At 68.7% G+C, this 57,651-nt stretch carries 42 protein-coding genes, 2 tRNA genes and 1 pseudogene; 32 read left to right on the forward strand and 13 right to left on the reverse strand.

The window, feature by feature from the left end; translation table 11 throughout:
- The 16 genes from EBL85_RS08330 to EBL85_RS08405 form a co-directional block, all read left to right on the forward strand.
- On the forward strand, positions 1-390 hold a 390-nt coding region (locus tag EBL85_RS08330), incomplete at its 5' end, for a HisA/HisF-related TIM barrel protein (protein ID WP_255419387.1).
- A gap of 317 nt (positions 391-707) precedes the next feature.
- Positions 708-1,574, forward strand: a complete 867-nt coding sequence (locus EBL85_RS08335; protein WP_062272812.1) for an RnfABCDGE type electron transport complex subunit B — start codon at positions 708-710, stop codon at positions 1,572-1,574.
- 167 nt (positions 1,575-1,741) lie between these two features.
- On the forward strand, positions 1,742-6,688 hold the full coding sequence (locus tag EBL85_RS08340) for a 2-oxoacid:acceptor oxidoreductase family protein (protein WP_123142665.1): 4,947 nt from the start codon (positions 1,742-1,744) through the stop codon (positions 6,686-6,688).
- Between the two features lie 136 nt (positions 6,689-6,824).
- Positions 6,825-8,168 carry an electron transport complex subunit RsxC gene (gene rsxC, locus EBL85_RS08345; RefSeq protein ID WP_123141688.1) on the forward strand — a complete coding sequence of 448 codons (1,344 nt, stop codon included), beginning with the start codon at positions 6,825-6,827 and terminating at the stop codon, positions 8,166-8,168.
- A 158-nt stretch (positions 8,169-8,326) separates the two neighbouring features.
- Positions 8,327-9,370 (forward strand): RnfABCDGE type electron transport complex subunit D, encoded by a 1,044-nt coding sequence (locus EBL85_RS08350; RefSeq protein WP_123141409.1) that lies wholly within the window; start codon positions 8,327-8,329, stop codon positions 9,368-9,370.
- A 34-nt stretch (positions 9,371-9,404) separates the two neighbouring features.
- Positions 9,405-10,106 (forward strand): FMN-binding protein, encoded by a 702-nt coding sequence (locus EBL85_RS08355; RefSeq protein WP_123141408.1) that lies wholly within the window; start codon positions 9,405-9,407, stop codon positions 10,104-10,106.
- Positions 10,107-10,769, forward strand: coding sequence for an electron transport complex subunit RsxE (gene rsxE / locus EBL85_RS08360; protein WP_062272823.1), 663 nt, complete (start codon positions 10,107-10,109; stop codon positions 10,767-10,769). It begins immediately after the preceding gene.
- Complete coding sequence (locus EBL85_RS08365; RefSeq protein ID WP_062272825.1) at positions 10,759-11,349, forward strand: electron transport complex protein RnfA; 591 nt, start codon at positions 10,759-10,761, stop codon at positions 11,347-11,349. The genes rsxE and EBL85_RS08365 overlap by 11 nt, the downstream gene beginning before the upstream one ends.
- Positions 11,342-11,557, forward strand: a complete 216-nt coding sequence (locus EBL85_RS08370; RefSeq protein ID WP_123141407.1) for a hypothetical protein — start codon at positions 11,342-11,344, stop codon at positions 11,555-11,557. Before EBL85_RS08365 ends, EBL85_RS08370 begins: the two co-directional genes overlap by 8 nt.
- A gap of 56 nt (positions 11,558-11,613) precedes the next feature.
- Positions 11,614-12,474 (forward strand): oxidoreductase, encoded by an 861-nt coding sequence (locus EBL85_RS08375; protein WP_062272829.1) that lies wholly within the window; start codon positions 11,614-11,616, stop codon positions 12,472-12,474.
- A gap of 121 nt (positions 12,475-12,595) precedes the next feature.
- A complete protein-coding gene (locus EBL85_RS08380; protein ID WP_148040526.1) occupies positions 12,596-14,935 on the forward strand; it encodes a hypothetical protein in 2,340 nt (779 codons plus the stop codon).
- A 76-nt stretch (positions 14,936-15,011) separates the two neighbouring features.
- Entirely contained in the window at positions 15,012-15,566 is a 555-nt protein-coding gene (locus EBL85_RS08385) for a SiaB family protein kinase (RefSeq protein WP_123141405.1), read from the forward strand.
- 7 nt (positions 15,567-15,573) lie between these two features.
- Positions 15,574-15,978 (forward strand): DUF1987 domain-containing protein, encoded by a 405-nt coding sequence (locus tag EBL85_RS08390; protein ID WP_123141404.1) that lies wholly within the window; start codon positions 15,574-15,576, stop codon positions 15,976-15,978.
- A 12-nt stretch (positions 15,979-15,990) separates the two neighbouring features.
- Positions 15,991-16,830, forward strand: a complete 840-nt coding sequence (locus EBL85_RS08395) for a GGDEF domain-containing protein (RefSeq protein WP_123141403.1) — start codon at positions 15,991-15,993, stop codon at positions 16,828-16,830.
- Positions 16,827-17,582 (forward strand): transporter substrate-binding domain-containing protein, encoded by a 756-nt coding sequence (locus EBL85_RS08400; RefSeq protein WP_123142667.1) that lies wholly within the window; start codon positions 16,827-16,829, stop codon positions 17,580-17,582. The genes EBL85_RS08395 and EBL85_RS08400 overlap by 4 nt, the downstream gene beginning before the upstream one ends.
- The gene (locus tag EBL85_RS08405; protein ID WP_223806101.1) at positions 17,579-19,252 is read left to right on the forward strand and encodes a SpoIIE family protein phosphatase; all 1,674 of its coding nucleotides are present in this window, start codon (positions 17,579-17,581) and stop codon (positions 19,250-19,252) included. Before EBL85_RS08400 ends, EBL85_RS08405 begins: the two co-directional genes overlap by 4 nt.
- Before the next feature lie 28 nt (positions 19,253-19,280).
- On the opposite strand, the gene EBL85_RS08410 is transcribed toward EBL85_RS08405, so the two are convergent.
- Positions 19,281-19,763 (reverse strand): DUF2939 domain-containing protein, encoded by a 483-nt coding sequence (locus tag EBL85_RS08410; RefSeq protein WP_123142668.1) that lies wholly within the window; start codon positions 19,761-19,763, stop codon positions 19,281-19,283.
- Between the two features lie 101 nt (positions 19,764-19,864).
- On the opposite strand from EBL85_RS08410, the gene EBL85_RS08415 reads away from it, so the two are divergent.
- The 6 genes from EBL85_RS08415 (at position 19,865) to EBL85_RS08440 (ending at position 29,988) form a co-directional block, all read left to right on the forward strand.
- The gene (locus EBL85_RS08415) at positions 19,865-21,139 is read left to right on the forward strand and encodes a multifunctional CCA addition/repair protein (RefSeq protein ID WP_223806102.1); all 1,275 of its coding nucleotides are present in this window, start codon (positions 19,865-19,867) and stop codon (positions 21,137-21,139) included.
- Between the two features lie 81 nt (positions 21,140-21,220).
- Positions 21,221-23,470, forward strand: a complete 2,250-nt coding sequence (parC, locus tag EBL85_RS08420; protein ID WP_123142669.1) for a DNA topoisomerase IV subunit A — start codon at positions 21,221-21,223, stop codon at positions 23,468-23,470.
- 104 nt (positions 23,471-23,574) lie between these two features.
- Positions 23,575-24,672 (forward strand): two-component system response regulator, encoded by a 1,098-nt coding sequence (locus tag EBL85_RS08425; protein ID WP_123142670.1) that lies wholly within the window; start codon positions 23,575-23,577, stop codon positions 24,670-24,672.
- A gap of 158 nt (positions 24,673-24,830) precedes the next feature.
- Positions 24,831-29,078, forward strand: a complete 4,248-nt coding sequence (locus tag EBL85_RS08430) for a PAS domain-containing hybrid sensor histidine kinase/response regulator (protein WP_123142671.1) — start codon at positions 24,831-24,833, stop codon at positions 29,076-29,078.
- A gap of 168 nt (positions 29,079-29,246) precedes the next feature.
- Positions 29,247-29,333, forward strand: a tRNA-Leu gene (locus EBL85_RS08435).
- Between the two features lie 223 nt (positions 29,334-29,556).
- Positions 29,557-29,988, forward strand: coding sequence for a DNA polymerase III subunit chi (locus EBL85_RS08440; RefSeq protein ID WP_123142672.1), 432 nt, complete (start codon positions 29,557-29,559; stop codon positions 29,986-29,988).
- Positions 29,989-30,199: 211 nt separating this feature from the next.
- Here the strand turns inward: EBL85_RS08440 and EBL85_RS08445 are convergent.
- Positions 30,200-30,286: transfer RNA gene (locus EBL85_RS08445), tRNA-Leu, on the reverse strand.
- A 118-nt stretch (positions 30,287-30,404) separates the two neighbouring features.
- On the opposite strand from EBL85_RS08445, the gene rnr reads away from it, so the two are divergent.
- Together rnr and rlmB are read left to right on the forward strand one after the other, a co-directional pair.
- Positions 30,405-33,110, forward strand: coding sequence for a ribonuclease R (rnr, locus tag EBL85_RS08450; RefSeq protein WP_123142673.1), 2,706 nt, complete (start codon positions 30,405-30,407; stop codon positions 33,108-33,110).
- Entirely contained in the window at positions 33,107-33,850 is a 744-nt protein-coding gene (rlmB, locus tag EBL85_RS08455) for a 23S rRNA (guanosine(2251)-2'-O)-methyltransferase RlmB (protein ID WP_123142674.1), read from the forward strand. Before rnr ends, rlmB begins: the two co-directional genes overlap by 4 nt.
- Positions 33,851-33,886: 36 nt before the next feature.
- Here the strand turns inward: rlmB and EBL85_RS08460 are convergent, their stop codons facing one another.
- Positions 33,887-34,549 carry a TetR/AcrR family transcriptional regulator gene (locus tag EBL85_RS08460; RefSeq protein WP_123142675.1) on the reverse strand — a complete coding sequence of 221 codons (663 nt, stop codon included), beginning with the start codon at positions 34,547-34,549 and terminating at the stop codon, positions 33,887-33,889.
- A 103-nt stretch (positions 34,550-34,652) separates the two neighbouring features.
- Here EBL85_RS08460 and EBL85_RS08465 point away from each other — a divergent pair, with 103 nt between their 5' ends.
- The 5 genes from EBL85_RS08465 (at position 34,653) to EBL85_RS08485 (ending at position 46,041) form a co-directional block, all read left to right on the forward strand.
- A complete protein-coding gene (locus EBL85_RS08465; protein WP_123141393.1) occupies positions 34,653-35,708 on the forward strand; it encodes an efflux RND transporter periplasmic adaptor subunit in 1,056 nt (351 codons plus the stop codon).
- A complete protein-coding gene (locus tag EBL85_RS08470) occupies positions 35,705-38,761 on the forward strand; it encodes an efflux RND transporter permease subunit (RefSeq protein WP_123142676.1) in 3,057 nt (1,018 codons plus the stop codon). Before EBL85_RS08465 ends, EBL85_RS08470 begins: the two co-directional genes overlap by 4 nt.
- Before the next feature lie 360 nt (positions 38,762-39,121).
- Complete coding sequence (locus tag EBL85_RS08475; protein WP_123142677.1) at positions 39,122-40,567, forward strand: glycosyltransferase; 1,446 nt, start codon at positions 39,122-39,124, stop codon at positions 40,565-40,567.
- Between the two features lie 133 nt (positions 40,568-40,700).
- A complete protein-coding gene (gene purL, locus EBL85_RS08480) occupies positions 40,701-44,603 on the forward strand; it encodes a phosphoribosylformylglycinamidine synthase (protein ID WP_123142678.1) in 3,903 nt (1,300 codons plus the stop codon).
- A 193-nt stretch (positions 44,604-44,796) separates the two neighbouring features.
- On the forward strand, positions 44,797-46,041 hold the full coding sequence (locus tag EBL85_RS08485) for a pectin acetylesterase-family hydrolase (RefSeq protein ID WP_123142679.1): 1,245 nt from the start codon (positions 44,797-44,799) through the stop codon (positions 46,039-46,041).
- Positions 46,042-46,098: 57 nt separating this feature from the next.
- Here EBL85_RS08485 and EBL85_RS08490 read toward each other — a convergent pair whose 3' ends face one another.
- The 3 genes from EBL85_RS08490 to EBL85_RS08505 all read right to left on the reverse strand — a co-directional run bounded on the left by EBL85_RS08490 (position 46,099) and on the right by EBL85_RS08505 (position 48,792).
- On the reverse strand, positions 46,099-47,121 hold the full coding sequence (locus EBL85_RS08490; protein WP_123142680.1) for a nuclease-related domain-containing protein: 1,023 nt from the start codon (positions 47,119-47,121) through the stop codon (positions 46,099-46,101).
- A 35-nt stretch (positions 47,122-47,156) separates the two neighbouring features.
- Complete coding sequence (locus EBL85_RS17625; protein WP_123141387.1) at positions 47,157-47,429, reverse strand: hypothetical protein; 273 nt, start codon at positions 47,427-47,429, stop codon at positions 47,157-47,159.
- Between the two features lie 436 nt (positions 47,430-47,865).
- Complete coding sequence (locus EBL85_RS08505) at positions 47,866-48,792, reverse strand: LysR substrate-binding domain-containing protein (protein ID WP_123142681.1); 927 nt, start codon at positions 48,790-48,792, stop codon at positions 47,866-47,868.
- A gap of 124 nt (positions 48,793-48,916) precedes the next feature.
- Between EBL85_RS08505 and EBL85_RS08510 the strand changes: the two genes are divergently transcribed.
- Positions 48,917-49,822: a DsbA family protein gene (locus EBL85_RS08510; RefSeq protein WP_123142682.1), complete on the forward strand. Its 906-nt coding sequence runs from the start codon at positions 48,917-48,919 to the stop codon at positions 49,820-49,822.
- A gap of 99 nt (positions 49,823-49,921) precedes the next feature.
- Here EBL85_RS08510 and EBL85_RS08515 read toward each other — a convergent pair whose 3' ends face one another.
- Both EBL85_RS08515 and EBL85_RS08520 read right to left on the reverse strand, forming a co-directional pair.
- Positions 49,922-50,644, reverse strand: a complete 723-nt coding sequence (locus EBL85_RS08515; protein WP_123142683.1) for a hypothetical protein — start codon at positions 50,642-50,644, stop codon at positions 49,922-49,924.
- A 13-nt stretch (positions 50,645-50,657) separates the two neighbouring features.
- Positions 50,658-51,212 carry a cyclin-dependent kinase inhibitor 3 family protein gene (locus EBL85_RS08520; protein ID WP_123142684.1) on the reverse strand — a complete coding sequence of 185 codons (555 nt, stop codon included), beginning with the start codon at positions 51,210-51,212 and terminating at the stop codon, positions 50,658-50,660.
- Positions 51,213-51,592: 380 nt separating this feature from the next.
- On the opposite strand from EBL85_RS08520, the gene EBL85_RS08525 reads away from it, so the two are divergent.
- Together EBL85_RS08525 and EBL85_RS08530 are read left to right on the forward strand one after the other, a co-directional pair.
- Entirely contained in the window at positions 51,593-52,558 is a 966-nt protein-coding gene (locus EBL85_RS08525; protein ID WP_123142689.1) for a thiamine pyrophosphate-dependent dehydrogenase E1 component subunit alpha, read from the forward strand.
- 7 nt (positions 52,559-52,565) lie between these two features.
- Positions 52,566-53,549, forward strand: coding sequence for an alpha-ketoacid dehydrogenase subunit beta (locus tag EBL85_RS08530; RefSeq protein ID WP_369964125.1), 984 nt, complete (start codon positions 52,566-52,568; stop codon positions 53,547-53,549).
- A gap of 127 nt (positions 53,550-53,676) precedes the next feature.
- Here EBL85_RS08530 and EBL85_RS08535 read toward each other — a convergent pair whose 3' ends face one another.
- The 5 genes and pseudogenes from EBL85_RS08535 to EBL85_RS17415 form a co-directional block, all read right to left on the reverse strand.
- Positions 53,677-54,129 (reverse strand): VOC family protein, encoded by a 453-nt coding sequence (locus EBL85_RS08535; protein ID WP_123142685.1) that lies wholly within the window; start codon positions 54,127-54,129, stop codon positions 53,677-53,679.
- A 133-nt stretch (positions 54,130-54,262) separates the two neighbouring features.
- Complete coding sequence (locus tag EBL85_RS08540) at positions 54,263-54,469, reverse strand: hypothetical protein (protein WP_190287977.1); 207 nt, start codon at positions 54,467-54,469, stop codon at positions 54,263-54,265.
- 61 nt (positions 54,470-54,530) lie between these two features.
- The gene (locus EBL85_RS08545; protein ID WP_123142686.1) at positions 54,531-56,690 is read right to left on the reverse strand and encodes a methyl-accepting chemotaxis protein; all 2,160 of its coding nucleotides are present in this window, start codon (positions 56,688-56,690) and stop codon (positions 54,531-54,533) included.
- Between the two features lie 328 nt (positions 56,691-57,018).
- A complete protein-coding gene (locus EBL85_RS08550; protein WP_123141380.1) occupies positions 57,019-57,444 on the reverse strand; it encodes a GFA family protein in 426 nt (141 codons plus the stop codon).
- Positions 57,429-57,651 (reverse strand): annotated as a pseudogene (locus EBL85_RS17415) (transposase); the annotation flags it as partial. The pseudogene EBL85_RS17415 and the gene EBL85_RS08550, both read right to left, overlap by 16 nt.

Here is a 57,651-nt window from a genome sequence, read left to right on the forward strand (position 1 = left end):
GAGACCGCCGAGCCCGGCCCCAACGGCGAGCGCTATTGCTGGTTCCAGTGCACCGTCAAGGGCGGGCGCGAGGGACGCGATATCGACGCCGTGGAGCTGGCGCGGGTGTGTGAGCGTCTCGGTGCCGGTGAGATCCTGCTCAACTCGATCGATCGCGACGGCACCGGCGCCGGATTCGACCTCGAGCTGGTCGGTGCGGTACGCTCGGCTGTTCGCATCCCCGTCATCGCCTCCAGCGGCGCCGGCTGTGTCGAGCACTTCGCCGAGGTGTTCGAGCGAACCGGGGCCGAGGCCGCGCTCGCGGCCGGCATCTTCCATCGTCGCGAGGTCCCGATCGAAGCGGTGAAGAGCTATCTGCGCGAGCGCGGGATCGAGACCCGGCTGCGTTGATCGGCAGGGTGCGCGCGTGGGCGTCGTCGCCAATGCGTGCACCCTGATGCGTGGCAGTTTGCGAATTGTCGTGGAGTGAGAATCGATTGCTGCAAGAATCTTTTCTTGCTTTACCTAATACTTACGATTTATATAATTACGAAAGTCAATAGATCATAATTTCGTAAACTCCCACAGGTTTTTCTGGCCGTGGCAACGCTCCGCTCTCTGGCACGGCCCCTGGTCTGTCGGCCAGGCAGCGTGATTGTCGCGCACCTCGGCGCATCCCGGGCGCCGAATTGTCCAGACCGCCTTTCGCCGGAATCTCAAGTAGTAATATGGCAACCATCCTGACCGCAGTAGGATTCATGGCCGCGCTCGGCCTCATGCTCGCCCTGATGTTGGTGGTGGCGAACAGACGCTTCTATGTCTACGAAGACCCTCGTATCGATCAAGTCGAGGATCTGCTCCCCAAGGCCAATTGCGGCGCCTGTGGTGAAGCGGGTTGTCGCACCTTCGCCGAGTTGCTCGTCAAGGGCGAGGTCGAACCCGGTAAGTGCACGGTCAACGCCAAGGACACCAACCAGATCATCGCCGACTTCCTCGGCGTCTCCCTGGGTAATACCGAGAAGCGTGTGGCAAGGCTCGCTTGCGCCGGCGGTGACCATGTCGCCTATATCCGTGCCTCCTACGGCGGCATCTCCTCGTGTCGCGCCGCGGCCCTGGTCGGCGGTGGCGGCAAGGGTTGCTCCTGGGGCTGTCTGGGGATGGGCGACTGTGTCGAGGTGTGCCAGTTCGGCGCGCTCTCGCTCGACGCCCATGGCCTGCCGGTGGTCGACGAGGACAAGTGCACCGCCTGCGGCGACTGCGTGAGCGTCTGCCCCAAGGACCTGTTCAGCATCCACCCGGTCAGCCACCGGCTGTGGGTCGCCTGCAAGAGCCTGGACGCCGGTGACGAGGTCGAGCACCAGTGCGAGGTCGCCTGTACCGCCTGTGGCCGCTGTGTCCAGGACTCTCCCGAAGGACTGATCGAGATCCGCGACAACCTCGCCGTGCTCGATTACGACAAGAACGCGCTCGCTTCCAAGGTGGCGATCGAGCGCTGTCCGACCGGGGCCATCGTCTGGCTCGAGCCGGGCGGCGCCGTCACCAAGGGGCGCGATGCCCGCAAGGTCGTACGCAAGGCAGCACTACCCATGGCTTGACGCGCGTACGGCCCGCGTCGCGCCGCATCGAGCTGCGGCCGACGCCCCGCCTCCAATAAAAAGATCCAGGCCGCTCGATTCGGAGCGCAAGAATTCTGATCCAAACCCGCTTTGCGCACAGGCGTCCCGACGCCGGCGTCTCGGTGGTTCAACAATAGAGAAGGCCCATGTTCGGAAAGAAAGACGATAAGCAGTACAAGTATCCTGGCACCCGTATGGCGATGGACGGCAATACTGCCGTAATCATGTGCGAGCGCGAGGCATCCGATGCCGCTGGTGCCTATCCGATCACCCCCTCGACCCAGATGGGCGAATTCTGGGCCGAAGAGGTCGCCAAGGGACACGTCAATGTCTCCGGGCAGCCGCTGATCTTCGTCGAGCCCGAGTCCGAGCACGCCGCCGCCGCGGTCACCGCCGGCATGTCGATGAGCGGCCTGCGCGCGGTCAACTTCTCCTCCGCTCAGGGTGTGGCCTTCATGCACGAGTCGCTGTATGCGGCCGTCGGCAAGCGTCTGCCCTATGTGCTCAACATCGGTGCGCGTGCCATCACCAAGGCCAGTCTCAACGTGCACTGCGCGCACGATGACTATCACTGCATCGACGACACCGGCTTCTTCCAGGTCTTTGCCAAGAACGCCCAGGAGGCCGCCGACCTCAACCTGATCGCGCGCAAGGTCGCCGAGCTCAGCCTGACCCCGGCCGCCGTCGGCCAGGACGGCTTCCTCACCACCCACCTGATCGAGCCGCTGCAGGTCCCCGAGCGCGCCCTGGTCGAGGAGTTCTGCGGTCGTCCCGACGACATCATCGAGTCGCCGACCCCGGCCCAGCGCCTCGCCTACGGCCCCACTCGCCGGCGCGTGCCGCTAGTGTGGGACGTCGACAACCCGGTCGCCTCGGGTACGGTGCAGAACCAGGACGCCTACATGCAGGCGGTCGCGGCGCAGCGCCCCTACTTCTTCGATCACATCGCCGAGATCACCGACCAGTGCATGGATGAGTTCTTCGAGCTCACCGGTCGGCGCTATCACCGCGCCATGGGCTACCGTCTCGAGGACGCCGACTACGTGCTGCTCGGTCAGGGCAGCATGGTCACCCAGGCCGAGGCGGTCGCCGACTATCTGCGCGAGACCCGCGATATCAAGGTCGGCGTGATCAACCTCACCATGTTCCGGCCCTTCCCGGGCGAGCTGATCGCCGCCCTGATCCAGGGCAAGAAGGGCGTTGCGGTGCTCGAGCGCACCGACCAGCCGCTCGCCGAGGACCTGCCGATCATGCGCGAGGTGCGCGCGGCGCTGGCCAAGTGTGTCGAGAACGGCATGGCCGAGAAGGGCGAGGCGCCGGCCTATGCCGACTACCCGAGCTATGGCCGCGGCGAGATGCCGCGTCTCTACTCCGCCAGCTACGGCCTCGGCTCGCGCGACCTGCAGCCCGAGGGGCTGATCGCCGCGGTCGAGAACATGGTGCCGGGCGGCGCCCAGCGCAAGTTCTTCTATCTCTCGGTCGACTTCGTGCGCGACCCGATCGATCCCAAGGACGAGATCCGCATCCAGAGCCTCAAGGACGCCTACCCGAACGTCGGCGATCTGGCGCTGCGCGGCAGCGAGAACCCCAACCTGCTGCCCAAGGGCGCGGTGACGGTGCGCATGCACTCGGTCGGTGGCTGGGGTGCCGTGACCACCGGCAAGAACCTCGCCATGACGCTCTACGAGCTGCTCGGCTACGACATCCGCGCCAACCCCAAGTACGGCTCGGAGAAGAAGGGTCAGCCGACCACCTACTTCCTCTCGGCCGCGCCCGAGCCGATCCGGCTCAACTGTGAGTACACCTACGTCGACGTGGTGCTCAGCCCCGACCCGAACGTGTTCACCCACTCCAACCCGCTCGCCGGTCTCGACCGCAAGGGCAGCTTCGTCATCCAGTCGAGCATGGAGGATCCGGAGCAGGTGTGGGCGAGCTTCCCGGCGTCGGCGCGCAAGTTCATCGTCGACAACGAGATCCGCGTCTTCTACATCGACGGCTTCAAGATCGCCCGCGAGGAGGCCTCCAACCCCGAGCTGCAGTTCCGCATGCAGGGTAATGCCTTCCAGGGTGCCTTCTTCGCCGCCTCGCCGCTGATGGAGCGCTCCGGGCTCGACGAGGCCGGGCTGTTTGCGGCCATCGAGGAGCAGCTGCGCGCCAAGTTCGGCGCCAAGGGCGAGCGCGTGGTGCAGGACAACCTGCGCATCGTGCGGCGCGGCTTCGACGAGATCGTCGAGATCGTCGACAAGCCGCTGGTCGCCGGCCAGCTGATGCCGCGCAAGGAGCCGGCGCTGCCGGTGATGCTCAAGGCCATGCCCGAGGGCGATGGCGGCATCAGCGACGTGCACCGCTTCTGGGAGCAGACCGGCTCCTTCTACGCCAGCGGTCAGGGCAACGACAACCTCGCCGACCCGCAGATGGCGCTGTCGCTGATGCCCGCGGCCAGCGGCGTCTATCGCGACATGACCCAGATCCGCTTCGAATACCCGAAGTTCATCCCCGAGAACTGCACCGCCTGCGGCAACTGCTTCACCGTGTGTCCCGACAGCGCGCTGCCGGGTCTGGTCAACAGCGTCTCCGACATCTTCTCGGCGGCGATCCTGCGCGTCGAGCGCAGCATGCCCACCCAGCACCTGCGTCGCGAGAGCCGCAACGTCGAGAAGCGTCTGCGTGCGCTGATCAACATCAACGGCGAGTCGGCCGATCTGCGTCAGCTGATGGATCAGGCGATCCTCGAGGTGCTCGCCGAGTTCTCCGGCGAGGAGAGCCAGAAGGCCGCGCTGGAGCAGGAGTTCGGGCTGCTGATGCAGGCGCTCGGCGACTACCAGTTCGCCGTCACCAAGCCCTACTGGAGCAACCGCGAGAAGCAGCAGAAGGGCAGCGGCGGGCTGTTCAGCATCACCGTCAACCCCTACACCTGTAAGGGCTGCATGGAGTGTATCGACGTCTGTAACGACGGCGCCCTGGTCGCCGAGCCGCAGACCGACGAGAGCATCCGCCAGATGCAGGCGCGCTGGGACATGTGGCTCGATCTGCCGACCACCGACCCGGACTTCATCCGCATCGATGACCTCGACGACAAGGTCGGCGCGCTCGAGACCCTGCTGCTCGACAAGACCAACTATCTGTCGATGGTCTCGGGCGACGGTTCGTGCATGGGCTGCGGCGAGAAGACCGCGCTGCACCTGTTCACCTCGACCGTCACCGCGCTGATGCAGCCGCGCGTCAAGCGTCACCTCGCCGAGCTCGACGACCTCATCAATCGTCTCGAGACCCATGTCCGGCTCAAGCTCGCCGAGAGCATGGACCTCAGCAACACCGCCGCCATCACCAAGGCGCTCGACGAGCACAAGGACAGCGACCTGACCCTCGGCGGCCTGACCTCCGAGCTCGATCAGAGCAGCGGCGCGCGTCCGGTCGACCCGGAGTGGCTGAAGTGGGTCACCGGCCTGCTCGACACCCTGCGTCAGCTCAAGGCGCAGTACACCGGCAACCAGCCGCGCGCCAACATGGGTATCGTCAACGCCACCGGCTGTAGTTCGGTGTGGGGCGCGACCTTCCCCTACAGCCCCTATCCCTTCCCCTGGGCCAACCACCTGTTCCAGGACTCGCCGTCGATGGCGCTGGGTCTGTTCGAGGGCCACATGCGCAAGATGGGCGAGGGCTTCAAGGCCATCCGCCAGGCGCGCATGGAGCTCGAGGGGCGCTACAACGCCGCCGATCCGGCCTGCGACCTGACCTACTTCGGCTGGAAGGACTTCAGCGACGAGGAGTGGCTGCTGTGCCCGCCGGTGGTCGCCGTCGGCGGTGACGGGGCGATGTACGACATCGGCTTCCAGAACCTCTCGCGCGCGCTGATGTCCGGCCACCCGGTCAAGATCATGGTGCTCGACACCCAGGTCTACTCCAACACCGGTGGTCAGGCCTGTACCTCGGGCTTCATCGGCCAGGTCGCGGACATGAGCCCCTACGGCAAGGCGTGGAAGGGCAAGACCGAGATCCGCAAGGAGATGGGTCTGATCGGCATGGCGCATCGCACCAGCTTCGTGCTCAACAGCTCGGCCTCGCACCTCACCCACCTGCTCGAGGGCTATATCGACGGTCTGAACTCGCGCCACCCGGCCCTGTTCAACGTCTACACCAGCTGTCAGCCCGAGCACGGCATCGGCGACGACATGTCCAACCGTCAGGGTCGCATGGCCGTCGAGTCGCGCGCCTACCCGCTGTTCCGCTACGACCCGGATGCCGGCTCGACCTTCGAGGAGTGCTGCTCGATCGAGGGCAACCCGCAGATCGAGCGCGACTGGATCAGCTGGAGCATCGACTACACCAACGAGGACGGCGAGCCGGCCAGCCTCGAGGTGCCGCTGACCTTCGCCGACTTCGCGCTCACCGAGGGCCGCTTCCGCAAGCACTTCCGCAAGGCGCCGCCGGAGACCTGGAACGACTCCATGGTGCCGCTGGCCGAGTTCCTCGAACTCGACGAGGACGATCGCGAGGGCCGCTTCCCCTACATCTGGGGCGTCGACGGCAAGAACCGCCTGATGCGCGTGCTGGTCTCGCAGGAGCTGGTGCTCAGCTGTGAGGAGCGCCAGCAGTTCTGGGCGCAGCTGCGCGGACTCTGCGGCGAGCTCAACCGTATCGACCTCGATCGGGTGCGCAACGAGGCCAAGGCCGACATGGCGCAGAAGCTCACCGCCAACCTGCTGGCCATGGCCGGCGGCGAGGCCGGTGGTATCAATGCGCTGATCGGCAACGGCAATGGCAACGGCGCCAATGGCCACGGCGCCAATGGTGCCAACGGTCATGGTCTCAACGGTGCCAATGGCGCCAACGGCAGCGCCGACTGGGAGCCGGTGTGGGTGGAGACGCCCGAGTGCACCGCCTGTGACGAGTGCATCAACATCAACCCGTCGATCTTCCGCTACAACGCCGAGCGCAAGGCCGAGATCGTCGATCCCAAGGCCGGTCCGTTCAAGGACATCGTCAAGGCCGCCGAGAAGTGCAGCGCCGCCTGCATCCACCCCGGCACCCCCTGGAACCCGTCCGAGCCCGGCGTCGACAAGCTGGTCAAGCGTGCGGAGAAGTTCCAGTAAGTCGGCCGCCCCTGGCTGCCCGGCGTCCTGACGCCGGGCCACGCTAGAGGAATGCGCACGCGGCGCCGCGTCAGGCGTCGCGTGCCCCCGTTCGCCAGACACCCCTCGGGTGTCGACCACACAGCAGTACTGACGCATGGCTCTATTCAGCATCTTTCCGCGCCGCAAGACCTTCGATCACGGGATCTATCCCGTCGAGCACAAGGAACTGACGGCGGACAAGCCGATTCGACGCATGCCGTTTGCCCCGGAGCTGGTGATCCCGCTGGAGCAGCACAAAGGCAAGCCGGCCATCCCGACCGTGCGAGTTGGTCAGGAGGTGGTGCGTGGCGAGCCGATCGCCGAGGCCGATGGGCATGTCTCGGTGCCGATGCATGCCCCGGCCACCGGGGTGATCCGTGACATCGCGCTGGCCCCCACCGCCGCCGGCCCCAAGGCCCCGGCGATCTATCTCAAGGTCTATCAGGCCGCCAGCCAGCGGGTGCTGTTCGACAGTGCCCCCGATCTGGCGGCGATGTCGCGCGCCGAGCTCGTCGCCGCCGTGCAGCAGGCCGGTCTGGTCGGGCTCGGTGGTGCCGCCTTCCCCAGTCACGTCAAGCTCGTGCCCCCCGAGGGGCGCACCATCGAGACGGTGCTGGTCAACGGTTGCGAGTGCGAGCCCTATCTCACCTGCGACCATCGCATCATGCTCGAGCAGACCGCGGCGCTGGTGCGCGGCATCCAGCTGGTGCTGCGCGCCACCGGCGCCGAGCGTGCCGTCATCGGCGTCGAGGACAACAAGCTCGATGCCGTCGAGCACCTGCGCCGCGAGATCCCCGCGGACCTGCCGATCACCGCCGAGGCGGTGCAGAGCAAGTACCCGCAGGGCGCCGAGCGCATGCTCATCAAGAGCCTGACCGGGCGCGAGGTGCCGGTCGGCGGGCTGCCGGCCGATGTCGGCGTGGCCGTCTACAACGTCGGCACCCTGGCGCAGATGGGCGACCTGCTGCCCAAGGGGCAGGGGTTGATCGAGCGCGTGGTCACGGTCAGTGGCCCCGGCGTCGAGCGCCCCGGCAACTTCATGGTGCCGGTCGGCACCCCGCTGCGCTTCCTGCTCGAACAGGTCGGGCTCAAGGAGAGCTTCGGCGAGGTGATCCTCGGCGGGCCGATGATGGGCATGGCGGTGGCCTCGCTCGATGTGCCGGTGACCAAGGCCGTCTCCGGGGTGGTGGTGCTCGAACGCGAGGACCTCGACCTGGCCGAGCGCAAGGTCTACCCCTGCATCAAGTGCGGTGCCTGTGTCGAGGCCTGCCCGATCTCGCTCAACCCCTCGGTACTGGGTGAGCTGGCGCAGGTGCGCGACTATGCGACGATGGCCGAGCACTATCATCTCGACCAGTGCTTCGAGTGTGGCTGTTGCGCCTATGTGTGTCCGTCGAACATCCCGCTGACCCAGTATTTCCGCATCGCCAAGGCGATCAACCGAGAGGATGAGCAGTAAGCCCGCCGGTCGCCTCGGCGCCGCGCACGCGGCGCAGCGCCGAGGCGTCGATCGGGCGATCCTCGCGCCCCAGGACCTCCGTTGCCCCGACCCCGGTCGGCGGCGTGCGGACCTCAGGATATTCCGGCGCCCCGGCGCCGTTGCGGTTTCGAAAATCTATGGCTAAAGGCATCGAAATAAGAACATCGCCGCACCTCAAGAAGGTGTTGACGGTTGATCAGATCATGCGCTCGGTGGTGCTCGCGCTGCTGCCGGTGAGCGCCTTCGCCGTTTATCAGTTCGGCCTCAGCGTGCTGCTGCTGCTCATCACCACCACGGTGGTCGCGGTGGCTACCGAGTGGCTGTTTGCGCGTCTCTCGGGGCAGGGCAACACCGTCTCCGACTGGTCGGCGGTGATCACCGGGCTGCTGCTCGGTCTCACCCTGCCGCCGGGCTTCCCGTTGTGGATGGCCGCGGTTGCCGCCTTCGTCGGCATCGCCCTCGGCAAGGCGCTGTTCGGCGGACTCGGCTACAACGTGATGAATCCGGCGCTGGTCGGGCGTGCCTTCGTGCAGGCCGCCTTTCCGGTGGCGATCACCACCTGGACCCCGGCCTTCGCCCCGGAGCGTTTCGCCGAGCTGATCCCCTCGACCCTGACCCTGCCGTTCATGCAGCCGGTGCCGATCGACGACTGGGTTGCCGGACTCGGGCTCGACGCCTGGAGCGGGGCGACGCCGCTGGCGTTGCAGAAGTTCCAGCAGATCGAGCTGCCGCTCAGCGACGTGTTCTCCGGCACCATCGCCGGTTCCGCGGGCGAGACCTCGGCGATCCTGATCCTGGTCTGCGGGCTGTGGCTGGCGTGGCGGCGGATGCTCGACTGGCGCATCCCGGCCTCGGTGATGGCCGGCGCCGTGCTCACCGCGCTGCCCTTCTGGCTGCTCGATCCCACGCTCTATCCCTCGCCCTGGTTCGTGCTCTGCTCGGGCGGGTTGATGCTCGGCGCCTGGTTCATGGCCAGCGACATGGTCGCCTCGCCGGTGACCGCGCGCGGGGCCATCATCTACGGCCTGTTCATCGGCGTGCTGACGGTGATCATCCGGCTCTTTGGCGGCCTCGTCGAAGGGGTGATGTACGCCATCCTGCTCGCCAATGCCCTCGGTCCGCTGATCTCGGGCTGGACCCAGCCGCGCGTCTACGGCGCCGGCTCGCGGCCCAAGGCATGAATCGCCGGCTCCAACCTCTATCGGGCATTGACTCATGACGATCGAACAACAGATCCAAACCCCGGCGCCGAGCACCCCGGCCTGGGCGATGCTGCGCACCCTCGGCGGCATCGCCATGCTTTCCGGGTTGCTGGTGGTGCTGGTCTATCAGTTCACCCTGCCGATCATCGCCGAGAACCAGCGGCGGATGACCGAGAAGGCGGTGTTCCACGTCCTCGACGGTGCGGTGGCCAAGCGCGACTTCGTGCTCACCGCCGAGGATGCGCTGGTGCCGGCGGGCGAGGGCGCCGAGGGCGTCCATCTCTATGCCGGCTACGATGATGACGGCGCGCTGGTGGGCGTGGCCTTCCCGGGCGCCGCGCGCGGCTACCAGGACGTCATCCAGTTCCTCTTCGGCTACGACCCCGCCTGCCAGTGCGTGATCGGCAGCAAGGTGCTGAAGTCGACCGAGACCCCGGGGCTCGGCGACAAGATCTCCACCGACGCCGAGTATCTGAAGAACTTCGAGGCGCTCGATGCGCGGCTCGACGCCACCGGGACGGCGCTCGCCAACCCCATCGTCCCGGTCAAGCACGGCACCAAGACCCAACCCTGGCAGGTCGATGCCATCTCCGGCGCGACCATCACCTCCAACGCCATGGCGCGCGCGGTCAACGACGCCGCCCAGCGGGTGGTGCCGGTGCTGCAGCGCGAGCTGGCGCTCCTCTCCGAACCGAACCGTAGCGAGGGCCGATGAATGGCTGAACTGCCCAACCAACAAGAGAGCCTGTCGCTCGACACCTTCGTGCGCGGGCTGTGGGAAGAGAACCCGGTGTTCGTGATGCTGCTGGGCATGTGCCCGGTGCTGGCGGTGACCAACACCACGGTCAACGCCATCGCCATGGGCCTGGCCACCACCTTCGTGCTGGTGTGCTCGAGCCTGCTGGTGTCGCTGCTGCGCAACTGGATCCCCAAGCAGGTGCGCATCGCCAGCTACATCGTCATCATCGCCACCTTCGTCACCATCGTCGACTACGCCATCCAGGCCATCAGCCTCGAGCTCTATGCCGCGCTCGGCGCCTTCATCCAGCTGATCGTGGCCAACTGCGTGATCCTCGGTCGCGCCGAGGCCTACGCCTCCAAGCAACGCCTGCACACCACCCTGATCAACAGTCTCGGCATGGGCGCGGGCTTCACCCTGGCGCTGCTCAGCCTCGGCACGGTGCGCGAGGTCCTCGGCAGCGGCACCATCCTCGGCATCCCGCTGTTCGGTGCCGACTTCCAGCCCTGGGTGGTGATGATCCTGCCCCCGGGTGGCTTCTTCGTCCTCGGTGCCTGGCTGTTGTTGTTCAACTGGCTGCGGTTGCGCAAGGAGCGCAGACTGCAGGCCGCCGCCGCGGAGAGCGCATATGCACGCTGAACCCCTGTCGCTGATCTTCCTCAACGCCGCGGTCGTCAACAACTTCGTACTGGCGCTGTTTCTCGGCATCTGTCCCTTCCTCGGCGTCTCGGCGAAGAAGGAGACGGCCTGGAACATGGGCCTGGCGACCATGTTCGTGATGCTGGTGAGCTCGGCCGCGGCCTATGGCATCAACTGGGTGCTCGGCGAGCTGCAGCTCGAGTTCCTGCGCCTGATCTGCTACATCGCGGTGATCGCCTCGGCGGTGCAGCTGGTGGAGATGTTCGTCAAGCGTTTCAGCCCGGCGCTGTTCCGCTCGCTCGGCATCTTCCTGCCGCTGATCACCACCAACTGCGCGATCCTCGGTCTGGCGCTGTTCCAGACCGCCAAGGAGTACGACTTCGTGCAGAGCCTGGTCTATGCCGTCGGCGCCGGCACCGGCTTCACCCTGGCGCTGATGCTGATGGCCGGGCTGCGCGAGAAGCTCGCCCTGGCGCGGGTGCCCCGGGTCAGCGAGGGCGCGGCGATGAGCCTGATGCTCGCCGGGCTGCTCTCGCTCGCCTTCATGGGTTTCGCCGGGTTGGGTGGCAGCCATGGCTAGGCTGTTGCTGGTCCCGGTGATCATCTTCGTCGTGCTCGCCGGCTGGGTCGGGGTCCAGCAGCTGTACGCACGCTTCGCGCGGCGTCATCCGCAGCTCGGCCCCTACCGCCCCGAGGGCGGTGGCTGCTCCTGTGGTAGCGGTCACTGCGAGGTCGAGGTGGCCGTGCCCGGTCCCGTGCACGGCGAGTGCAACGCCGATCGCCACTGATCGGCGTCCCTCTCGCGGCCCCCCAGGGGCCGCAGGACAGCGTTTAAGGAGCTGACATGAGTGAATCACAGGCCGCTGGCGGCCCGCAGACCGAGGCCCTGATCAAGGCCTCGCGGCGCATCACCCCGGAGGACACCGAGGAGGTCCGCCACCTTACCCTCGAGGTGCTCGATCCGGCCTTCCAGTTCGTCGAGGGCCAGAGCATCGGGGTGCTGGTGCCGGGTCCGCATCCCTTCGGCAACGCCGTGCACCTGCGTCGCTACTCGATCGCCAACGCCCGCCCCATGCCGCTCGACGAGGGGGTGGTGATCGAGCTGCTGGTGCGTCGTTGCTTCTATCTCGACGAGGTCAGCGGCGAGCGTTATCCGGGCATCGCCTCGAACTATCTGTGCGATGCCCAGCCCGGCGACAAGATCACCATCACCGGCCCCTATGCGAGCGCCTTCCGCATGCCGCTCGACAACCGGGCCAACCTGTTGATGATCGGTACCGGCACCGGGATCGCGCCCTTCCGCGCCTTCGCTCAGCACATCTACGAGCGTCGCGGCGACTGGAACGGTCAGGTGCGCCTGTTCTACGGCGGTCGCACCGGTCTCGACCTGATGTATGCCAACGACGAGACCTCGGATCTCGCCAACTACTACGACGAGAAGACCTTCAAGGCCTTCCGCGCGCTCGGCACCCGGCCGCTGATGCGCTCCTCCGAGGCGCTGGCGCAGGGGCTCGAGGCCCATGCCGAGGAGACCCTGCGGCTGATGCGTGAGCCCAACACCCAGGTGTTCATCTCGGGTCTGCGCAAGACCGCCGAGGCGTTCAACCGGGTGATGGCCGAGCAGGCCGGCGGCGAGGAGGCGTGGGAGACGCTCAAGCAGTCGCTGATCGACGATCAGCGCTGGTCCGAGCTGTTCTACGACTGAGGCCTGTCGTGGTCGGGGCGGGAGGCCCCGATCGACGACAGGCTTGAACCCGACCGCCGCGCTTGTCAGGCTGGCGGTCGGATCCAGCCCCATGTCGTCACCCGGCCAGGAGGCCGACGCCATGTCCGTCGTACCCCCCGTTCCGTCCACGCCTCATCATCTGTGGTCAGTGACGCGCCGTCTCTCGGCGCTGCTGTTGCTGGCGGCGCTGATCCCCTTCCTGCTGCGCTTCCCCGCCATCGCCCCCTGGTTGGCGCTGGGGCTGGCGCTCTACCTGCTGGTGCTGTTGCGCGACCCCGATGCCTGGCTGGTGGTGGTGCCGGTGGCGCTGCCGCTGCTCCAGCTCGCGCCCTGGAGCGGGTGGCTGTTCGTCGACGCCTTCGACGCGCTGCTGCTCTGTACCCTCGCCGCCGGACTGTGGCACGGTGGTGGCGGGGGCAGGGTGCGCCCGAGCGCCGGCGCCCGGTTGCTCCTGCTGCTGCTGCTGGTGCTCGCCGCGATCGGCTGCTGGCGCGGGCTCGGTGGCGCCTGGCCGCAGCTCGATGCCAACGCGCTGGTCTCCTACTACAGCCCACTCAACGCCCTGCGTCTGACCAAGGGGCTGGTCTGGGCGCTGCTGCTCTATCCGCTGTGGCTGGCCGCGCGCGGTCGCGATCCGGTACGCGCCGAGCGGCGCTTCATCGCCGGGGTGCTGATCGGACTGCTCGGGGTCGCGCTGGTGGTGGTGTGGGAGCGCGGGGTGCTGCACCAGCTGATCTTCTTCGAGGGTCCCTATGCGCTGCTCGGTACCCTGCTCGACTTCTCCACCGCCTATCGCGTCACCGCGCTCTTCGCCGACATGCACGTCGGTGGCGGCGCGATCGACGGCTATCTCAGCCTCGCCTGGCCGTTCGCGGTGCTCGCCCTGCTGATGGCGCGTTCGCGCTGGTGGGGGGGGCTGGCCGCCATCGTCCTGCTCGGCGCCTGTTACGCGATGGTGGTGACCTTCTCGCGCGGGGTCTATCTCGGGTTCCTGGCGGTGGTGGCGGCGGCCTTGCTGCTCGGCTACTGGCGCCAGCGTCGGGTGTTGTCGCGCGGGGCGGCGCTGCTCACCCTGGCGGCGCTGGCGGGCTCGGCGGCGATGGCGCTGTGGTCGTTCCGCTCCGGCGGCATGCTGGCGATGAGCTGCGCGCTGCTCGCCCTGGTGGTCGCGGCGCTGCCGGGCTGGCTCGCCGGTCTCGGGGTGTCCGTGCGCCGTCTCGCCTGGCTGAGTGGTGCGGTGGTGCTGGCGCTGGCCGGGCTGGCCGCTCACGGCGCGGCGACCAGCAAGTGGACCAGCCTGCCGCTGCCGCTGGCGATGGCGATCGTCGTCGCCGGCGTGGCGCTGCTGGCGGTGATCGGCTGGCGGTTCGAACGCGACTGGGGCGCGCGGCTGGCGCCGCGCCATCGCATCCTCGCGATGATGCTCTGGTGCGTGGTCCTCGGGGCCTTCATCCCGAGTCTCTTCGGCAGTCGCATGGAGGCGCGCTTCGCCGAGGCCGGGAGCGATCTGCAGGCGCGGCTGACGCACTGGCAGGAGGCGCTCGCGGTCGTGCCGGCGGACTGGCCGGACCAGTTGCTCGGGATCGGCGCCGGGCGTTTCCCCGAGCGCTATCTGTGGACGCGGCGCGATCCCCAGGCGTTCGGTACCCTGGGGATCGGCAGCGAGGCGGGCAATCGTTATCTGCGTCTCTCCGGGGCGCGCGGCATGCGGCTCGGACAACGGGTGCGGCTGCGGCCGAATACCGCCTATCGGCTGCGCCTGACGGTGCGTACCGAGGCCCCCGAACTCAAGCTGCAGCTGCGTTTGTGTCACCGTCAGATGATCGCGCCGAGCGAGTGGAACCCACGCTGTGTCACCTTCTCCCCGATGGTGACCGACACCGAGGGCGCCTGGCGAGCGCTGGAGTTCGTCTTCGACAGCGCCAACCTCGGCTCCTTCGAGCAGGCACTGCGCGCACCGCTGCTGCTGACCCTCGCCAATCGCCGCGAGTACCGCCTGCTCGAGCAGCCGCAGACCCTGGTCGACATCGACGACGTCTCGTTGCAACGGCTCGAAGGCGGACGCGAACTGGTGCGCAACGGCGACTTCGGTGCGGGGATCGACCATTGGCTGAGCTATTCCGACTTCGACCACCAGCGTTGGCACACCGATAACCTCTGGGTCCATCTGCTGGTCGAGCGCGGCCTGCTCGGTCTCGCCGTGCTGCTGCTGTTGTTGCTCGTCGCCAGCCGAGGTCTGCTCGCCGGGCGGGTCGTCTCGCCGGCCTTCGGGATCACGGTCTGGCTGGCCCTGCTCGGCTTCCTTGCGGTGGGTACCTTCGGCACCCTGCTCGATGCCCCGAGGGTGGCGCTGCTGTTCTATCTGCTGGCCTTGATGGGACTGCCGCTGCAGGTCGAGACACCGCCGTCACGTCGACGCAGCGTGGCTGTCGAGGGTTGATTCCGCTTGCCTCGGCGGGAGTCGAGCCTCTACCCTAGTTGGCCGAGTCCCACCGACTTGAGGAGTCGTGTTCGCTATGTCGATCGCCACGGAATATTTCGCCTTCCATCGGCAGTTGCAGGAACGCGGGGTGGTGTTCTCCTTCGCCGGTTATCTCTCCGAGGGGATCCTGTTCTCGCTGGGCGAGGCGCTCAAGCAGAAGATGAGTCTGGAGGATGCCGACTCGCGGGTGATCAAGCGGGTGTTCTCGATCTTCGTCGAGCAGGTGCAGAACATCATCCGCTACTCGGCCGAACGGGTCGAGGGCAACCTCGGCAAGCCGGTCGAACTCAGCTCGGGGATGGTCGTGGTCGGTCGCGAGCGCGACCGCTTCTTCGTCGTCTGCGGCAACATGGTGTGTCGTGACGAGGCCGCCGAGCTGCAACGCCGGCTCGAGCAACTCGCGTCGATGGACAAGGACTCGCTCAAGTCCTATTACCGCGAGCGGTTGCGCGCCCCGGTGGAGGACGATAGTCGGGGGGGCAACATCGGTCTGATCGAGATCGCGCGTCGTTCGACCGATCCGATCGAGTTCGGCTTCGTGGAAGTCACCGAGGATCGCTCCTTCTTCTGTCTTAAGGCCTATATCTGAGTGAAGGATGGAGACGTTGGAGACGCTGTATCGCGCACCGACCGAACGCTCGCCGCTGCTTGAGTTCGATTTCGCCAATCGCCGTCTGCGCATCGAGGGTGAGTCCTACCCCGAGGATGCTGCTGCTTTCTTCGGTCCGGTGATCCAGGCGCTCGACGCCTTTCTCGCCACGGACTCGACTCAGCCCCCCGCGCTGCTGGTCGAGCTGCGCATGTCCTACTTCAACAGCAGCAGCGCCAAGGCATTGATGAACATCTTCCAGCGCCTGGAGCGGGCCGCCGGCGCCGGGCGCGGGGTGCGCATCCGCTGGCACTACCATGTCGAGGACGACACCATGCAGGAATTCGGCGAGGACTTCAGCGAGGACTTCGAGCACGCCGTGTTCGAGCTCTGCGAATTCGATGATGACTGACCGGCACCGATCATGAGCGCCGATGAGCCCGAGGAAGAGTTCTCGCTCTATGCCCACGAGCAGGCGGTGATCCGTCAGGCCGAGGCGATGCTCGAGCGTCTCGACGAGGTCGCCGACGGGGTGCGCCAGCTCGCCCGCGCCTATCAGGACGGCTATCACGAGTCGCGTCGGCTGGTGCGCATCAGCGATCGCATGCAGCTCGACCTGCACGACGCCAACCGCACCCTGTCGCTGCAGGCGCGCGAGCTCAACACCCTCAACGCCACCCTGGTCAAGGAGATCGAGCGGCGCGAGCAGCTCGAGCAGGAGCTGCGCCGGATCGCCTCGGTCGACGAGCTGACCGGGCTGCACACCCGTCGTCACCTGCTCGAACTCGGCGAGCACGAGCTCAAGCGCATGGCCCGTCATCGGCGCGGTCTGTCGGTGCTGTTGCTCGACCTCGATCACTTCAAGCGGGTCAACGACGCCCACGGTCATGTCGCCGGCGACCGGGTGCTCGAGCACTTCGGCACCCTGTTTCGCAGCGCGCTGCGCGAGGATGACGTCCCCGGGCGTTTCGGCGGCGAGGAGTTCATGGCAGTGCTCCCGGAGATCCGCCTGGAGGCCGCCGCCGAGGTCGCCGAGCGGCTGCGCGTGCGGGTGGCCGAGGCCGAGACCCAGTGGAAGGGCGCGCGGCTGCGCGTGACCGTCAGTATCGGCGTCGCCGAGGTCGCCATCGACGAGTCGCTGGAACGGGCGATCGCGCGCGCCGATCGGGCGCTCTACGCGGCCAAGCGCAACGGTCGCAATCGCGTCGAGTTGGCCGAGGCCGAGTTGCCCGGTGCGACCGAGCAGGGCGTTCCAGACGCATGATCGCGCGGCTGGTCGCACTGCTGCTGATCCTGCTCCCGGGGGGCGCGCAGGCCGCCGGGGAGCGTTATGTGATCGGGGTCGAGAACATCGACTATCTGCCCTATCACGCCGCGCATACCGGACGCTTCGAGGGGTTCGCCCGCGAGCTGTTCGACGCCTTCGCCGCCGCCGCCGGGATCGAGTTCGACTACAAGCCGCTGCCGGTGCCGCGGATGGTCGTCAGCCTGCTGCGCGACGAGGTCGATTTCATCTATCCCGACGACCCCGACTGGCGCAGTGCGGCGCGCAACGGTGAGCGCTTCCACTTCAGCACTCCGGTGGTCTCCTACACCGACGCCACCCTGGTACGCCCGGACCAGTTGGGTGCGGGCCCCGAACGGGTGCAGCGCCTCGGGATCGTCGTCGGTTTCACCCCCTGTGCCTGGCAGTCGCGCCTGGAGACCGGCACGCCGGTGCTGCGCGAGAATGCCGGCTTTGCCGCGCTGCTCAACCAGCTGCACAGCGGCCGGATCGATGCCGCCTATGCCAATGTCGCGGTCGCCGCCGAGCAGTCGCGCCGGCTGTTCGGTCGCGCCGATGCCCTGGCCTTCGATCCCGGGCTGCCGCTGGCACAGGGTGAGTACCGTCTCTCCACCCGGGCGCACACCGGGTTGCTGGCGCGCTTCGACCGCTGGTTGGCGACCGAGTCGGCGCGGGTCGAGGCGATCAGACGCGCCCATGGTGTCGGCACCGTCGCCCTGGAGGCCCATTGAACACGTCCCTGCAACAGGGCGCAGCCCCGCCCGAAATCCCGTTCTGGCGCGGGCTGACCTTCCGCCAGGCGGCCGTCACCCTGGCGGTGGTGTTGCTGCTGGGGATGCTGGTGGGGCTGCTCGAGCTCTTCCTCGACTGGCGCGGGATGCGCGCCGATGTCGAGCGCGACCTGCGCGAGACCCTGACCCTGGTCGAGGGCTCGGCCTCCGAGGCGCTCTATCAGCTCCATCCCGAACTCGGTCGCCAGCTCGTCGACGGGCTCTTCGCCCGCGCCTCGATGCGTCGCGCCGAGCTGCGCGACGACTTCGGTCGGGTGCTCGCCGAACGGGTGCGCGAACCGACGGCAAGCGCGCTGGCCGAGGACTGGTCGTGGCTGTTCGCCGATGTCACCCGGATGCGTCTGCCGCTCGACTACGGCTTTGCCGGGGCCGATGCGGAGCCGGTCGGGGTCCTCGAGGTCGAACTCTCGGCGGCGGTGTTGACCCAGCGCTTCCTCGCCCAGGCCGGTCGCGATGCGCTGCTCGGGCTGGCGCGCGCGCTGGTGATCTCGGCGCTGGTCGCGCTGCTCTTCTATCTGATGATCACCCGCCCGCTGGTGCGCCTGGCCGGGGCCATCGCGGCGGTCGACCCGGCGTGTCCGGGGGCGTGGACGCCGCCGCACCTGCCCCATCATCGCGGCGACGAGCTCGGGTTGCTGCGCGCGCGTCTCGGTGAGCTGTTCGCCGCCTCGCAGCGGGGGCTCGATCAGCGCGATCGGGCACAGGCCGAGCTGACCGCGCTCACCCAAGAGCTCGAGGCGCGGGTGCGGTTGCGTACCCGGGAGCTCGAGCAGCAGCGCGATGCCCTCGAGCAGGCCTTCGCCGAGCTCGACGCCGCCCACCAGGAGCTGGGCAAGGCCAATCGCATGGTGCTCGAGAGCATCCAGTACGCGCGGCGCATCCAGACGGCGATGTTGCCCGACAAGGGCGCGCTGGGCGACGGGGTGCGCGAGATCCAGGTGTGCTGGGAGCCGCTGCACCTGGTCGGCGGCGACTGGTTCTGGCTCGAGCGGCTCGACGACGAGCGTTATCTGATCCTGATCGCCGACTGTACCGGGCATGGTGTGCCGGGGGCCTTCATCACCCTGGTGCTGGCCTCGGCGATGGCCGATATCCTGCGCGATCATGCCAGCGCCGACCCGGCGACCATCCTGTGCGCGATCGACGCCGTGGTGCGTACGCGACTGCGTCAGGATCACCCCGAGGCCGAGTCGGACGACGGTCTGGAGGCGGCGGTGGCGATCTGGGAGCCGGCGCGCGCCGAGCTGAGCTTCGCCGGCGCGGGTATCCCGCTGCTGTGCATGGATCCTGCCGGACGGGTGGAGACGATCCGCGGCGCGCGCGCGCACCTCGGCTATCGCAGTCTGCCGAGCCCAGGCGAGATCCCGGTGCACCGCATCGCGGTGGCGCCGGGGGCGCGCTTCTATCTGCTCACCGACGGCATCTCCGATCACATGGGCGGGCAGCCGCGGCGGCTGCTCGGTCGCCGCCGTCTGGCGGGTTGGCTGGAGCACCACGCCGAACTCGGTCTGGCCGAGCAGCTCGCCGCCGTCGAGCAGCTGCTCGAGGACTATCGGGGCGACGAGCCGCGGCGCGATGACATGACCTTGATCGGCTTCCAGCCGCGCTGAGTCGGACGACCCGGTTCAGCGATCCGGTTCAGCGGATGATGTCGGTGATCCGCCACTCGCGCCCCTCGAGTTCGAGACGCACATGGGTCGGCGCCTTGCCGAGTTGGCCGATACGCACCAGGAAGCGGTCGTAGGACTCGAAGAAGGCGTAGTCGATGCCGGCGAGCAGATAGGGCGGGGTCTGCGAGGTGGCGCGCCCGACCGCCTCGCGCAGCGTCTGCCGCGCCCAGGGCAGGGTGATGGCCTGTTCGAGCGCGGCGTCGCCGAGTTCGCCGACGTTCTGGCGCAGCCAGTGCATCACCCCGCCGGCCTCGCCCGCCGGCAGCATGCCCTCGACGCCCGCGGCGATCCGCGCCTTGTAGTTGGCGCGGATCGCCGGCAGGTCGACCAGGGCCGCCAGCTCGGTGGTGTCCTCCTGGTTGATGGCGTCGTCGAGCTGGTAGACGGCATAGTAGGGCCACAGCCCGTAGCCGAGCAGGGCGAGCAGGATCAGATAGCCGAGAAAACGCATCGTCGCTCCTTCATCAGGTCAGGGCGGGGAATCGATGGGGCATTCTAACCGCAAGCATCGTCCCGATATAATCACCCATCCGAGACCAGCCCGAGGTGACCGTGGACGACCCGACCCCCAATCCGAGCCTGCAACCCGACCCCGCGACCGCCGGGCTCCGTGTCTATCTGGTCGGCGGCGCGGTGCGCGACCGGCTGCTCGGGCGGGTGGTGCGCGAGCGCGACTACGTGGTGGTGGGCGCGCGCGCCGAGACCCTGCGCGCGCGCGGCTTCCAGCAGGTCGGCAAGGACTTCCCGGTGTTCCTGCATCCGCTCACCAAGGACGAGTACGCGCTCGCCCGCACCGAGCGCAAGACCGCCCCCGGCTATCACGGCTTCACCGTGCACGCCGCCCCCGAGGTCACCCTCGAGCAGGACCTGTTGCGTCGTGATCTCACCGTCAACGCCCTGGCCGAGGACGCCGAGGGCGGCATCGTCGATCCCTATGGCGGGCTCGCCGATCTCGAGGCGCGGGTGCTGCGTCACGTCTCCCCGGCCTTCGCCGAGGACCCGGTGCGCATCCTCCGCCTGGCGCGCTTCGCCGCGCGCTTCGCCGACCTCGGCTTCACCGTCGCCGCCGAGACCCAGACGCTGATGCGCGAGATGGTCGCCGCCGGCGAGGTCGACGCCCTGGTCCCCGAGCGGGTGTGGCAGGAGCTCTCGCGCGCGCTCTGCGAGCCCCGGCCCTCGCGCTTCTTCGAGGTGTTGCGCGAGTGCGGCGCGCTGGCGCGGCTGCTGCCCGAGCTCGATCGGCTGTGGGGGGTGGCGCAGCCGCTCAAGTGGCACCCCGAGGTCGATACCGGGGTGCACGCGATGCTGGTGCTCGACATGGCCGCGCGGCTCTCGCCGCTGCTCGAGGTGCGCTTCGCCGCGCTCTGTCACGACCTCGGCAAGGGCACCACGCCGGCGGAGATCCTGCCCAGCCACCACGGTCACGAGGCGCGCAGCGTCGAGCTGCTCGAGGCGGTCTGCGACCGCTTCCGGGTGCCCAACCGCTGTCGCGAGCTGGCGCGCATCACCGCCGGGCAGCACGGGCTGGTGCACAAGGTCGAGGAGCTGCGCGACACCACGGTGCTCGATCTGCTCGAGCGCACCGATGCGCTGCGCCGGCCCGAGCGTTTCGAGCAGATGCTGATCGCCTGCGAGGCCGACTTCCGCGGTCGCACCGGCTATGCCGAGCGCGACTACCCGCAGGCGGCGTTGCTGCGCCGATTGCAGGCGGCGGTCGCCGCGCTCGACGTCGGTGCCATCGCCCGCGCCGCCCCCGAACCGCGGTTGATCGCCGGGCGCATCCGCGAGGCGCGACTGGCGGCGATCAGGACGGCGCGACAGGGGTGAGTCCCCTGGTTTGTCCTCGGCGCCGCCTTGGCGCATCATGATGGGTTTCCTTGCGTGTCGACCCCTGACGTATCGAGAATCATGAGCGAGACCATCAGCTATTCCGCCGAGGGCCTGGAGCAGCGCCCACTCAAGGCCTTCACCGAGAAGGCGTATCTGGACTATTCCATGTACGTCATCCTCGATCGCGCCTTGCCCCATGTCGGCGACGGTCTCAAGCCGGTACAGCGGCGCATCCTCTATGCGATGTCCGAGCTGGGGCTGTCGGCGACGGCCAAGTTCAAGAAGTCGGCGCGCACCGTCGGCGACGTGCTCGGCAAGTTCCACCCCCATGGCGACTCGGCCTGCTACGAGGCGATGGTGCTGATGGCGCAGTCCTTCACCTATCGCTATCCGCTGGTCGACGGCCAGGGCAACTGGGGCTCGCCCGACGATCCCAAGTCGTTCGCGGCGATGCGCTATACCGAGTCGCGTCTTGCGCCCTATGCCGAGGTGCTGCTCGACGAGGTGGGGCAGGGCACGGTCGACTGGCAGCCGAACTTCGACGGCACCCTGGAGGAGCCGCGTCTGCTGCCGGCGCGTCTGCCCAACCTGCTGCTCAACGGCGCCACCGGCATCGCCGTCGGCATGGCCACCGACATCCCGCCGCACAACCTCTGTGAGCTGGCGCGCGCCTGCACCCATCTGCTCGAGCACCCCGAGGCCGATGTCGACGCGCTGATGCGTTTCGTCCCCGCGCCCGACTATCCCACCGAGGCCGAGATCGTCACCCCCGCCGCCGACCTGCGCAAGCTCTACCACAGCGGTGGCGGCAGCGTGCGGTTGCGCGCGCGCTACGAGGTCGAGCGCGGCGACATCGTCATCACCGCGCTGCCGCACCTGGTCTCGGGCAGTCGCGTGCTCGAACAGATCGCCCAGCAGTTCAATGCCAAGAAGCTGCCGATGATCGAGGACTTCCGCGACGAGTCCGATCACGAGTTCCCGACCCGGCTGGTGATCGTGCCGCGCTCCAACCGGGTCGATATCGCGCGGCTGATGTCGCACCTGTTCGCCACCACCGATCTCGAGCGCAGCTATCGCGTCAACATGAACATGATCGCGCTCGACGGTCGCCCGCGGGTGATGAACCTGCGCGAGATCCTCGTCGAGTGGCTCGCCTACCGCACCGAGACGGTGCGCCGCCGCCTCAACCACCGGCTCGACAAGGTGCTCGAGCGCCTGCATCTGCTCGATGGGCTGCTGATCGCCTTCCTCAACCTCGACGAGGTGATCGCCATCATCCGCACCGAGGACGAGCCCAAGGCGGTGCTGATGGCGCGCTTCGCGCTCACCGAGACCCAGGCCGACTACATCCTCAACACCCGACTGCGCCAGCTCGCGCGGCTCGAGGAGATGAAGATCCGCGCCGATCAGGAGACGCTGACTGCCGAGCGCGATGAGTTGCGCGCCATCCTCGACGACCCCGCGGCGCTGCGCCGGCTGCTCGCCGCGGAGTTCGCCGCCGACGCCGAGCGCTACGGCGATGCGCGGCGCTCGCCGCTGGTCGAGCGCGCCGCGGCGAACGCCATCGACGAGACCGAGCTGGCGCCGAGCGAGCCGGTGACCGTGGTGCTCTCGGAGAAGGGCTGGGCGCGTGCGGCCAAGGGTCACGACGTCGACCCGGTCGGATTCAACTATCGCTCGGGGGATCGCTTCCTCGCCGCGGCGCGCGCGCGCAGCAATCAGGCGGTGGCCTTCCTCGACTCGCGTGGACGCAGCTACAGCCTGCAGGCCCACACCCTGCCTTCGGCACGCGGCCAGGGCGAGCCGCTCACCGGGCGTTTCGACCCGCCCTCGGGGGCGCGTTTCGTGGCGGTGCTGGCCGCCGTCGAGGGGCGCTATCTGCTCGCCTCGGATGCCGGTTACGGCTTCCTCGCCCGCGCCGCCGACCTGGTGGCCAAGCCCAAGGGTGGCAAGGCGGTGCTGACCTTGCCCAAGGGTGCCGAGGTGCTCGACCCGGTGGCGGTCCCGGCGGTCGAGGGCGCGCTGGTGGCGGTGGCCAGCAGCAGCGGTCATCTGCTGCTCTTCCCCCTCGAGGAGCTGCCGGAGATGAGCCGGGGCAAGGGCAACAAGCTGATCGCCATCCCCACTGCCCGCGCCGCCGCGCGCGAGGAGCTGATGGTGGCGATGGCGGTGGTCGCGCCCGATGGCGTGCTGCGGGTGCGCGCCGGCAAGCGCGAGCTGACGCTCAAGCCGCGTGATCTGGAGGCCTATCGCGGTGATCGCGGTCGTCGCGGTCGGTTGTTGCCGCGCGGCTTCCAGCGGGTCGAGGCGCTGAGCGCCGAGCGCTGATCGCACACGGGGTGCGGCGCACTCGCCGAGTGCGCCGGGGGCAGGGTGAGGCCCTGCCGGTGATGCGTCGCGTCGAGGCCGGTGGCAGGCAAAAGGAGGTGACGATGCTCGATGGAAACCGCTCGACGATCCTGCTCGTCGATGACTCGCCCGAGAACCTGGTGGTGCTCAGCGAGCTGCTGCAGCCGGAGTTCCGGGTGCGCGTGGCCATCTCCGGCGAGAAGGCGTTGCGCGTGGTCAGTCGCGCGCCGCTCCCCGATCTGGTGCTGCTCGATGTGATGATGCCGGACATGGACGGCTATGCGGTGTTCGAGCGGCTGCGCGCCGATCCGCTGACCGCCGACACCCCGGTGATCTTCGTCACCGCGATGGACAGCGACGAGGCCGAGACCCGCGGACTCGACGTTGGCGCCGCCGACTATATCGCCAAGCCGGTCAATCCGCGCATCCTGCTCGCCCGTGTCCGTACCCAGCTCGAACTCAAGCGCGCGCGTGATCTGTTGCGTGACCACAACGCCCAGCTCGAGCTGGAGATCAGGCGGCGGATGCGCGACAACGTGCTGACCGAGCAGGTCAGCATCCTCGCCCTGGCGCACCTGGCCGAGATCCGCGATCCCGAGACCGGTAACCATCTGCGCCGCACCCAGCGCTATGTCCACGCCCTGGCCAGGCAGCTACGCGAACACCCGCGTTTCGAGACCTTCCTCGCCGGGCGTACCATCGAGGAGCTGGCGCGCTCGGCACCGCTGCACGATATCGGCAAGGTCGGTATCCCCGATCACATCCTGCGCAAACCCGGTCGTCTGTCGGCCGATGAGTGGGAGGTGATGAAGACCCATGCCAAACTCGGCAGCCTCGCCATCGAGCAGGCCGAGCGCGATGCCGAGCGTCCGGTCGAGTTTCTCGCACTCGCCAAGGACATCGCCCACTATCATCATGAGAAGTGGGACGGCAGCGGTTATCCCGAGGGGCTCGCCGGGGATGCCATCCCGATCGCCGCGCGACTGATGGCGCTCGCCGATGTCTTCGACGCCCTGATCTCGCGCCGGGTCTACAAGGCGCCGATGGGATTTGCGGAGGCGCGCGACATCATCCTCGCCGGTCGGGGCACGCACTTCGACCCGGATGTCACCGATGCCTTCATGGCGCGCTTCGATGAGTTCTGCGAGATCGCCACGCGATTCGGCGAGATCGAGGCATGAGTCCGCGACAGTCGTGACGGCGGGTCAGTGATTCGCGGCGCCCGCTCCAGTGCAGCCCAATCAAGCATTCAGATGGAGGTGAAGGCGATGGCGCGATCATGGGATAGCGGCTCCGCAGCGGGTCATCACGCCAGGGCTTTCCGGGTGAACGCCCGTCGATGAAGACCGATCAGGGGCGCGCCACCGTCGGGGGGCAGGGACATGCCGGGCGCCGGTGGCCGATCGGATATGTCATCGTCGCCGGGTTGTGGGTGCTGTTCTCCGACCTGTTGCTGGTTGCGCTGGGTGGTGGGCCGCCCTGGCTGGTGATGGCGAGCGTGCTCTCCGGCGCCCTGCTGGTCGCCGCCAGCGCGCTGCTGTTGCTCGTCGCCGCGGACCGGGCGCTGGAACCGGCTCCACCGTCCAGGTTGCCGCGTGCGCAATGGCCGCCGGTGCTGTTGATGCTCACGGCGATCGTGTCGCTGGCGATCACCGGGGGCTGGTTCTCCTACGAGCACCAGCGCACGACACTCGCCGAGACCCTGCAGACCATCGCCGAGCTCAAGGTGCGCCAGGTCGAGCACTGGCTCGACGAGCGCCTCGGTGACGCGCGGATGATCCAGACCAGCCGGCTGTATGCCGGGCTCTATCGCGACTGGCGGGCCGGTGACGCCGCCGTGGGCGAGGTGTTGTGCGCACGGATCCTCGAGTATGCCCGTTTCAACAATTTCGGCGAGGCGCGCTTGGTCGGCCCCGAGGGTGATCAACTCTGTGGTGCCGGCGGTCCCGGGGCACCGCTGCCAGGGTTGCTCAGCGAGGCGGTGGCTCAGGCCGTCGTCGTGCGGCAGGTCGTGGTGCAGGGGCCCTATCGCGATGCCGGCGACCGTCTTCATGTCGACTTCCTGGTGCCGCTGCCGCTCGATCAGCAGGAGTCGCCGCCGGTGGCGGTGCTGCACAACGATCCCACCGAGAACCTCTATCCGCTGCTCTCCTTCTGGCCGCTGCCGAACTCCTCGGGCGAATCGCTGCTGTTTCGGCGCGAGGGCGATGCCGTGGTGTCGCTCAACGCCTTTCGCTATCGCCCGGACAGCGCCGCGCGGTCGCGGACCCCGCTGACTGCCGAGCGGGTGATCGCAGTGCAGGCGATGCTCGCCCCGGAATTGCTCGGCACCCTGGTCGAGGGGGTGGATTATCGCGGGGTGCCCTCGCTCGGCGTGGTGCTGTCGGTTCCCGGGGTGGACTGGTTCCTGGTCGCCAAGGTCGATCGTCGCGAGCTGTGGGCCGGGGTGGTGCGCGATGTGCGTTGGATCGTGCTGGCGGCGCTGCTGGCGGCGCTGATGGTCCTGGCCGGCGCGGCGCTGTTGCGCCAGCGTCAGCGCCTGCTCTATGCCGAGCGGCTGCGTCATTCGCACGACGAGCGGTTGCGCGCGCTGAACCTGCTCGGGGCGATCGCCGAGGCCTCGCCCGATGCCATCTTCGCCAAGGATCTCGAAGGGCGTTATCTGCTCTTCAATCGCGCCGCCACCACCCTGGTGGGATATCGCGCCGAAGAGGTGCTGGGTCAGGACGACCGGCTGCTGTTCCCGCCCGATCAGGCCGCTCAGGTCATGGCCAGGGACCATGACACCGTCGCCCGCGGGGTCAACACGACCTTTCTCGAACACCTGAGCTGCGCCGCCGGCGAGCGCATCATGCAGACCACCAAGGGGCCGCTGCGCAACGGGGATGGCGAGGTCATCGGGGTGTTCGGGATCGCGCGCGACATCACCGAGATCCACCGTGCCGAGCAGGCCCAGGCCGACGAGGCGCTGATGCGCAAGATCCTGATCGAGCAGTCGCGCGATGCGATCGTGATACTCGACCAGGACGGCGGTGTGCTCGAGGCCAACGAGAGCTTCGCCGGGATGCTCGGCTGTTCGCTCGAGGCGGCGCTGCAGCTGCGGCTCTGGGAGTGGGATCCGGACTGGTCGCGTGAGCGGACGCTGGAGGTGCTGCAGCGCTTCGAACTCGGCTCGGGCATCCTCGAGACCAAGTGGCGGCGCAGCGATGGCCAATGCATCGATGTCGAGGTCGCCTTCAATCAGATCGAGCATCGCGAGGTCCGGCTGGTGTTCTGTGTCTGTCGCGACATCACCGTACGCAAGCGTGCCCAGGAAGAGGTGACACGGCTCTCGCGGGTGATCGAGCAGACCCAGGAGAGCATCGTCATCACCGACCTCGAGGGTCGTATCGAGTTCGTCAACGACTCCTTCCTGCGGACCTCGGGCTACACCGAGGCGGAGGTGCTCGGCAAGAACCCGCGGCTGCTGCGCTCGGGCAAGACCTCGCACGAGACCTATGTCGAGCTGTGGCGGACGATCACCGGCGGGCGTTCGTGGAGCGGTGAGTTCGTCAATCGACGCAAGGACGGCGAGGAGTTCATCGAGTTCGCCATCATCAGCCCGATCCGCCAGCCCGACGGCCGCATCAGCCATTACGCGGCGATCAAGACCGATGTCACCGAGCGGCGCCATATCGAGCGCGAGCTCGCCGAGCACCGCGATCATCTCGAGGAGCTGGTGGCCGACCGGACGGTGGAACTCGAACGCGCGCGCGAGAGCGCCGAGGCGGCCACCCGTGCCAAGAGTGCCTTCCTCGCCAACATGAGCCACGAGATCCGCACCCCGATGAACGCCATCCTCGGGCTCACCTATCTGCTCCAGCGCGACGAGCTGGCTCCCTCGCAGAGCGAACGGCTCGACAAGATCAGCGGCGCGGCACGTCACCTGCTGTCGATCATCGACGACATCCTCGATCTCTCCAAGATCGAGGCCGGACGGATGGAGCTGCACCAGCTCGACTTCCCGCTGCTCGCGATCCTCGATCACGTACGCTCGCTGATCGCCGATCAGGCGCGGGTCAAGGGGCTGGCCGTGGAGATCGATTGCGACGATGTGCCGCACTGGCTGTACGGCGATCCGACGCGGCTGCGCCAGGCGCTGCTCAACTATGCCGCCAATGCCGTCAAGTTCACCGAGCACGGTCGCATCGCGCTGCGTGCGCGGCTGCTCGAGCAGCATGCCGATGAGGTACTGGTGCGTTTCGAGGTCAGTGATACCGGTATCGGCATTACGCCGGAGCAGCGCGTGCGCCTGTTCACCGCCTTCGAGCAGGCCGACGCCTCCACGACCCGTCGTCACGGTGGGACCGGGTTGGGGCTGGCGATCACCCGACGTCTGGCCGAGCTGATGGGCGGCGCGGTCGGGGTCGATAGTCAGCCCGGTCACGGTAGCACCTTCTGGTTCACCGCCCGGTTGCAGCGCGGGCGTGGCAAGGTGCCGCCGCAGCTCGATGTCGTCGCGCCGTCCCAGGAGGCGGAGCTGCGCGAGCGCTTCTCCGGGACCCGCTTGCTGCTGGTCGAGGACAATGTGGTCAATCGCGAGGTGGCGCTCGACCTGCTGCAGTCGGTCGGGCTCCGGGTCGATATCGCGAACAATGGCGCCGAGGCGGTGGCCAAGGTCGGGGTGGAACGTTATGCGCTGGTGTTGATGGATGTGCAGATGCCGGAGATGGACGGTCTGGAGGCGACCCGCCGGATCCGCGCCCTGGAGCTGGAGCAGCAGCCGGCGATCCTGGCGATGAGCGCCAATGTCTTCGACGAGGACCGGCAGCAGTGTCTGCGGGCCGGCATGAACGACTTCGTCGCCAAGCCGGTCGATCCCGACACCCTCTACGGCATCCTGCTCAAGTGGCTCTCGAATGGTGCGCCGTCCATCGAGTCGGCCCGCCCCCCGCTGCCCGAGATCGTGCCCGACGATACCGCGTTGGCCGCACGGCTGGCGGCGCTTCCGGGCATCGACGGGCTGCGCGGGTTGAGCGCGGTGCGCGGCCGCACCCAGTCCTACCTGCGGCTGTTGCGGCTCTTCCTGCGTGATCATGGCCGGGAGCCGGAGCGCATCGCCGAGGCCTTGGCCCGTGATCAGCTGGCTCACGCCCGTCAATTGGTGCATGCCTGCAAGGGTGCCGCCGCGACGGTGGCCGTCGATGCCGTGACCGAACCGCTGATCCGGCTGCTCCCGCTGATCGAGCGCGACAGCGAAAAGACGCGCCAGCGGCGTGCCGAGCTGCTGGTCGAACTCGAACGGGGGCTGCGCCTGGTCGAGCGTGGGCTGGATGAACTGGCGGCCGAAGGGCAGGATGAGCGCGTTGCGATCGATGATGCGGTTGACCCCGGTCACTTCACCTCGACCCTCGACGAACTCGAACGCCTGCTGCGTGAGGATGACGCCGCCGCGTTGCACTTGCTCGAGGAGGCCGAACCCTTGTTGCGTGCGGCGTTGGGGGATCGATTGCGCGCGCTCGCCCACGAGATCGAGCGCTTCGACTTCGATGCGGCCCTGGTGACGCTGGGTGCGGCGCGCGCTCGGATGACCCCGGGGGAGCGCTGAGTCTCGGGATGCGCCGGCGCCGGGCGGGGAGGGGGCTCGATGGAGGCTGACTCCAAGGGGGCAATGGGGCGGATGATTCAAATGGGCTTGACACGATCGGACTGAAGCCTTAAAGTTCCAGTCCTCGCCAGGGAGCGAAGGGCCAGGTCCCATCGTCCCGACCCTCATGCCGAGGTGGCGGAATTGGTAGACGCGCATGGTTCAGGTCCATGTGGGCGAAAGCTCGTGGAGGTTCAAGTCCTCTCCTCGGCACCATATTCCAAGCTCATGTCCCAGTGACGTGACTGAAGCGAAAGAAGCAAACCGACCATTGGTCGGTTTTTTCGTTTCTGCGTCCCGGCAAGGCGCTCCAGCGATCGCATTCATCGTCTCGGTGAGGCGTGGTCGACGCGCGATCGGTATGATGGGCGCACCGTTGCGCCGCCGTCGGCGCGCATGTCCGATCATCCCGCCGTCACGGCCTCAGCGCTCTGGACCCATGACCCGTATCGACTTCTACACCCTTGCCGCGGACAGCAGCGGCGACCGCTTCATCTTCACCTGTCGCCTGCTCGAGCGCATCCGTGCCGAAGGGTTGCGCGTGCTGGTGTATTGTCCGGAGAGCGAGTGGGCGCGCCATCTCGACCGGCTGCTGTGGACCTTCCGCGAGGACGGTTTTCTGCCTCATGGGCTGGTCGGGCAGGTCGATGCCGAGTTCACCCCGGTGCTGATCGGCGCCGATCCGCGCCCGCCGGTGCCGACCGAGGTGCTGGTCAATCTTGCGCTGACGCCGCCGGACGACCTCTCGCCCTTCGCGCGGGTCTGCGAGCCGCTCGACCAGACGCCGAGCGTGCTCGAGGCGGGGCGGGCGCGCTATCGTCACTACCGCCAGCTCGGTCATCCGCTGGAGCATCATCAGGTGCGGCTCTGACGGGTTGCGGCGCGGCGCGACCCTGTGGTGGCGCGCGCAAAACCGTCGTCTCGACCGATCCTGGCGATGAGGCTCGGACAGCTCGCAAGCGAAGCGGCGACTTTTCGGCTAACATAGGGGTGCGACTCGATCGCTGCAGCGTCATTGGAATGACTCTGTGGTCAAGCGACTCGACGGATGCGATCGGGGAAGGGGGATCTCGGAGAGGAGATGGTGCCGAGGAGAGGACTTGAACCTCCACGAGCTTTCGCCCACATGGACCTGAACCATGCGCGTCTACCAATTCCGCCACCTCGGCATGAGGGTCGGGATGATGGGTCTTGGCCCGTCGCTCCCTGGCGAGGCGGCAAATAATAGTGAGACAAGCCGACCCTGTCAACGCTAAACTGGATTTTTTTCCGACAGACTGGATTCACGTGCCAAAAAGAAGACCCTCATCGACCGCGCGACACGCGGACCCGCATCGCCAGCGCGAGGCGAAGAAGTACGCAAACCCCATCCCCAGCCGCGAGTTCATCCTCAAACGCATGGAGGAAGCGGGCGCGCCGCAGTCCTTCGAGGAGCTTACCGGCGTGCTCGGGCTCGACGACGAGCAGGACCTGATCGCGCTCGAGCGCCGTCTCGGCGCCATGGTGCGCGACGGCCAGCTGGTGCGTAACCGCAACGACGCCTTCTGTCTGGTCAACAAGCGTGACCTGATCGCCGGACGGGTGATCGGCCATCCCGACGGGTTCGGCTTCCTGCGTCCCGACGCCGGTGGCGACGACCTCTATCTCTACAACAAGGAGATGCGCACGCTGTTCCACGGCGACCGCGCGGTGGTCCGGGTCAGCGGCCGGGATCGTCGCGGGCGGCTCGAGGGCGCGGTGGTCGAGATCCTCGAGCGCAACACCCGCTCGGTGGTGGGGCGGCTCTACAAGGAGAGCGGTGTCGGTTTCGTGATGCCCGACAACAAGCGTCTGGCCCACGACGTCATCATCCCCAGCGACCGCTATGCCGGCGCCGACCAGGGGCAGATCGTGGTCGCCGAGATCACCGACCAGCCGACCCGTCGCACTCAGCCGATCGGTCGTGTCGTCGAGGTGCTCGGCGACAACATGGCCGCCGGGATGGAGACCGACATCGCCATCCGTACCCACGACCTGCCGGTGGAGTGGCCGGTCGAGGTCGAGGCCGAGATCGCCGGGCTCTCCGCGGAGGTGCCGCAAGAGGCGAAGGCGGGGCGTGTCGACCTGCGCAAGCTGCCGCTGGTGACCATCGACGGGGCCGACGCGCGCGACTTCGACGACGCCGTCTACTGCCAGCGCACCCCCAAGGGCTGGAAGCTGCTGGTCTGTATCGCCGACGTCTCGAGCTATGTCCGCCCCGGCACCGCGCTCGACAAGGAGGCCTATGCCCGCGGCAACTCGGTCTATTTCCCCGACCGGGTGATCCCGATGCTCCCGGAGGTGCTCTCCAACGGGCTGTGCTCGCTCAACCCCCACGTCGATCGGCTGTGCATGACCGCCGAGCTCTATCTCAACGACGAGGGCAAGATGATCCGCAGCCGCTTCTACGAGGCGGTGATGCGCTCGCACGCGCGTCTGACCTACGATGAGGTCTGGGCGATGCTCGACGCCGGCGATGCCGAGCTCTGTGAGCAGCATGCCGAGGTGCTGCCCCATCTCCACGAGCTCTATCAGCTCTTCCTGGTGCTGCAGCGCTCGCGCGCCGAGCGCGGTGCGATCGACTTCGACACCACCGAGAGCAAGTTCGAGTTCAACGACCAGGGCCGCATCTCCGGCGTGGTCCCGGTGATCCGCAACGATGCCCATCGCATCATCGAGGAGTGCATGCTCGCGGCCAACGTCGCCGCCGCACGCTTCTTCGAGCGTCGCCGCATCCCGGCGATCTTCCGTATCCACGACACCCCCAGCGAGGAGAAGCTCAGCGACCTGCGCGAGTTCCTCGGTCAGCTCGGGCTGCGTCTGCCCGGCGGCGCCAAGCCGACTGCGGCCGACTACGCCGAGCTGCTCGACTACGTCAAGGATCGCCCCGATCGCCACCTGATCCAGACCGTGCTGCTGCGCTCGATGCAGCAGGCGATGTACAGCTCCGACAACGCCGGGCACTTCGGCCTCGCCTTCGACGCCTATACCCACTTCACCTCGCCGATCCGCCGTTACCCCGACCTCATCGTCCATCGCATCATCAAGCAGGTGCTGGCAGGCGCCACCGCGGCCGATCTCGACTACTCCAAGACCGAGCTGCAGCAGGCCGGCGAGCACTGCTCGGGCACCGAGCGGCGCGCCGACGAGGCCACCCGCGACGCCTCCGACTGGCTCAAGTGCGAGTTCATGCGCGACAAGCTCGGTCAGGAGTTCGACGGCACCATCACCAGCGTCAACTCCTTCGGCCTGTTCGTCGAGCTCGACGAGGTCCATATCGACGGTCTGGTGCACATCACCGCGCTCGACAACGACTTCTACCACTTCGATCCCATCGGGCACCGGCTCGACGGCGAGCGCACCGGCACCGTCTACCGGCTCGGCGATCGGCTGCGGGTGCAGCTCGCGGCGGTCAACCTCGACGATCGCAAGATCGACTTCGTGCTCGCCGAGTCGACGCGTCCCAAGCGCGCGCCCAAGCCCGGCGCCTCGCGCAACAGCCGCAAGCGCAACGGTCGCAGCCGCAAGCAGCGCGCCGAGGGTCAACCGCAGCAGCCGGTCGAGTCGGTCGAGCAGCCGGTCGTCGAGCACTCGCCCGCGCCCGAGCTCGCCGCCGAGGAGACGCCGAAGCCGCGCAAGTCGCGCCGCAAGCCCAAGGGTGCGCGCCAACCCGCCGCGTCCGAGCAGACGCAGCAGGTGCAGCAGGTGCAGCCGGAGCCCGCGGCCGAGCCCGCTCCCCAGGGTGAGCAGGGCGGGGATGCCCCCACGCCGGCGAAGAAGCGTCCGCGCAAGCGCAAGCCGAAGAAGACGACGCCCGAGTCCGTCGCCGCACCCGCGCAGCAGCCGGTGGCGCCCTCGGGTGACGAGGCCTCGAAGGCTGAGACCAAGGCGCGCAAGCCGCGCTCGCGCAACCGGCGCAAGCGCAACAAGAGCGGCAACGGTAACGGCAATGGCAACGGGGCCCCGCAGGCATGAAGGACTGTGCCGCAGTCGCCGGGATCCACAGCGCCCGCGCGGCGCTGAAGTTCGGCGCCGAGGGGGTCGGCGCGCTCTGGCTCGAACGCAGCCGGCGCGACCGTCGTCTCGGTGAGCTCGCCGAGCTGGCGCGCGCCGCCGGCGTCGAGGTCCGTCAGGTCGACCGCGACACCCTGGAGCGCGCCGCCGAGGGCGCCAACCACCAGGGCGCGGTGGCCTGGGTGCGGGTGCCCGCGGCGCGCGCCGAGGCCGATCTCGATCGTCTGCTCGACGCCCTCGAGACGCCGCTGCTGCTGTTGTTGCTCGACGGCGTGCAGGACCCGCACAACCTCGGCGCCTGTCTGCGCAGCGCCGACGCCGTCGGCGTGCATGCGGTGGTCGCGCCCAAGGACAACGCCGTCGGGCTGACCCCGGTGGCGTGCAAGGTCGCCAGCGGTGCTGCCGAGACTGTGCCCTATGTCCAGGTCACCAACCTCGCACGCACCATGGACCGGCTCAAGGATCGCGGCATCTGGCTGATCGGCACCGCCGGCGAGACCGATGCCGAGCTCTATGGCGCCGATCTGCGCGGCCCGCTGGGGCTGGTGATGGGCCGCGAGGGCAGCGGGCTGCGCCGCCTCACCCGGGAGCGCTGCGACGCCCTGGTGCGGCTGCCGATGCTCGGTCAGGTCGAGAGCCTCAACGTCTCGGTCGCTGCCGGGGTCTGTCTTTACGAAGCGCTGCGCCAACGGCGCGGCTGAACCCATCGATGCGCCGCTCCGCCCCGTCACCCGTCCTCAGTCGGCGGGCTCCGGGGCGTAGGCGCGCAACAACACCTCCACCCCCTGCTCGATCCGGCGCGCCAGCGTCGCCGCGTCCGCGCGCGGACAGCCGCCGCTGAACAGCCCGGTGGTCTGCAACCCCTGCCACATCCCCAACAGCTGCTCGGCGGCCAGGGTGCAGTCGTGTGCCCGCAGATCGCCGCGGCGCACCGCCTCGGCGAGGATATCGGCGAGCTTGTCGCGGGTGGCCGTCGGACCCTCGCGATAGATCAGCGGTCCCAGCCAGGGCTGCTGGCTCGCCTGGCTCGCCACCATCCGGTGCATGGTGACGAAGTCCTCGCTGGAGAGGAACTCCATCAACACCCCGCCGAACTCGATCAGGGTGCGGCGCAGCCCCGGCGCGTCGGTCGGCAGCTGGTCGAGGATCGCGGTCATCTCCGCGCGCTGGGCGAGCACGGTGGCGCGGACCAGGCCCTGCAGGTCGCCGAAGTGGGCATAGACGGTGACCTTGGACACCCCGGCGGCGCGGGCGATGCCCTCGATGCTCAAGGCCTTGGTCGAGCCGGCGAAGAACAGCGCGCGGGTGGCGTCGATGATCGCCTGGTGCTTGGCGGGATCGGGTGGCCGACCGCGGCGTGGCGTGGTGGCGGCCTCTGGCTTGGTCGTGGTCTTTTGCATTTACTAAACGCTTTCGTACATTAATAATGGATAGGTCCCGTCACGGGGGCCGTCCAGACCATAACCGAATCCCGTTCAGCGACGAACGGGTGGAGTCCCGCGAGTGCGTTACCTGATCCTTCCGCTGGCGCTGCTGCTCGGCGCCTGTCAGCCCGAATCCTCCGGGAGCGAAGCCGTCGCCGAGGCCCCGCCCTGGGTGCTGGCGACCACCCTCGAACCCGCCGCGGGCACCGTCTGGCGACTCACCGGAAGCGTCCATGCCCGTCACGAGATCCCGTTGGCCTTTCGCATCGGCGGGGCGATCGTCGGCCGTGCGGTCGATGCCGGCGAGCGGGTCGAGGCCGGTGCTGCGCTCTTCACCCTCGATCCGGCCGATGTCGAACAGCAGCGGGTGGCGGCCGAGGCCACGGTGGCCAGCGCCCGCGCCGAGACCGAGAACGCCGAGCGCGAGCGCGAGCGTCTCGCCGACATGCTCGAGCGTCGCCTGGCCAGCCAGCAGGAGTACGATCGCGCCGAGACCGCCGCGCGTGCCGCGCGCGAGCGACTGGTGGCCGCCGAGGCGAGCCTCGAGCAGGCGCGCAACGCGGTCGGCTATGCCACCCTGCGCGCGCCCACCAGCGGCGTGCTGATCGCCGTCTCCGGTCAGCCGGGACAGGTGGTGGCCGCCGGCGAACAGATTGCGGTGCTCGCCGAGGACGGCGCGCGCGAGGCCGAGGTCGAGGTCCCCGAGGACCGGCTCGAGGCGCTGCCCGAGCACGCCGCGGCGCGACTGCTCGGCGTGAGCGCGGGCTTCGATGCCGAGTTGCGCGAACTGGCCGGGGCGGCCGACGCCGCCACCCGGACCTGGCGCGCCCGCTATCGACTGATCGAGGGCGCCGCGGCGCCGCTCGGCGCCACCGTCACCCTGCGCTTCACCAGCCCGCTCGACGCTGCCGCGGGCCTGGTGGCGCGGGTGCCCCTGGGCGCCGTGCTCGAACGCGGTCGCGGCGCCCAGGTGTTTCGGATCGACGGCGAGCAGGTGGTGGCCGAGCCGGTGCGGGTGCTGGGGCTGTTCGACAGCGGGGTGGAGATCCACACCCGGCTCGCCCCCGGGACCCCGATCGTCGCACTCGGGGTCGATCGGCTCGAACCCGGTCAGCGAGTGCGGGTGCGGCCATGAGCGAGGGACGTTTCAACCTCTCCGCGCTCGCGGTGCGCGAGCGCTCCGTCACCCTGTTCTTCATCCTGCTCACCGCGCTGGTCGGGCTGATGGCCTTCCTCCAGCTCGGTCGCGCCGAGGACCCCGCCTTCACCGTGCGGGTGATGGTGGTCTCGGCGCAGTGGCCGGGGGCGAGCGCGCGACAGATGCAGGATCTGGTCGCCGAGCCGCTGGAGAAGCGCATCCAGGAGGTCGCCTACTTCTACAAGGTCGAGACCACCGCGCGCCCCGGGCGCGTCGACCTGCTCGTCGAGTTCCAGGACTACACCCCCTCGGAGGAGATCCCGGAGCTCTACTACCAGGTACGCAAGCGGATGCAGGACGCCGCCCCGAGCCTGCCCGCCGGGGTGCGCGGCCCCTTCGTCAACGACGAGTTCTCCGACGTCTACTTCGCCCTCTATGCGCTCGCGGCGCCGGGGCTCGAGCCGCGCCTGCTGGTGCGCGAGGCCGAGCGCGTGCGCGACCGTCTGGCGCGGGTCGAGGGGGTGCAGAAGGCGCGACTGCTCGGCGAGCGTCCGCAGCGCTTCTTCGTCGAGTTCGATCACGCCCGGCTGGCCAACCTGCAGCTCACCCCGCAGGCGGTGATGGACGCGCTGCAGGCACAGAACCAGCTGCTGCCGGCCGGTTTCGTCGAGACCGAGGGGCCGCGTCTGGCGCTGCGCCTGGATGTCGGGCTGCGCGACCCGGAGGAGATCCGCCGGGTGCCGCTGCGCGTCGGTGGCCAGCTGGTCAGTCTCGGCGAGGTCGCCGAGGTGCGCCGCGGCTACGAGGACCCGCCCGAGTACCTGGTCCGCGCCGGTGGCGAGGACGCGGTGCTGCTCGGGGTGGTGATGCGGCGCGGCGAGAACGGGCTGGAGCTGGGCGCGCGGCTCGATGACTTCGTCGCGCGTCTGGAGGCGGAGCTGCCGCTCGGCATCACCCTGACCCGGCTGACCGACCAGGCCGACGCCATCGCCCACGCCGTCGACCTGTTCCAGATCAAGTTCCTGGTCGCCGTCGGGGTGGTGATGCTGGTGAGCTTCGTCGCCCTCGGCTGGCGCGCCGGACTGGTGGTCGGCATCGCCATCCCGCTGACCCTGGGGCTGACCTTCCTGCTGATGCTGATCCGCGGCATCGATCTCGACCGGGTCTCGCTCGGCGCGCTGATCATCGCCCTCGGGCTGCTGGTCGATGACGCCATCATCGCCATCGAGATGATGCTGGTGAAGATGGAGGCCGGCTGGGACCGATTGCGCGCCGCCGCCCACGCCTGGACGGTGACCGCCGCGCCGATGCTCAGCGGCACCCTGGTGACGGCGATCGGCTTCGTGCCGATCGGCTTCGCCCGCTCCGGGGTGGGGGAGTACGCCGGCAACATCTTCTGGGTGCTGGCCTTCGCGCTGCTCGTCTCCTGGCTGGTGGCGGTGACCTTCACCCCCTATCTGGGCTCGCTGCTGCTCGCCGACCCCAGGCCCGGCAAGGATCACGGCGAGGGCTACGACGGCCCGCTCTACCAGCGGCTACGCGCGCTGATCCGCCGCTGCGTGGGCCACAAGCGGCTGGTGGTCGGCTTCACCTTCGCGCTGCTGGCGCTGGCCGTCGCCGGGCTCGCCGGTCCGGTGCAGAAGCAGTTCTTCCCCAGCTCGGACCGCCCCGAGGTGCTGGTCGACATCTATCTCCCCGAGGGCAGCAGCATCGGCGCGACCGACGCGGTGACCCGTCGTGTCGAGTCGGTCCTGGCCGAGGCCCCGGGGATCGCCTCGGTGTCGAGCTATGTCGGCGCCGGCGCGCCGCGCTTCTTCCTCGCGCTCAACCCCGAGCTGCCCAACCCGGCCTTCGCCAAGCTGATCGTGGTGGCCGAGGACGTCGCCGCGCGCGATGCGCTGATCGCGCGGCTGGAGTCGCACATCGCCGCCGGCGACTTCCCCGAGGCGCGGGTGCGGGTGCACCGGCTGCTCTACGGCCCGCCGGTGATCTGGCCGGTGACCTTCCGCGTCGTCGGGCCCGACCCGTTGCAGCTGCGCGCCTTGGCCGACCGGGTGCGCGCCCTGGTCGCGTCCGATCCGCACACCCGCGGCGCCCATCTCGACTGGGACGAGCGGGTGCCGGTGGTGCGTCTCGCGCTCGACCCCGACCGGCTGCGACTGATCGGGCTGACCCCGCGCGAGATCGCCCAGCAGATGCAGTACGCGCTCACCGGCATCGTCGCCACCGAGATCCGCGAGGACATCCGCAACGTCTCGCTGGTGCTGCGCGGCAGCCAGGACCAGGCGGTGCGGGCCGAGGCGCTCGCCGACCTCACCCTGAAGACGCTCGACGGGCGCACCGTGCCGCTGGCCCAGGCCGGCAGCTTCAGCATCGGCTTCGAGGACCCGGTGCTCAAACGCTATAACCGCGAGCCCTTCATCGCGGTGCAGGCCGAGGTGAGCGGTGCCCAGCCGCCGGACGTCACCATGGCGATCTGGTCGCGACTGGCCGAGCTGCGCGCGACCCTGCCGCCGGGCTATCGCATCGACATCGGCGGCGCGGTCGAGCAGTCGGCCAAGGCCGACGCCTCGATCCAGCGGGTACAGCCGATCATGCTGGCGTTGCTGTTGATCGTGGTGATGCTGCAGATGCGCAGCTTCTCCGGCACCCTGATGGTGGTGGCGACCGCGCCGCTGGGGGTGATCGGCGCGACCCTGGCGCTGCTGGTCGGCGATCGTCCGTTCGGCTTTGTCGCCCTGCTGGGGATGCTCGGGCTGGCCGGTATCCTGATGCGCAACACCCTGATCCTCGCCCAGCAGATCGAGGTCAACCTCGCCGCGGGCATGGCCCGCGGCGACGCGGTGATCGAGGCCACGGTGCGCCGCACCCGACCGGTGGTGCTCACCGCCGTCGCCGCCATCCTCGCCTTCCTGCCGCTGGCCACCGACACCTTCTGGGGACCGCTGGCCTATGTGCTGATCGGCGGCATCCTGGTCGGCACCGCCATCACCCTGCTGTTCCTGCCGGCGCTCTACGCCCTCTGGTTCCGCGTGCGGGTGGAGGGGTGAGGGAGGTCGCCAGCGACCAGCCGTCAGTGGGTGCGGACCCGCACCGCCTGCGGCCGCACGCCGACATCACACATCATTCACTTTGCGCGCTTCGCGGCTTTGCGGTTCAATCCTGGCCGCTGGCCGCTGGCCGCTGGCCGCTGGCCGCTGGCCGCTGGCCGCTGGCCGCTGGCCGCTGGCCGCTGGCCGCTGGCCGCTGGCCGCTGGCCGCATTGCGTCCGTCCCGCGAGGGCGTAGAATCCCTCATCGATCCCAGTGATTTTCCCGCGCCGGCGTCCGCGTGACGCCGCCACCTCCCTGCCACCCCGACGTCTACGGCGTCGGGGTGGTGTTGTTGAAGCCTGACGGATACCGATCGCTATGACTGCACTGGAATGGTTGCTCATTCCGCTCCTCGCGCTCACCCTGGTGGTGTTGACGCTGTTCTCCGCCAATCTGGCGACCCTGAGTCTGGCGCGCCTGCTCGCGCCCCGGCGAGCGCTCGCCAGCGCCGCACTCGATCCCGAGCGACTGCCCGAGGTGCTGGTGCAGCTGCCGCTCTACAACGAAGGCGAACTGATCGGCCCGTTGCTCGAACACATGGCCGCGCTCGACTGGCCGCGCGAGCGGCTGCACGTACAGGTGCTCGATGACAGCACCGACGACTCGCTGGCGCTCAGCGAGCAGGCGGTGGCCCGCGCCCGTGCCGCCGGGCTGCGCGTCGAGCTGATCCACCGGCGCGAGCGCACCGCCTTCAAGGCCGGCGCCCTGGCCGCCGGACTGGAGTGCTCGGAGGCGCCGCTGGTGGCGATCTTCGACGCCGACTTCGCACCGCCGCCGGACTTCCTGCGTCGCACCGTGGCGGTGCTCGAGGCCGATCCGGGGCTGGCCTATGTGCAGACCCGCTGGGCGCACCGCAACCGTGACCACAGCCTGCTCACCCGGGTGCAGGCGCGGTTGCTCGATGCCCATTTCCGCGTCGAGCAGGAGGCGCGCTGGCGGCTCGGCCTGCCGGTGCCCTTCAACGGCACCGGCGGGGTGTGGCGTCGCGCGGCGATCGAGTCCGCCGGCGGTTGGCACGGCGACACCCTCACCGAGGACCTGGACCTGAGTCTGCGCGCGCACCTGCGCGGCTGGCGCTCGGCCTTCCTCGGCGCGCTGGAGGTGCCGGCGGTGCTGCCGACCTCGACGCGCGCCTGGCGCGCCCAGCAGTTTCGCTGGAGCAAGGGCTTCGCCCAGTGCTTCCTCAAGCTCGCCCCGATGGTCTGGTCGAGCCCGCGCCTGGCGCCGTGGCAGAAGCTGCTGATCGGTCTCGAGCTGGCCCAGCCGCTGGCCTTCCTGCTCGGCTCGCTGTGTCTGCTGATGGGGCTGCCGTTCATCGCCGGGGCGGCGGTCGGCGGCGCGCTGCTGGGCACGGTGGCGATCACCGCCTCGGTGCTCGGGCTGGTCGCGCCGGTCGGCTTCCTGCTGCTCGCCGGTCACGGGGGCGGGGTGCGGGAGACCGCGCGCGAGGTCGCCGGTGCCCTGGTGCTCACCAGCGGCTTGCTGCTCTCCAATGCCCGCGCCGGGGCCGAGGCGCTGCTCGGTCATCGCAGCGAGTTCGTCCGTACCCCGAAGCGTCGGGGTGGTTCCGGTGCGCGCCGCCGCCAGTGGCGCGGCGGTCTGCCGGAACTCGCTGCGGGGCTCGCGTTGCTCGGCTTCGTGCTGTTGCAGCAGCCCGTCGCGGTGATCTATCTGCTGGTGGTGATCGGGGGGCTGCTCGGGGTCGGCGCGCTGCAGCTGCGCGATGCGCTGCTGCTCGACCGACCCGGCGAGCCCGGCGCCTGAGTCGCGCCCCGGGCCACCGACGGTTGGGGCGCCACCCGGGGCGAAAATCGCGTCCCGGGTGGCGATTTTTGGGGCCTTGGTCAAGTATCATGTTCGGTCTTCGCTTGAAACCCGAACCATGAGCACATTGCCAATGCTGGTCCTCCGTGGCGCGCCCGCCCTTTCCGATCTCCGTCTACGCAAGCTCGCCGAGCGGCTGAGCGCGCATACCGCCCGTCCGCTGCGGGTCTATGCCGAATACGTTCATTTCGCCCAGCTCTCGCGCCCGCTGGACTGGTCCGAGCAGCAGGTGCTCGAACGCCTGCTGAGCTATGGCCCGAGCCTGCCCCAGCACGACCCCGAGGGCGGACTGGCGCTGGCGGTGCCGCGCCCCGGCACCATCTCGCCGTGGTCGACCAAGGCCACCGACATCGCCCACAACAGCGGGCTGGCGGCGGTCGAGCGCATCGAGCGCGGCATCGCCTACTACGTCACCCTGGAGGACGGCACGGTGCCCGAGGCGGCGCTGCTGGCGCGCGCCGCCGAGCTGCTCCACGACCGCATGACCCAGGTGGTGCTGGGCGCGCTGGAGGAGGCCGAGCAGCTGTTCGTGCGCGCCGAGGCGCGCGCACTGCGTCGCGTCGATCTGCTCGGCGGCGGGCGCGCGGCGCTGGTCGCGGCCAACACCGAGTTGGGGCTCGCGCTCTCCGAGGACGAGATCGACTATCTCGCCGAGAGCTTCGGCGCGCTCGGGCGCAACCCCAGCGACGTCGAGCTGATGATGTTCGCCCAGGCCAACTCCGAGCACTGTCGTCACAAGATCTTCAACGCCGACTGGACCATCGACGGCGAGGCGCAGCAGCGCTCGCTGTTTGCGATGATCCGCAACACCACCCAGTGCGCGCCCGAGGGCGTGCTCTCGGCCTACAGCGACAACGCGGCGGTGATCGAGGGCAGCATGGGGCAGCGCTTCCTCGCCGACCCCGACAGCGGCGTCTACGGCGCGCACGCCGAGCCGATCCACGTGCTGATGAAGGTCGAGACCCACAATCACCCGACCGCCATCGCCCCCGATCCCGGCGCGGCCACCGGCTCCGGCGGCGAGATCCGCGACGAGGGCGCCACCGGCCAGGGCTCCAAGCCCAAGGCCGGGCTGTGCGGCTTCTCGGTCTCCAACCTGCGCATCCCCGGCTTCGAGCAGCCCTGGGAGGTCGACCACGGCAAGCCCGGGCGCATCGTCTCGGCGCTCGACATCATGCTCGAGGGGCCGATCGGCGCGGCGGCCTTCAACAACGAGTTCGGCCGCCCCAATCTCGCCGGCTACTTCCGCACCTACGAGCAGACCGTCCCCGGTCTCGCCGAGGGCGAGGACGAGCTGCGCGGCTATCACAAGCCGATCATGATCGCCGGCGGGCTCGGCAACATCCGCGCCGAGCACGTCAACAAGCAGTCCTTCCCCGCCGGCACCCCGCTGATCGTGCTCGGCGGTCCGGCGATGCTGATCGGGCTCGGCGGCGGCGCGGCCTCGAGCATGGCCACCGGCGCCTCGGCCGAGGACCTGGACTTCGCCTCGGTACAGCGCGCCAACCCCGAGATGCAGCGCCGCTGTCAGGAGGTCATCGACCGCTGCTGGGCGCTCGGCGAGGACAACCCGATCCTCTTCATCCACGACGTCGGCGCCGGCGGGCTGTCCAACGCGCTGCCCGAGCTGGTGCACGACGGCGAGCGCGGCGGGCGCTTCGAGCTGCGCGAGGTGCCCAACGCCGATCCCGGCATGTCGCCGATGGAGATCTGGTGCAACGAGGCCCAGGAGCGCTACGTGCTGGCGGTCGACGCCGCGCGGCTCGAGCGCTTCCGCGCCATCTGCGAGCGTGAGCGCTGCCCCTACGCGGTGGTCGGCGAGGCGACCGCGTCCGAGGAACTCAAGCTCGGCGATCGTCAGCTCGACGACACCCCGATCGACATGCCGATGTCGCTGCTCTTCGGCAAGCCGCCGAAGATGCACCGCGAGGTCAGTCACGTCAGCCCGCGCCGTGCGCCGCTCGACACCGCCGCGATCACCCTCGACGAGGCCGTCGAGCGGGTGCTCGGTCTGCCCACGGTGGCCGACAAGAGCTTCCTCATCACCATCGGGGACCGCAGCATCACCGGTCAGGTGGCGCGCGATCAGATGGTCGGTCCCTGGCAGGTGCCGGTGGCCGACTGCGCGGTGACCCTGAGCGACTACCAGGGCTACACCGGTGAGGCGATGGCGATGGGCGAGCGCACCCCGCTGGCGCTGCTCGACGCCCCGGCCTCGGGGCGGATGGCGGTCGGCGAGGCGCTGACCAACATCGCCGCGGCCGACATCGCCCGTATCGGCGACATCAAGCTCTCGGCCAACTGGATGGCCGCCGCCGGTCATCCCGGCGAGGACGCGCGGCTCTACGACACGGTGCGCGCCGTGGGCCTGGAGCTGTGTCCGGCGCTCGGCATCGCCATCCCGGTCGGCAAGGACTCGATGAGCATGAAGACGGTGTGGCAGGGGCCCGAGGGCGAGCGGCGCGAGATGACCGCGCCGCTGTCGCTGATCGTCTCGGCCTTCGCCCCGGTGCGTGACGCGCGCACCACCCTGACCCCGCAGCTGCGCACCGACCTCGGCGACACCGAGCTGCTGCTCGTCGATCTCGGGCGGGGCGCCAACCGGCTCGGCGGCTCCTGTCTGGCGCAGGTCTACGGCCAGCTCGGCGAGGTCGCGCCCGATCTCGACGACCCGGCGCTGCTCAGCGGCTTCTTCGCCGCGATCCAGACGCTGCGCGCCCAGGGCCACCTGATCGCCTATCACGACCGCTCCGACGGCGGTCTGCTCGCCACCCTCGCCGAGATGGCCTTCGCCGGTCGTTGCGGGCTCGACATCGATCTCGCGCCGCTCGCCGGCGACGACCTGGCGGTGCTGTTCAACGAGGAGCTGGGCGCGGTGGTGCAGGTGCCGAGCGCGGCGCGCGCTGCGGTGCTGGCCGAGTTCGAGTCGGTTGGTCTGGGCGATTGCGTGACCCGTCTCGGCGCGCCCTCGGTCGATGGTCGGGTGCGCATCCGGCGCGGTGAGCAGACCCTGTTCGCCGCCACCCGCGCCGAGCTGCAGCGCACCTGGTCGGCGACCAGCCATCGCATGCAGACGCTGCGCGACGACCCGGAGTGCGCCGACGAGGCCTATGCGCGCATCGCCGATGCCGCCGATCCCGGGCTCAACGCCAGCCTCGGCTTCGACCCGGCCGAGGACCTCAGCGCGCCCTATATCGCCCGTGGCGCGCGCCCGCCGATGGCGATCCTGCGCGAGCAGGGCGTCAACGGTCAGGTGGAGATGGCCGCGGCCTTCCACGCCGCCGGGTTCGAGTGCGTCGACGTGCATCTCTCCGACGTCGTTGCCGGTCGCGCCGAGCTGAGCCGCTTCCGCGGTCTGGTCGCCTGCGGCGGCTTCTCCTACGGCGACGTGCTCGGCGCCGGCGAGGGCTGGGCCAAGACCATCCTCTTCAACGCCCGCGCCCGCGATCAGTTCCAGGCCTTCTTCGAGCGCACCGACACCTTCGCCCTGGGCGTGTGCAACGGCTGTCAGATGCTCTCCAACCTGCACGAGCTGATCCCCGGCGCCGGTCACTGGCCGCGCTTCGTGCGCAACCGCTCCGAGCAGTTCGAGGCCCGTACCCTGATGCTCGAGGTGGCCGACACCCGCTCGCTGCTGCTCGCCGGCATGGCCGGCTCGCGGATGCCGGTGGCGGTGGCCCACGGCGAGGGACGCGCCGAGTTCCGCGACGAGGCCCATCTCGCCGCGGCGCGCGCGGCGGTGGCGGTGCGCTATGTCGAGAACGACGGTCATGTCGCCGAGCAGTATCCGGCCAACCCCAACGGCTCGCCCGAGGGCATCGCCGGTCTGACCACCGACGACGGTCGGGTGACCATCATGATGCCGCACCCCGAGCGGGTCTTCCGCACCGTGCAGCACAGCTGGCACCCGGATGGCTGGGGCGCGGATGCGCCCTGGATGCGGCTGTTCCGCAACGCCCGGGTCTGGGTCGACTGATCCCCGCGATCGCGCCCGCGCCCGCCGCCGGCGGGCGCGGCGTATCATGGCGTCTGGATGACGCGGCGCGTCGGCGCGCCCGTCCATGTCTTCGCCCCTGTTCGATGGATCGGGGGGAGGGAAGCGGGAGACACGCCCCGGCCAATCGTCGGGCGCGTCTCCCTGGATCGTGATCACATTGAGGTGATGCCCCATGGAAGTCTCCAGACTGACCCTGTGCGCCCTGCTCGTCGCCACCGCGCTCGCGCCCCATGTTGCCAGCGCCGAAGACTGGCAGCGGATCGATGCCGCCGCGTCCTTCGTCGACACCGACGGGGTGTTTCGCACCCCCGCCTGCTCCGGCTCGCCGCGGCTGGAGGAGGGTGAGGTGGTGGCCACCGACACCGACTACGCCTTCTTCGTCCGCGACGGTGATCCCGCACGACTGCTGCTGTTCTTCGACGGCGGTGGCGCCTGCTGGGACGCCGGCACCTGTATCGACGCCGCGCTCGACGGCGACGTGCTCTATTACCCCGAGGTCGACGAGACCCCCGCGGAGCTGGCAGGCTTCGGCGGGGTGTTCGACATCGATCGCGACGACAACCCGTTGCGCGACCATCTCCAGGTCTATCTGCCGTACTGCACCGGCGACCTGCACCTGGGCGCGCGCGACACCAGCTATCCGCTGCCCGACGGCGGCGACTGGACCATCTATCATCGCGGGCACGACAACGTCATCGCGGTGCTCGAGTACCTCGCCGACTATTACGCCAACGAAGTCGGTGAGCCGCCCGAGGAGATCGTCCTGGTCGGCGCCAGCGCCGGCGGTTACGGCGTGCTCTACAACTATCCCGCGCTCGCCCGGCGCTTCCCCGGGGTCGAGCGGGTGCGAGTCCTGGTCGACTCCTCCAACGGGGTGATCTCCGAGGACCTGTTCGAGCGCGCGCTCGAGGCCGACGGGGTGTGGGGCGCGCAGGAGAACCTCGACCCCGAGATCGCCTCGGCCTTCGACGACGGCGCCGGCCAGCTGGTGCCGGGGCTGCTCAACACCCTCGGCTGGCAGTACCCGGACGCCCGTTTCGGTCAGTACACCCGCGCCTATGACGCCGTGCAGGTGCTCTTCTTCAACGTCTCCTCCAACCTCGGCAATCCCGAGCGCTGGTTCGATCCGGTCCATCTGCTGCTCTCCGGGCTGGAGTGGACCACCCGCGCGCGCGCCTCGATGTGGGGCACCGCCTTCACCACCTGGAACTATCGCTTCTACCTCGCCCAGGGGCAGACCCACATGGTCTCCTTCTACGACGACTTCTTCAGCGAGGACAGCGCCGGCGGTATCGAACTGGTCGACTGGTTCAGCGACATGATCGAACGCCGCTGGACCTTCGGCAGCGACTGGCGCAACGCCAGCTGCGTCCCCGCCTGTCTGCCGCCCGAGGGGCTGGATCTGTCCACGCTCTAGCCTGATTGTCCCCGGCGCCGCGAGGCGTCGGGGACGATCGGGTACATCTCTTGCCGTTCAGGGCGTTGCCGTCGTCTTGTCACAGGCCGCCGCGCGCTGGCGGCGCGTCTCCGCCGTGTCCTCGATCAGCACCGAGATGATCGCCAGCTTGCACGCCTCGGTCTCGACGGACTCGGGGTGGCTCCAGTCGATGCTGCTCCGGGTACTGGGCTGGTCGACAGTGGCTCGGACGTGCTGGGAGCGCGGTGTGGGTGTCGGGGCAGGCGCGGGCGCGACGAGCCGCTCCGGGGCGGTAACCGGCATGCGCCAGGGCTGGGTGAGCGACTGCCAGCCGAGTATCGTCAGCGCGAGGCCGATGAGTCCGAGCAGGGAGATGACGCGACGGCGCAGGCGTCCGGTCGTGCGGCCATGACGGGCGGTGAGCTGGTCGAGGTGCGCGCGACGGGTGCTTTTGTCGTCACGGGTGGCATCGAGCAGATCCTCCCAGGCGAGCTGTAGCGCGATGGGGGCACTCTGGCCGGCTGATGCGCCCAGGACCTCGGGCAGCTCGGCCAGCGTGGTCACGCCCGCCGGTCTCCCGCGGGCAAAGCTGGCGCGTCCACTGAACACCACCAGTCCGCGTGGTTGGTGTGCGTCACCGAGTCGTGCCCGGACCGCCTGCAGGTGGGCGTGGTTCTGGCGCAACGGATTCTGGAAATCATGCTGGTTGCGTCCGCAGCGCTGGGTCCAGCGCGCCTCGTGCGCGCGCCCGAGGATGTGGCAGCCGAAGTGCTTAGTCTCGATCACCCAGATCGTCTCGGCGGTGAGGGCGAGATGGTCGATCTGTGTCCAGCCGCCGCGCCCGTCCGCCAGCAGCCGGTCGTGACAGGTCGCCAGGCAGTGACGATCGAGCACGCGCGCCACCCGGCGCTCGCCGCTCCAGCCGCGCAGGCGGGGCCGAAGCGCGGCGAGCAGGCGGGGGAGCACGGTGGCGAGCAGTAACAGCCCCAGGAGCGTCGGGCCGACCTGGATGACCAGGGGCCGGAGCTGGGTGAAGAGCTGGTTGGCGATCTCCCCGATCAGGGGGCGGAGTCCGTCCATGGGTGCGGCCCTGTCCGTGTCGGTGAGGGCCGAGTCTACCCCGCCGCCGCTCCCTCAGGGCGTGACTGGGTGCGACATCCTGCAACGCCGCTCCAGCCGTCGGTCCTGGTGGTAGTCGAGCCCGAGGCGCAGCGCGATCTCGGCCGCTCGATGTCCAGGTTCACCGTGACCAGCCGTCCCGCGATCGCCACCCCAGGTAGCGCCGTGAGCGGTTCGAGTGGCGGCCGGTCGGAGAGCGTGCACAGGGCCACCGGCGCCGTGGCATCGCCGACCAGGTAGTCGCCCGGTAGCGGCGGCCAGCCGGGCAGCCTCGATACCGATTGCCGCCGACGTGCTCCCGCGCTGAATCGGTCACGCCCTCACTGGGGTGATGGCGGGCGGTGACGGCTAGGCGGTTGTCGCCATCGGTGCCCCGGGTCATCAGTTGCGCCAGCGCGTGCATGACACTGGATCGGTGGGCAGCCAAACTACGATGCCCAGCACCCAGCACCCAGCACCCAGCACCCAGCACCCAGCACCCAGCACCCAGCACCCAGCACCCAGCACCCAGCACCCAGCACCCAGCACCCAGCACCCAGCCCCCAGCACCCAGCACCCAGCACCCAGCCCCCAGCACCCAGTGGGGAGGATTGGCGCCCATAATGGCGCCAGAGGCTGATGTCTTGCGTCAACGGCGGGAGGAAGCGCGCCCAGTGGCGGCTGATAGCTTTTCCTTCGCGGTTCAATCTCCCCGGCCGGGCGCGTTCAGCCGGTATTGGAGACGGCTCGGAGGCTTGCCGGCAGGTGTTCGATCAAGTAGTCGATCAGGCTGCGCACCGAGGGCAGCATGCCGCGTGGGCTGTGATAGAGCAGATAGATGTGGTGCGTGGTGCCGGTCCACTGTGGCAGGATCTGCATCAGCGTGCCGGCTCGGATCGCCGTGGCGACGACGGGCTCGGGCAACAGCCCGATCCCGAGCCCGCGGCAGACGACCTCTTGCAGCAACCGCATGTCGTTGGTCTCGACGCGCGGGGAGAGTTGGAGCGTCATGCGCTGCCCCTTCGGTCCGGTGAGTCGCCAGCGCGTCTGGCCGTCGGTCGATTCCTCGGAGCGACAGATGACGTCGTGGGCCGATAGTTTCTCTGGTCCCGTGGGTTGTCCTCGCCGTTTGAGATAGACGGGACTGGTGACCAGGATACGGTGCGCGTCGGCCAGCGGCCGGGCCACCAGATCGAGCGCCTCGTCGATGCGGGCGCTTGGGCGCAGCGCCAGGTCGAAGCGTCCGTCGAACAGGTCGACCACGCGATCGGTGGCCTCCACCATCAGGTCAACCTTGGGGTACTCGGTCAGATAGTTCGCGAGGATAGGGGCCAGATAGCTCTCCGCCATCACCTGGGGACAGGTCAAGCGCACGGTGCCGGCGGGCTCGCGGCGCAGGTCGGCGACGCTCTCGTAGGCGCTCCGCGCGCCTTCCACCGCCGCCCGGCAGTGGGCGTAGAACCGTTCTCCGGCCTCGGTCAGCGCGATGCGCCGCGTCGAGCGGTGCAGCAGCCTCGCCCCGAGGCGCGATTCCAGCGCCGCGATCCGTCGGCTCAGTCGGGTCTTCTCGACCCCGGTGGCGCGGGCGGCGGCGGAGAAGCCATGGTGCTCGACCACGGAGGTGAAATAGACCAGGTCGTTGAAGTCGTCCACGGCTGATTGGTGCTCTGGCGCAACAGTCTTTGGCGATCCCGCATCTTATCACCGGCCCGGCACGACAGTACCCTGGCTCCAGCGTCACCCGGCCCCAGGCCGCCCATCCGATGAGGTCCCCCCGATGACAGATCAGCCGCCCCTCGAACTCCTCGCCTTCACCGACCCGGTCTGTACCTGGTGCTGGGGGAGCGAGCCGGTGCTGCGTGCGCTGCGGATCGGTTATGGCGATCAGTTGCGTATCCGCCCGGTGATGGGCGGGCTGGTCGAGGACATCCGTACCTTTTACGACCGCGCCAACGCCATCGGCGGCGACCCCGAACAGGCCAACGCGGCGATCGCCGCGCACTGGCTGGAGGCCTCGGCGCGTCACGGCATGCCGGTACGGAGCGAGGGCTTCCGGCTGTTCGGCGCCGAGACGGTCTCGACCCATCCGCAGAACATCGCCTGCAAGGCCGCCGAGCTGACCGATCCGCGGCTGGCGCCGCGCTATCTGCGTCGTCTCCGCGAGGCATCGGCCGCCGAGGCGCGCGAGACCGGACGGCGTGAGGTGCTGATCGAGCTGGCCGACGAGGTCGGGCTCGATCTCGCGACCTTCATCGGGCGTCTGGAGGACGGCTCCGCCGAGCACGCCTTCCGCGCCGATCTGGCGCTGACCCGTCGAGCCGGGGTGCGCGGCTTCCCGAGCTTCCGGCTCGTCTTCGGCGAGCGCGCGCTGGCGCTGCACGGCTATCAGGGCTTGGCGAACATGCGCGCGGTGATCGAGAGCCTGAGCGAGGGCGCGCTGTGCTGGCGCGCGCCGCGCGGTGGCGCCGAGGGGCTGCTTGAACTCATCCACACCCTTGGGCGGATGGCCCCGGTCGAGTTGGCCACCATCCTCGAGCTGTCCGTACCGGAGCTGGAGCGCCATCTCGCCGTGCTGGAGGGTGCCGGATCGGTCCGGCGCGTGGTTGCGGGCAACGGCTGCTTCTGGGAGGCGGTCGGCGGCGCGGCCGGCTGTGATCCGGCCGCCGGACTCTGCGTCGCCTGACAGGGGGGGATGTGGGGGGCGGGGTGCGGACTGGCCCTGATGCTCGCTGCTGTCTCGACCGGGCCGGTTCGGCTCGCACGGGGTGGTGGTCTGCGCCGGTCAGGCCGTCGGTGTCTGCCGCGCCTCTCTGAACGAGGCCATGGCATCGAGCCGCGCGGCCATGTCCGCCTTGCGTGCGATCAGCTTGTCGGCGAGTTTCTGACTGCCGCCGCCCTCGTCGATGACGGCGCGGATGCGCGCGTCCGGGAGCCGTGTCACCACCGCGATGGCCGCCGCGATGGCCTCGGCCCGCATATCGCCGAAGAGCCTGACGGCGTGCGGGTTGCCGGCGTCATCGCGCAGCACGTCGAGCTCATCCACCCGGGTGCCGAAGGCCTTGCCCTTGGGGTCGCCGTGGGCGCGGAACGACAGTGCGCCGCCGAGGTCGAGCGTCAGCACCCGGTCGTCGACCACGCCCTGGTTGTCGCCGTCGAAGCCGGCGGCGTCCCAGTTGGCCGTCCAGGCGTGCACGCCGAACCAGCGTTGGGCCTGTCTGCGCTCGCGCTCGCTGAGGTGGGCCACGCAGCGCTTGTCGAGTTCGACCCATTCGGTTGCGACCTGATCGGTCCGCGTGGTGCGCACATAGGTCAGGGTCGGCGCCCCGGTCAGCGCGTAGAGGCGGGCTGCGAGCATCTCGTTGCGCGCGTGCATCGGCGACTCCAGCGTCTTGACGTAGTAACGCCGTCCGTCCGCGTCCTGGAAGAGACCCGCGGGGTTGGTGCCCAACTGGCCGCCGATGCGCTGCATGGCGTCGGTGTCCACGGGTGCTCTGGCGGAGATCATCGTGGCTCCTGGCTCAGTCGATGGGTCGGGTGCGGCGCACCAGGGCGAGTTGCGAGGAGGTTTCGATGGCGCCCTTGCGCGCGCCACGAACCTCGCGGATCGCCGTCTCGGGGTCCATGCCCAGCTCGACGAGCAGACGGGCGGCGATCATGCCCGCGCGGCCCAGCCCTCCCCGGCAGTGCACCAGCACGGCCTTGCCATCGCGGAGCCGCTGGCGGATCTCGGGGCCGTGGGTGAGCCACTGGGTCTCGAAGGCCGGGCTCGGCACCGAGTAGTCGGCAATCGGCAGGTGACGCCAGTCGATGCCCCGGCGCCGCACCGCCTCGCCCAGCTCGGGCACCTTGAGCGTCACCAGCTCGGCGGGCTCGACCAGCGTCAGCACCAGGGCCGCGCCCCAGGCGACGATGACGTCGAGATCGGCGGCGAGGTCGCGTCGCCAGGCGCCGGTGTGGGCGAAGGGGTCCTGCTTGCCCGGGCAGAAGGTGATCCCGATCCGGCCGTGCGACGGGCTCGCTCGGACCTCGGCGATCTGCAAGGGATGCGTCTGGCTGGTCCGGGCCGCTGACATAACACCACTCGATGTGGGGTGAAGGATATGGGCATGGGAGTTTAGCAAAGCGTCGGGGCGGACTCCTCCCGCGGTCGCGTGCCGCGATGGCGGCGCTCCCGCTGGGGCGGCGGGCGGCGCGTCCGCTCCTGGTGGAGCGAGCGCACCAGTCATGGGTTGATTGGTGCATCAGTGCAACAGTCCTTGGCGATTCTGCCGTCTTATCAGAGCAGGGGGGGCGGGATAGGCTGATCCCAGGTTCGAGGTCCCCTGGCCGGTCCCTGGCGTGCGGTCGTTGCCGGGGGAGGGCAGGGTCTCGATCCTCGCCATAGGTCCCGGAGATCGGCGCGGGCAACCGGCCGATCCCGTGACAGCGACGAAACGTTTAGAGAGTGTTCCTGATGACCGTTTCCACCCAGCAGAGGCTCGAGATGCTGCGCACCATGCTCTTGGCGCGGCGTTTCGAGGAAACCCTGACCGAGCTGTGCCAGCAGCCCGACAAGATCCACGGCATGATGATCCTGGCGACGGGGCAGGAGGCGGTCGGCTCGGGGGCCTGCGCCGCGCTGTCGCCGGCGGATGTCATCGTCACCAATCATCGCAGTCATCACCACCTGCTCGCTCGCGGCGCCGACCCGAAGGCGCTGATGGCCGAGATCTTCGGTCGGCGCACCGGTTGCAACAAGGGTAAGAGCGGCACGCTGCATCTGGCGGTGCCCGAGGTCAACGCGCTCTGCACCACCACGGTGGTCGGCGGCGGCTTCCCCATCGCCACCGGGCTGGGCTTTGCCCAGCAGTATCGTGGTGACGAGGCGGTGACGCTGTGCTTCTTCGGCGATGGGGCGACCAGCGAGGGCTCCTTCCACGAGGCGCTCAACCTCGCCGGGCTCTGGCGCCTGCCGGTGGTCTTCGTGTGCGAGAACAACCGCTATGCCGCCGCGCAGGGCTATGACGAGCACACCCCGATCGAGTCGCTGGCGACCCGCGCCGATGCCTACGGCATGCCGGGCGAGCAGGTCGACGGCAACGATGCGCCGGCGGTGTTCGAGGCCACCCGGCGCGCCCGCGAGCGCGCTCTGGCCGGCGCGGGACCGACGCTGATCGAGTGCATGACCTACCGCTGGCGCGGTCACGGCGAGGGTGACCCACAGCGCTACCAGCCCGCCGAGGAGATCGCCGCCTGGAAGGCGCGCTGTCCCATCGAGCGGTTGAGCGAGACGCTGCGCGCACACGGCGAGCTGTCCGATGCCGAGCTCGATGACCTGCGCGCGAGCACCGCCGCCGCCGTCGCCGAGGCGGTGCGCTTTGCCGAGGAGAGCCCGTGGCCCGAGCCGCACGAGGCGCTCGACGATGTCTGGGTCGCGTGAGGGGGAGATGACGATGCAAACACTCGGAATGGGCCAGGCGGTCAATCAGGCGCTGCGCGAGGAGATGGCGCGCGATTCACGGATCTTCCTCGCCGGCGAGGGCATCGGGGTCGGTATCCACGACAGCCCGATGATGCCGACCGCGGGGCTGCTCGAGGCCTTCGGTCCCGAGCGGGTGAAGGACACCCCGGTCTCGGAGGCGGCGATCGCCGGGCTCGCGGTCGGTGCCGCCGCCGGTGGGCTGCGCCCGGTGGTGGAGGTGATGTTCAACCCTTTCTTCACCCTGGCCTCGGACATGATCATCAACCACGCCGCCAAGCTGCGCTATCTCTCCGGCGGCAAGACCCGCTTCCCGCTGGTGGTGCGGATCAAGAGCGGGGCCGGTTTCGGCGCCGGCTGCCAGCACTCGCACAACCTCGAGGCCTGGGTCGCACACTGTCCGGGGCTGAAGGTGGTAATGCCGGCCACCCCGGCCGACGCCAAGGGGCTGCTGAAGTCCGCCATCCGCGACGACAACCCGGTCATCTTCATCGAGGACATGGGGCTCTACTTCGCCCCGGACGCGGTGCCGGAGGACGATTACACCATCCCCATCGGCAAGGCCGACATCAAGCGCGCCGGCACCGATGTCACCGTCGTCACCTGGTCGAAGATGCTCGGTGTCGCCATGCAGGCGGCCGAACGGCTGGCCGGCGAGGGCGTCGATGTCGAGGTCGTCGACCTGCGAACCCTGACCCCATTGGACAGCGAGACCATCCTCGCCTCGGTACGCAAGACCGGACGTCTGGTGGTGCTGCACGAAGCGACCCGCACCGGCGGTTTCGCCGGCGAGATCGCCGCCGTGGTCATGGAGCAGGCCTTCGCCGACCTCAAGGCCCCGCTGCGCCGGGTCACCGGCCCGGACATCCCGGTCCCGGCCAGCCCGCCGCTGGAGCAGTTCTACATCCCCGACGCGGGGCAGGTGGTCGCGGCGATCCGCGAGATCGTCTGACCCCGACCCCGGAGGCGCTCCGTCGTCTCAGGGTGTCGTTCGCTCCCGTCTATGGGTGCCCGTATACGCATGCGCCGCGCCGTCGACGACCAAGATCGTCGACGGCGCGGCGCTTCGTCCTGCTGCCTCAGTCCTGCCACTTCTGGATCTCGATGATGTTGCCTTCGGGGTCCTTGGCGTAGACCAGATGGATGGCGCCGAGGCCACCGACATCGCCATGGACGGTCTCGCCGACGGTTGATCCGCCGTGATCGAGCACCTTCTGCAGACAGGCGTCGACATCGTCGACGGCGAAGGCGATGTGGCCGAAGCCGAAGGTGTTGATGGCCTTCCTCGCCTGCGTGTCCTGTTGATCGTATTGGAAGATCTCCAGTGTCGGACCGGTGTCGTCGAAGCCCGGCAGCAGGAGGTGGATCCCCCGTATGTGAACGGAGTCAATGGCCGTCAGGCGGTCGAGCCAGTCGCCCGCCAGATCGCGTTCGGGTGGTTTTGGCGTGCAGCCGAAGACGTTGGTGTAGAAGGTCGCGAGCCGCTTCCAGTCCTGGGCGACGATGTTGGTGTGGCTGAAGGAGATACGCATGTCTCGTCGGCGGCTCCGGTGAGGAATGGCTGGGTTCGTGGGCGGGCGCGTCCATGACGGCCCAAGCCCTGAGCTTTCTTGCCCGGGGCGTCGCTGTCAACAGACGAGAGCGCGATGACGCGCCCTGCGCCGTTCAGGTCCACGGCTCCAGCCGCCAGCCCTCGGCGCCGCCGACCAGGCGCGCGGTCAGGTCCAGCGCGTCCAGAAAGGCGTCGTCGTGGGAGACCACCTCCAGCGCTCCCTGGTAGTCGCGCAACAGCTGCTCCAGCGCGAGCAGCGAGGGCCGGTCGAGATGGTTGCTCGGCTCGTCGAGGGTCGGCAAGTCCGCCGCCGAGAGCATGGCGCCGATCAGCGCGATGCGTATCGACCCGCCGTCGCCGCTGAGGGGCGCCGGCGTGGGTTCAGCGTGTCCGAACCTTGAAGGTCGCGATCAGCTGCTCGAGTTGGGCGGCTTGCTCGGTGAGGGTGTGCGCGGCCATCGAGGACTGTTCTGCGCTGTTGCTGTTGTGATTGATGACCTCGTCGATCTGCGAGATGGCATCGCTCAACTGCTCGACTCCACTGGCCTGTTCGTTGGCCGCGAGTGCGATATCCCCCACCAGAGAGGATGTCTCGGAGGAGCCGGAGACGATCGTCTGCAGGGCGCTGGCGGTCTCATCGGTGAGCTCCAGACCCTTGGTGGTGCGAGTCGCCGTGCTTTGGATCAGTTGGGCGGTCTGCTGGGCGGCCTCGGCGCTGCGCGCCGCCAGCTGACGCACCTCGTCGGCGACCACCGCGAAGCCGCGACCGTGCTCACCGGCGCGTGCCGCCTCGATGGCCGCGTTCAGGGCGAGCAGGTTGGTTTGGGCTGCGATCTCTTCGATCACCTGGGTAATCTTGGTGATGTCCTGACCCGATTGCTCGATTTGCTGCATCGCAGTGCGCAGCTCTTCCATCAGCCGGTCTCCGTCGCGCGCCGACGCTTCGGCATTCTTCGAGAGGGCGTTTGCGCGCTCCGCCTTGTCGGCGCTTTGACGAATCTGGTCTGCCATCTGGCCGATGGTGGCGCTGATCTGGGTGACAGAGGCGGCCGATTGAGTGGCGCCGCTGGCGAAATCCTGGCTCAGGCCCGATACCGTCTGTGCCTTTTCGGTGATCAGTGAAGCGCCGGATTGTACTTGGGACACCAGGTTGTTGAGGTTATCGACCATACGCTTGAGGGCGATGCCGAGCTGATCCTGCTCGGATGCCAGTGCGACATCCAGGTCAAGGTTGCCGCGCGAGATCTGCTCGGCGAGTTCGGCACGGTCCTGCAGGCTATCGGCCATGGTGTCGAGGCTGCGGGCAAGCTGCCCGATCTCGTCCTGTGAGGTATGGGTAAGACGTTGCGAGAGGTCCCCGGTCTGGATGGCATGAGCGAGCCCCGCTGCGCGGCGGATCGGCCCGGCGATCGAGCGCGCAGCGAACCAAAGCACGGCCATCGCCAGCAGTGCGACCAGGACGCTGACGAGGACCTGCATCAGGGTGCCGCGCTGTCCCTGGGTGGCCATGTCGTCTCGCAGGGCATAGGCCTTGGCAAGGACCAGGCGGGCGTCGACGCTGAGCATGACCGACCAGGTGGTCCCGGTGCGGCCGAGCTTGATCGGGAAGAAGACCTCGATCATCCCGCTCTCATCGTCGACGCGCGCCAGCGCCTTCTCCTGCTTGATGATCTCGAGGCTTTGCTGCCAGCCCTGGGGATCGATCGCCTTGAGGGGCTGTCCGATGTGCTCGGGATGCGCGCTGGCGGCGATCACCAGCCCTTGCTCGCTGACGATGGCGACGTCACCTTCGCCATCGTAGATGTTCTGGGAGATCTGCCGGCTGATGCGCTGGACGAAATCGAGGTCATAGTCGGTGCCGGCCACGCCCTGAAATCGGCCATTGACCATGATCGGTACCGAGAGCGTCGCCAGCCAGACCTGCTTGCCCTGCACGACATAGGGCAGGGGAGCGAGGATACTTTCCCGCCCCGTCCGCTTCGGGTTGATGTACCAGCCGCCCTTCATCACGCCGTTTGGGTGGCGTTCCTCGGAGTCGTACTCGACCAGCGCCTGGACGTCGATCTTGCCGCTGGGGTCGCGTGTCCAGTAGGGGGTGAAGCGGCCGGTCTGATCGTTGTTGCCATCGCCTGTGCCACGGAATGCGGCATCACGACCGTCGATGGTGTTGGGCTCCCAGCAGGAGTAGGTGCCGTTGAATTCGGGGTTTTCCTCCAGAACCTTCAAAAGGATGGCGTTGACGTGACTGCGTTCGAGGTCGAGGTCGGCGCCGGACTGGGCTACGGCGAAGACGTTGGCCATGGTCCTGGCGGTGTCGAGGGCGGTGTCGAACTTGGCCCGAATGTCGCCTGCGTATTTTCCGGCGAGGATTTCGAGTTCTTCGAGTGCCGCTGCCTCGGCCTGGGATTCGACGCGTTCGGAGACGAGGCTCTGGGTGGAGTGGGAAGAGTAGACCCCGTAGCCGACGAGGATACCGGCGGTGGCAAGCAAGCAGAGTCCACCGATGAGTGCGATCTTCTGCTGAATCGATTTGACGACCATCTTCCCTCCATATGCATGGATATATCGGGGGTATCCTGCGTCGACTACCAAGATCTGTGCATGGGTCGGGCGGCGGCGGTTTTCAACGCTTTGTGTTGTTGCTCGCTCCTTGTCGCGCCGACTCGCGGAGGGGCGTATCGGTTGGCAGGGCTGCATGCCTTCCGTGAGCGTCGGGCGCGGTCGAGTCGCTCCAACCAGGGGGGGGTCGTGATCGAAGGCGAGGGCCCGGGATGGCTGAATCGGCGAAGAGTTCTCTGGACAAGGGGGCGGCCCTCGCCAGCACGGAACCCCCTCGCTATGCGCTCAGCGCTCACGCTGAGTGATTGGCTCAACGCGCTGGCGGTCCGCTGAAACGAGGAAGCTCGTCCAGGTTCTGACGGGTCCAAGCCGCCTGGTTCTCCACATAAATCTTCGCGTCCGGGCGTCTGCCGACGACTGAGTCCAGACAGCCTGCTGGTACGACAAGCGGGGCGTCAGGTGTCGATCGTGTCGGCAGTGCCGATCCGCAGTGTATGCAGAAGCTCTTTTCGTGCAGGGTGTTGGGCAACTGGAAGGTCTTGACGTGCGCCTTGCCTTCGATCCAATGAAGCCGCGCGGATTGTGAGAACAGATTGGCGGCGTGAGCCGACCCCGTGTCCTTTTGGCAATACGTGCAATAGCACAGATAGAAGCTGTCGAAATCACCCTCGATCTCGAAGCGGACTCGACCACACAGACATGATCCGTGGTGTCTTCCTTTCATTGAATGCTGCATGCGTGTTGCTCCTGTCGTGGCGGAGAGAAGAGCAACCGGGCTCTTCTCTGACCTCGAAGATAGCGACACTCCCGCCGCGCGGCGAGCGCCGTCAGCCGCTCTGGCGCGCCGATCGCGGCGCCAAACCCCTTGAGCAGGAAACCGGCGTGCTCGACGAAACGCTCCGGCGCGATACCGAGTCGGGAGAGGATGTCGGGCAGATCAGAT

Origin of the sequence: Marichromatium sp. AB32 (assembly GCF_003718675.1) — a bacterium.
Taxonomy (GTDB): Bacteria; Pseudomonadota; Gammaproteobacteria; order Chromatiales; family Chromatiaceae; genus Marichromatium; species Marichromatium gracile.

Bases quoted from the DNA above. Each gene is read 5' to 3' on its own strand.
- EBL85_RS08335 (WP_062272812.1), top strand. From the start codon at position 708: ATGGCAACCATCCTGACCGCAGTAGGATTCATGGCCGCGCTCGGCCTC.
- EBL85_RS08370 (WP_123141407.1), top strand. From the start codon at position 11,342: ATGGCTAGGCTGTTGCTGGTCCCGGTGATCATCTTCGTCGTGCTCGCC.
- purL (WP_123142678.1), top strand. From the start codon at position 40,701: ATGCTGGTCCTCCGTGGCGCGCCCGCCCTTTCCGATCTCCGTCTACGC.
- EBL85_RS08385 (WP_123141405.1), top strand. From the start codon at position 15,012: ATGTCGATCGCCACGGAATATTTCGCCTTCCATCGGCAGTTGCAGGAA.
- EBL85_RS08525 (WP_123142689.1), top strand. From the start codon at position 51,593: ATGACCGTTTCCACCCAGCAGAGGCTCGAGATGCTGCGCACCATGCTC.
- EBL85_RS08535 (WP_123142685.1), bottom strand. From the start codon at position 54,129: ATGCGTATCTCCTTCAGCCACACCAACATCGTCGCCCAGGACTGGAAG.
- rlmB (WP_123142674.1), top strand. From the start codon at position 33,107: ATGAAGGACTGTGCCGCAGTCGCCGGGATCCACAGCGCCCGCGCGGCG.
- EBL85_RS08470 (WP_123142676.1), top strand. From the start codon at position 35,705: ATGAGCGAGGGACGTTTCAACCTCTCCGCGCTCGCGGTGCGCGAGCGC.
- EBL85_RS08430 (WP_123142671.1), top strand. From the start codon at position 24,831: ATGAAGACCGATCAGGGGCGCGCCACCGTCGGGGGGCAGGGACATGCC.
- EBL85_RS08365 (WP_062272825.1), top strand. From the start codon at position 10,759: ATGCACGCTGAACCCCTGTCGCTGATCTTCCTCAACGCCGCGGTCGTC.
- EBL85_RS08390 (WP_123141404.1), top strand. From the start codon at position 15,574: ATGGAGACGTTGGAGACGCTGTATCGCGCACCGACCGAACGCTCGCCG.
- EBL85_RS08515 (WP_123142683.1), bottom strand. From the start codon at position 50,644: ATGATCTCCGCCAGAGCACCCGTGGACACCGACGCCATGCAGCGCATC.
- EBL85_RS08540 (WP_190287977.1), bottom strand. From the start codon at position 54,469: ATGCTCTCGGCGGCGGACTTGCCGACCCTCGACGAGCCGAGCAACCAT.
- EBL85_RS08400 (WP_123142667.1), top strand. From the start codon at position 16,827: ATGATCGCGCGGCTGGTCGCACTGCTGCTGATCCTGCTCCCGGGGGGC.
- EBL85_RS08485 (WP_123142679.1), top strand. From the start codon at position 44,797: ATGGAAGTCTCCAGACTGACCCTGTGCGCCCTGCTCGTCGCCACCGCG.
- EBL85_RS08510 (WP_123142682.1), top strand. From the start codon at position 48,917: ATGACAGATCAGCCGCCCCTCGAACTCCTCGCCTTCACCGACCCGGTC.
- rsxE (WP_062272823.1), top strand. From the start codon at position 10,107: ATGGCTGAACTGCCCAACCAACAAGAGAGCCTGTCGCTCGACACCTTC.
- parC (WP_123142669.1), top strand. From the start codon at position 21,221: ATGAGCGAGACCATCAGCTATTCCGCCGAGGGCCTGGAGCAGCGCCCA.
- EBL85_RS08475 (WP_123142677.1), top strand. From the start codon at position 39,122: ATGACTGCACTGGAATGGTTGCTCATTCCGCTCCTCGCGCTCACCCTG.
- EBL85_RS08520 (WP_123142684.1), bottom strand. From the start codon at position 51,212: ATGTCAGCGGCCCGGACCAGCCAGACGCATCCCTTGCAGATCGCCGAG.
- EBL85_RS08425 (WP_123142670.1), top strand. From the start codon at position 23,575: ATGCTCGATGGAAACCGCTCGACGATCCTGCTCGTCGATGACTCGCCC.
- EBL85_RS08355 (WP_123141408.1), top strand. From the start codon at position 9,405: ATGACGATCGAACAACAGATCCAAACCCCGGCGCCGAGCACCCCGGCC.
- EBL85_RS08380 (WP_148040526.1), top strand. From the start codon at position 12,596: ATGTCCGTCGTACCCCCCGTTCCGTCCACGCCTCATCATCTGTGGTCA.
- EBL85_RS08530 (WP_369964125.1), top strand. From the start codon at position 52,566: ATGACGATGCAAACACTCGGAATGGGCCAGGCGGTCAATCAGGCGCTG.
- EBL85_RS08440 (WP_123142672.1), top strand. From the start codon at position 29,557: ATGACCCGTATCGACTTCTACACCCTTGCCGCGGACAGCAGCGGCGAC.
- EBL85_RS08375 (WP_062272829.1), top strand. From the start codon at position 11,614: ATGAGTGAATCACAGGCCGCTGGCGGCCCGCAGACCGAGGCCCTGATC.
- rsxC (WP_123141688.1), top strand. From the start codon at position 6,825: ATGGCTCTATTCAGCATCTTTCCGCGCCGCAAGACCTTCGATCACGGG.
- EBL85_RS08460 (WP_123142675.1), bottom strand. From the start codon at position 34,549: ATGCAAAAGACCACGACCAAGCCAGAGGCCGCCACCACGCCACGCCGC.
- EBL85_RS08545 (WP_123142686.1), bottom strand. From the start codon at position 56,690: ATGGTCGTCAAATCGATTCAGCAGAAGATCGCACTCATCGGTGGACTC.
- EBL85_RS08350 (WP_123141409.1), top strand. From the start codon at position 8,327: ATGGCTAAAGGCATCGAAATAAGAACATCGCCGCACCTCAAGAAGGTG.
- EBL85_RS08340 (WP_123142665.1), top strand. From the start codon at position 1,742: ATGTTCGGAAAGAAAGACGATAAGCAGTACAAGTATCCTGGCACCCGT.
- EBL85_RS08550 (WP_123141380.1), bottom strand. From the start codon at position 57,444: ATGCAGCATTCAATGAAAGGAAGACACCACGGATCATGTCTGTGTGGT.
- EBL85_RS08490 (WP_123142680.1), bottom strand. From the start codon at position 47,121: ATGGACGGACTCCGCCCCCTGATCGGGGAGATCGCCAACCAGCTCTTC.
- EBL85_RS08395 (WP_123141403.1), top strand. From the start codon at position 15,991: ATGAGCGCCGATGAGCCCGAGGAAGAGTTCTCGCTCTATGCCCACGAG.
- EBL85_RS08410 (WP_123142668.1), bottom strand. From the start codon at position 19,763: ATGCGTTTTCTCGGCTATCTGATCCTGCTCGCCCTGCTCGGCTACGGG.